This is a genomic window from Pseudomonas sp. ATCC 43928, from assembly GCF_005938665.2.
Classification (GTDB): domain Bacteria; phylum Pseudomonadota; class Gammaproteobacteria; order Pseudomonadales; family Pseudomonadaceae; genus Aquipseudomonas.
The window spans coordinates 692060-749730 of sequence record NZ_CP041753.1 but is presented as its reverse complement, the minus strand read 5'-3'; the positions used below and the strand labels follow the sequence as shown (position 1 = coordinate 749730).

The window sequence follows — 57671 nt, the reverse complement described above, 5'->3', positions numbered from 1 at the left end:
AAATCGCCGTTGGGGCAATCGATCAGGAACAGCCGGGCCTCATCGTCGACCAACAGGTTGCGCCACTTCAAATCATTATGAGTGAAACGGTTGTCGTGCATGGTCCGGGTGTAACCGGCCAATTGGCGACTGACGGTATCAACCCAGGCGCGGTCCGCCAGTTTCGGATCATGCCGATTAGCCAGGACCGACAAGTCTTCGGTATGCGGCAGTTCGCGGGTGATCATTGCCCCACGGGCGTACGTCACACCGTGCCGCTCCAACCCCCAGGCCACAACCTCTGCGGTGGGAATGCCCCACTTGGCGAAACGCTTGAGGTTCTGCCATTCGGCCTTGACCCGAGGTTTGCCCAGGTAGCGCCGCAGGCCTTTGCCGGCACTGACGTAGCGTTTGACGTAATAGTTGACGCCTTTGCGCTGGACGCGAATAACTTCAGACAGCGGATCATGGGTCAGTTGCTCGCCCTCGAGGGCAAACACCGCATCAAGACTGCCGAAATCTTCTGCCAGATCGCTGTAAGCCGGCTCCAGTGTCCAACCCGACATCAGAGCGCATCCCCGTAGCGCTGTTTACGCTCGTAGAGCTTGTTGGCCTTGCCTTCGAGCCACGCCAGTAACCCGGCTTCTTCAACCAGTATCTGGCGCAGGGGCTGCTGGAAGTACCCCTTGAGGAAACGCAGTTTGTCGCGACGGGTCAGGCCGATCTCCAGCGCCGAAAAATACAGCGCCGCCAGGTCCTTGTTGCGCCAGCGCCGGGTAATCGTCGGGCGGGCCTGGGCGCGGTGCAGGTCGATCACCGACAACTTGAGGTCATCGCAGGTCACCGGCTTATCGGTGTGCAGCAGGAAGTGGCAGATGTAGCAGTCGCGATGGTTGACCCCGGCGCGGTGCATCATGCCGGTCATGCGCGCGACTTCGGCGATCAGGGCGCGCTTGAGCTTTGGCTCCGGCGGGTGCTTGACCCAGTCGATGCTGAAATCTTCAAGGCTGACGGTGGGCGCCAATTCTTCAGTGACGATGAACGAATGCTGATCCGCCGGGTTGCTGCCCTTTTCGCCATAAGCGACGGCAGTCATGGTCGGCACGCCGACTTCTTGCAGGCGCTCAATGGCCTTCCACTCCTGGCCCGCTCCCAGCACCGGCAGCTTGGCGGTCAGCAGGTTCTTGAAAATCTCACCCCAGCCGATGCCCCGGTGGATCTTCACGAAGTACCCGTGGCCGTCCACTTCAGTTCGCAGTGTCCGGCGCGCTTCGAGCTCGCGGTACACCTCGCCCTTGAGGTCCTCGACTTCGGCGAACGGGTCGCGTCCGGCCCAGAGGCTCTTGAACGGTTCAGCCAGCATCAACTTCATTAAGCGTGCTCCGCCAGAATCACATCGGCCGCGTGCTGCGGCATGCTGTAGAGGTCGGCCGTCTCGGCGAAGGCCAGACCGTTGCGGCTCCAGGCCGCCCGTGCATCAGTGTCGTTCAACATGCCGGTCAGGTACTGAGTCAGTTGCGCCTGATCGAAGGGTTCGTCCAGCACCAGACCCGCGTCGGCCTCGGCGATGTAATGGGCATACCCACACACCGCGCTCACCAACACCGGCAAACCGGCTACCAGGGCTTCAAGCAATACCGTCCCGGTGTTTTCGTTGTACGCCGGGTGGATCAGCAGATCGGCACCGAGCAGGAAGCGCGGGATATCGCTGCGGCCCTTGAGGAATTGCACGTTGTCGCCGAGCCCCAATGTGGCGCTCTGCAATTGGAATACTTTGGGGTCGTCCTGGCCAATTACAAACAGCCGGGTGCGTTTTTTCAGCTCGGCGGGCAGCGCGGCCAGTGCCTTGAGGCTACGGTCCACGCCTTTGGTCTTGAACCCGGAACCGATCTGCACCAGCAGCAGCTCATCGTCCTTCAGGTTGAATTCGGCGCGGAACCCGGCGCGAATTTCATCCGCGTTCGCGGGGCGACGACGGTCTTGGGCAATGCCCGGTGGCAGCAAATGGAAGCGCTCCAGCGGTGTGTCGTAATGCTTGATGAACAGCGGCTGCTGGACTTCGGAAATCATCAGCACTTCGGTCTTGGCATCTTTGGCGAACACCGCGCGCTCGTACTCGGCGAAGTGCCGGTAGCGGCCCCAGCGACGGTACAGCGAGTTGCGCAGGTTTTGCGCCTTGTCTTCGAAGCAGCCGTCGGCGGCGTAGTAAACGTCCAGGCCCGGCATTTTATTGAAACCGATCAGGCGATCCACCGGGCGCTTGGCCAGGTCGGCCTCCATCCATTCGGTGAGTTTCTCGTTGCGCCGATGATTGAAGAACGCCTTGACCGGCGCCACCAACACTTCGAAGCCCGGCGGGATGTCGCCTTCCCAGATCAACGTGTAGACACGAATTTGATGGCCGCGCTGCTGGCATTCAAGGGCGATGCGCATGAAGTCACGCTGCAAGCCGCCAAAGGGAAAGTACTTGTACAGGACAAATGCCAATTGCATCAGCGCAGCTCCTCAGCCAGTAACAACGTGCTCAGTCGGCTCGCGACACGCTCGGGATTCAGACGCGTGAAGCACAGGGGCCACTCGCGTTTCAGGTCAAACCGACGGGCATCGTCGGCCGTTGGTTGATAGGTGCATTTCTTTTGCAGGCACGGTGCGCAAGGGAAGTCGCTGGCCATGTGAATCTGCGATTTACCGTAGGCGCCGGTCAAGCCCGGATTGGTCGGGCCGAACAGCGACAGGGTCGGCACGTCCAGCGCCGCAGCCAGGTGACCGAGGCCGGTGTCCACCGCCACACACGCCTGCGCACCGGCCAGGACTTTGCCGACACCCGCCAGGTTCAGCCTGGGTAGCACTTCGACGTGTTTCATGTCTTTGGCGATGCGCTCGGCGCGGGCTTTTTCGACCGGGTTGCCCCATGGCAGCTTCACCGCCACGCCGAGATAACCCACCCGCTCGGCCAGCTCGCGCCAATAGGCTTCGGGCCAGTGCTTGGTGTCCCAGGTGGTGCCGTGGAGAAACACCACGTACGGATTCTTGCGCGGCAATTCCACCAGCCGCTCGACGTTCAGGCCGTAATCACCCAGGCCTTTGGGCAGGTCGTAACCCAGGGCCACTGCGAACAGCTGACGCACTCGCTCAACCGCGTGCTGCCCACGGGCCACGGCCAGACGCCGGGAATAGAAGCGCGCGGCGATCGGTTCGCGGGCCGAATTCTTGTCCAGCCCGGCCACCGGCGCTTTGGCATAGCGCGTCAGCAACGCACTTTTCAGCAGGCCCTGAGCATCGATCACCAAGTCGTATTTCGTCGCACGAACGCTTTGCTTGAAGCGCTTCCACTCGCCACTCTTGATGGTCTGCCAGATGTTCTTGCGCCAGCGACGGATCGCCACCGGAATCACCTTGCCCACGGCCGGGTGCCAGGTCGGAATCTCGGCGAAACCTTCTTCCACCACCCAGTCGAACTTGATGCCGGGGATCGCCCTCGCCGCATCGGTCAACGCTGGCAACGCGTGAATCACGTCGCCCAGCGAAGAAGTCTTGATCAACAGTACCCGCAAACTATTTGACCTCGACCACAGTGCCCAGCAACCGCTGCAAGGCTTCGTTCACCGCTTTGGGCATGAGCTGGCGCAAGCAGTTGTAATGACCGAAACGGCAGGTGCGATCGAAGCACGGACTGCATTCGATGCCCAGGCGCACGATCTCGACATGCTCGGCCAGCGGTGGCGTGAAACCCGGCGACGTCGAGCCGTACACGGCCACCAACGGGCGGTTCAGCGCGGCAGCCACGTGCATCAGGCCCGAGTCGTTGGAGACCACCGCGTCGGCGCAGGACAGCAGATCGATGGCCTCGGCCAAGGAAGTGCCGCCACTGAGGTTTACCGACTCTTCACGCAGCCCCGGAATCAACCGCCCACGAATGTCTTCGCCCACCGCGTGATCGTTTTTCGAGCCGAACAGCCAGACTTGCCAGCCTTCACGAATCTTCGCCTCGGCGACCTTGGCATAGTGCTCGGACGGCCAGCGCTTGGACTCGCCAAATTCGGCGCCAGGGCACAGCGCCAACACTGGACGGTCAAGGGCCAGGCCGAACTTGGCCAGTGCGCCGTCGCGAGTCACCGGATCGATCTGCAAGCTCGGCCGTGGATAAGGTTTCGGCAGCTCGATGCCAGGCTCAAAGGCCAGGGCCATGAAGCGCTCGATCATCAACGGATAACGCTCTTTGTCGAGCGTGCGCACATCATTGAGCAGGCCGTAGCGGAACTCGCCACGCCAGCCGGTGCGTTTCGGGATGCCGGCAAAAAACGGCACCAGGGCCGATTTCAGCGAATTGGGCAGCAGGATGGCCTGGTCGTACTGACCGGCCAGGGATTTACCGATGCGCCGACGCGTCGCCAGTTCCAGCACGCCGTGGCCGAGCGGGAAGCTCAAGGCCTGGCGTACTTCGGGCATGCGCTCGAGGATCGGCCGGCTCCACTCGGGGGCCAGCACGTCGATTTCGCACTGCGGGTGGCGTTGTTTGAGACACTGAAAAAGTGTCTGCGCCATCACCATGTCACCGACCCAACTGGGCCCAACGATCAGAATTTTCATGTGGTTTCCAAAAACGAACCGGGGAGGCATACGCCTCCCCGCCTCGAGAATCCAGCACCTGCGGGGTGAGCCACCAGGTCATTTGGACGAGCCGGCTGGGGCTCGTCGAATAAATTTAATACACATCCATGTTAGTTAGCATAACCCTCTGTGGCGAGGGAGCTTGCTCCCGCTGGGCTGCGAAGCAGCACCAAAACTGCCACTGCGTTTTAATCTGGCGGACCGCACAATCTGATATGGGAGTGCTTCGCACTCCAGCGGGAGCAAGCTCCCTCGCCACAAAAGCCTGCCACACTCTTGTCAGCTTCAGCTTAACCCCAGCTCACGCCAGATCCGCATGACCTGCCGTCGCTCATCCACGAACTGATCGCCCGGTATTACCCCGGAGTCCTTCTGCAAGGCCTCCCGGTGAGCGGCGGAGCGGTAGGCTTTATAAGCCTCACGCAACAGGCTGGCGTCTTCGGCGGGTATCAACCCTTCCTCCTCCAACCCTTCCAGAATGCGGATATTGTCGGTATAGCGCAGCAATGACGGATGTGTTTCAGACCACGCCAGAGCCGCGTATTGCACCATAAATTCAATATCGACGATACCTCCAGCGTCCTGCTTGAGATCGAACGGCGCCGTGGCTTCGAAGGCATTTGCCGCCGTGCCTGCCGCCGTGCTCTTGCTGCCGAGGTTATCGCGCATCTTGGCGCGCATCTCGCTGACCTCCTGGCGCAAGGTCGACAGGTCCCGCGATTTGGCCAATACCGTCGCGCGAACCTTCTCGAACGCTTGGCCGACATCCTGACTACCCACCAGCACCCGCGCCCGCACCAGTGCTTGGTGCTCCCAGGTCCAGGCCTCGTTCTCCTGATACCGGGCAAACGCGCCCAATGAACTCACCAGCAAACCGGAAGCACCGGACGGCCGCAGGCGCATGTCCACTTCATATAGCTGACCGGAGTTGGTCTGAGCCGTCAGCAAGTGAATGATCCGCTGCCCGAGCCGGGTAAAGAACTGCGCGCCGTCGATGGGTTTCGGGCCGTCGGTTTCCGCTTGCGGATCCGCGTCATGGATGAACACCAGGTCCAGGTCCGAACTGTGCCCCAATTCCAGGCCGCCGACTTTCCCGTAACCGACAATGATGAATCCAGGGTCGCACACGCTGCCATCGGTGCGCAGCGGTGTACCGTACTTGGCCACCGTCTGGCGCCAGGCCAGGGCCAGCACTTGTTCGAGGATCGCTTCGGCAAGCCAGGTCAGGTAATCGCTGACTTTCATCAACGGCAGGCTACCGGCAATTTCCGAAGCTGCGACACGCAAGCGGTGCGCCAGTTTGAAATGCCGCAGGGCTTCCATTTGTTGTTCGAGGTCGTCTTCGGGAATCCGCGTCAGACGCTCGCGCAACTCGGCCGCCAGTTCCGGCGCCAGTGGCGGCTTGAACAGCCGGCCTTCGTTGAGCAATTCGTCGAGCAGCAACGGGAAGCGCGTGATCTGTTCGGCAATCCACGGGCTCGCCGCGCACAGTGTCAGCAGACGGCGCAGCGCACCGGGGTTTTCGGTCAGCAGCACCAGATAGGCGGAACGCCGCGCCACCGCTTCAACCAGTGGCAGCACACGCTCCAGCACCAGATCGGGATTGGCGTGCTCCACGGCCTGAGCCAGCAAGCGCGGTATAAAAGCATCGAGGCGTTCCCGCCCCAGGCGCTGCATGGCACGCAATTGCGGACTGCTGCGCAGACTGGCCAATGCTTTCAGCGCCTTGGCGGCATCGGCGAAACCGCCCTCTTCGAGCTGGCGGCACGCGGCTTCTTCGTCCTGGGCTTCTTCCCACAGCGGCAGCCATTCCCCGCCGACCACCACTTCGCTCTCGGTGCCCTGCTCTTCATCGGGATCGGCAATCACCTGACCAAAGTGCCAGGCCACCCGGCCACGCCAGTACATCAGTTGTTCGTGGAATGCCGTCCAGTTGGCAAACCCGAGCATGAAGGCAATGCGCGCCTGATCCTGCGGGCCGTCCGGCAACATCTGGGTCTGGCGGTCGGCAATTGCCTGAATCGCGTGCTCGGTGTAACGCAGGAATTCGTAGCCTTGGCGCAGTTCGCTGACCACCGCCGGCGGCAGATAGCCCTGCCCCTCCAGGGTGCTCAGTACTTTTAATAGAGGACGCTGCTGCAGGCTCAGGTCGCGACCACCGTGAATCAGCTGGAAGGCCTGGGCGATAAACTCGACTTCACGGATGCCGCCGGAGCCAAGCTTGATGTTGTCGGCCATACCCTTGCGCCGGACTTCCTGCTGAATCAACTGCTTCATGGTGCGCAGCGCTTCGATGGCCGAGAAGTCCAGGTAACGCCGGTAAACGAACGGCCGCAGCATCTCGAGCAACTGGGCGCCAGCCACTTGATCACCAGCCACCACCCGCGCCTTGATCATCGCGTAGCGTTCCCAGTCACGGCCCTGATCCTGGTAATACTGCTCCAGCGCATTGAAGCTCAGCACCAGAGCGCCGGACGAACCATAAGGCCGCAGCCGCATGTCGACGCGGAACACAAAACCGTCGACAGTCATCGGGTCCAGCGCCTTGATCAGACGCTGGCCGAGGCGAATGAAAAACTCCTGGTTATCCAGCGAACGCTTCACGCCGACGGTTTCGCCGCCCTCGGGGTAGGCAAAGATCAGGTCGATGTCCGACGACAGGTTCAACTCCACCGCGCCGAGCTTGCCCATGCCGAGGATGACCATCTGCTGCGGCTCGCCGCTGCGCCGCCCGGTGGGCACACCGAACTGCTGGCAATGCCGCGAGTACAACCACTGATAGGCCTGATCGATGCTGGCATCGGCCATGTCCGAGAGGTCGCGACAGGTCTGCACCAGATCGGCCTGGCGAGTCAGGTCGCGCCAGATGATCCGCACCTGGTGACGATTACGCTGGCGGCGCAGGGCACGGCCTAGCTGGTCGTCGGTTTCGGCGGCGCTCACCGCCATGGCGATCTGTGCGCACAACTCGCCCGGTGCCAAGGCGCGGTCCAGTTCGCCGGACTGCACCAGTTCCAGCAACATCAAAGGGTCACGCAGACTCTGTTCAATCACAAAATCGCTGGCAGCGGCGACGCGGGCAAATTGCGCCCAGCGCTCAGGCGTCCAGGCAGACAGGCCATGGTCATCGGGAAGGACCCCGACCGTCGTACGAAACGACTGCTCGGCGCGGGTGACTAACGGCAGGAGCCCATCGGGCAGTTCGGCAAGCGAAGGGAGGCTCATGGTCTATCCTTGATCGGCGTGTGAAGGGCTGCATGTAGTGATTCGTGAAAACACGCTACGCGACTGACTGTCGAACAAAGGTTAGAAATAGCTGAGATTTCTTTTTTTTTGGCAGCGATCATCAAGCTTCCACCTTTTTCGATTGGCAAAAGACCAACCTTAACGATTATTCTCACAACGCAGCCGGAGGCCACAAGCCAATCATCTGTAGTTTTACTACTCGTCTATACATTCGAAAGGCTGAAATGCCCGAAGATTTGTAGTAAAACTACACGCCGCCGGAACAACCTATCGGCAATCCAAGAATTTATATCGTCTGCCCACAAGGCCAGTCGCAAACTCAGGCAACCGATTCTGGAAGCCTTTCCGCCCTGGAGCAAGCCATGCAAGACCTCGATCCCGTCGAAACCCAGGAATGGCTGGACGCCCTGGAATCGGTTCTCGACAAAGAAGGCGAAGACCGTGCTCACTATCTGATGACCCGTATGGGCGAACTCGCAACCCGTAGCGGTTCGCAATTGCCTTACGCCATCACCACGCCATACCGCAACACCATTCCCGTTACCCACGAAGCACGCATGCCTGGCGACCTGTTCATGGAACGCCGCATTCGCTCGCTGGTACGCTGGAACGCGATGGCCATGGTGATGCGCACGAACCTGAAAGATTCTGACCTGGGCGGTCACATCTCCAGCTTCGCCTCCAGCGCAACCCTGTACGACATCGGCTTCAACTATTTCTTCCAGGCCCCGACCGACGAACACGGCGGCGACCTGATCTACTTCCAGGGCCACACCTCGCCAGGCGTTTACGCCCGTGCATTCATGGAAGGCCGCATCACCGAAGACCAGATGAACAACTTCCGCCAGGAAGTCGACGGTCAGGGCCTGTCGTCCTACCCACACCCATGGCTGATGCCTGACTTCTGGCAGTTCCCGACCGTATCCATGGGGCTGGGCCCGATCCAGGCGATCTACCAGGCACGCTTCATGAAGTACCTGGAACACCGTGGCTTCATCCAGCCAGGCAAACAGAAAGTCTGGTGCTTCCTGGGCGACGGCGAGTGCGACGAGCCGGAATCCCTGGGCGCGATCTCCCTGGCCGGCCGCGAAAAGCTGGACAACCTGATCTTCGTCATCAACTGCAACCTGCAGCGCCTCGACGGCCCGGTTCGCGGCAACGGCAAGATCATCCAGGAACTCGAAGGCGTGTTCCGCGGTGCTCAGTGGAACGTGACCAAAGTCATCTGGGGCCGCTTCTGGGACCCACTGCTGGCCAAGGACGTCGACGGCATCCTGCAACGCCGCATGGACGAAGTCATCGACGGCGAGTACCAGAACTACAAAGCCAAAGACGGCGCGTTCGTGCGTGAACACTTCTTCAACTCGCCAGAACTCAAGGCGATGGTTGCCGATCTGTCCGACGACGAGATCTGGAAGCTCAACCGTGGCGGCCACGACCCGTACAAGGTCTACGCGGCATACCACGAAGCGGTCAACCACAAGGAACAACCAACTGTCATCCTGGCCAAGACCATCAAGGGTTATGGCACCGGTGCCGGCGAAGCGAAAAACACTGCGCACAACACCAAGAAAGTCGATGTCGACAGCCTGAAGTTGTTCCGCGATCGTTTCGACATTCCGGTCAGGGACGAAGAGCTGGAGAACCTGCCATTCTTCAAACCGGAAGAAGGCAGCGCCGAAGCCCGCTACCTGGCCGAGCGCCGTACCGCACTGGGCGGTTTCGTGCCTCAGCGTCGCGCCAAGAGCTTCAACATCCCGACCCCTCCACTGGACACCCTCAAGGCGATCCTGGACGGCTCGGGCGACCGCGAAATCTCCACCACCATGGCCTTCGTGCGGATCCTCGCGCAACTGGTCAAGGACAAGGAAATCGGCCCGCGCATCGTACCGATCATCCCGGACGAAGCCCGTACCTTCGGTATGGAAGGCATGTTCCGTCAGTTGGGCATCTACTCCTCCGTCGGCCAGCTCTACGAGCCAGTCGATAAAGACCAGGTGATGTTCTACAAGGAAGACCAGAAGGGCCAGATCCTCGAGGAAGGCATCAACGAAGCGGGCGCCATGAGCTCCTTCATCGCTGCCGGTACTTCGTACTCCAGCCACAACCAGCCGATGCTGCCGTTCTACATCTTCTACTCGATGTTCGGCTTCCAGCGTATTGGCGACCTGGCCTGGGCCGCTGGCGACAGCCGTACCCGTGGCTTCCTGATCGGCGGCACCGCCGGCCGTACCACCCTGAACGGTGAAGGCCTGCAACACGAAGACGGTCACAGCCACCTGCTGGCCGCGACCATCCCGAACTGCCGCACCTACGATCCAACCTACGGCTACGAGCTGGCGGTGATCATTCAGGACGGCATGAAGAAGATGACCGAAGAACAACAGGACGTCTTCTACTACATCACCGTAATGAACGAGTCCTACCAGCAGCCAGCCATGCCGGCCGGTGCCGAAGAAGGCATCAAGAAAGGCATGTACCTGCTCGAGGAAGACACCCGCGAAGCGGCGCACCACGTTCAGCTGATGGGCTCCGGCACCATCCTGCGTGAAGTCCGTGAAGCGGCGAAGATCCTGCGTGAAGAGTTCAACGTCGGCGCCGACGTATGGAGCGTTACCAGCTTCAACGAACTGCGTCGCGATGGCCTGGCCGTTGAACGCACTAACCGTCTGCACCCTGGCCAGAAGCCTAAGCTGAGCTACGTCGAAGAGTGCCTGAACGGCCGTAAAGGTCCGGTCATTGCCTCTACCGACTACATGAAGCTGTTCGCTGAACAAATTCGTCAGTGGGTCCCGTCCAAGGAATTCAAAGTCCTGGGCACCGATGGTTTCGGCCGCAGTGACAGCCGCAAGAAGCTGCGTCACTTCTTCGAAGTAGACCGTCATTTCGTGGTGTTGGCAGCCCTGGAAGCCTTGGCTGACCGTGGTGACATCGAACCTAAAGTGGTGGCTGAAGCCATCGCCAAGTTCGGCATCAACCCGGAAAAACGCAACCCACTGGACTGCTGAGGAGACACTCTGTGAGCGAACTCATTCGCGTACCTGACATCGGCAGCGGTGAAGGTGAAGTAATTGAACTGTTTGTGAAGGTCGGCGACCGTATCGAAGCCGATCAGAGCATCCTGACGCTGGAATCGGACAAGGCGAGCATGGAAGTGCCTGCGCCTAAGGCCGGCATCATCAAGAGCCTGAAAGTGAAGCTGGGCGATCGCCTGAAAGAAGGCGACGAACTGCTGGAACTGGAAGTCGAAGGTGCCGCTGCGCCAGCCCCTGCGGCGGCTGCGGCTGCTGCGCCAGCTGCCAAAGCTGAAGCCAAACCGGCTGCCGCACCTGCGCCAGCGGCGCCTGCTGCCGCGCCGGCTGCTGCCAGCATCCAGCAAGTGCACGTGCCGGACATCGGTTCGTCGGGCAAGGCCCAGATCATCGAGATCCAGGTCAAGGTCGGCGACACCGTCGAGGCTGATCAGTCGCTGATCACCCTGGAATCCGACAAGGCCAGCATGGAAATCCCTTCGCCCGCTGCTGGCGTGGTCAAGGCCATCAGCGTCAAGCTCAACGACGAAGTCGGCACGGGCGACCTGATTCTGGATCTGGAAGTGGCGGGTGCTGCGGCCCCTGCTGCTGCCGCTCCTGCCCAGGCTGCTGCGCCTGCTGCCGCTGCTCCGGCGCCAGCCGCCGCGGCTCCGGCTGCACCGGTTGCCGACAGCGTTCAGGACATTCACGTCCCGGACATCGGTTCGGCGGGCAAGGCCAAGATCATCGAAGTACTGGTCAAGGCTGGCGACACTGTTGCCGCCGATCAGTCGCTGATCACCCTGGAATCCGACAAGGCGAGCATGGAAATCCCATCGCCTGCCGCTGGCGTGGTGGAAAGCATTTCCATCAAGCTGGATGACGAAGTCGGTACCGGCGACCTGATCCTGAAGCTGAAAGTCAAAGGCGCGGCACCTGCTGCAGCCCCGGCTCCGACTGCCGCTGCCGCGCCGAGTGCTCCAGCGCCTGCCGCTGCCGCTCCGGCTGCCGCCGCTCCTGCTGCTGCCCCGGCTGCTGCTCCTGCCAAGCCTGGCGCGAAAGTTCACGCCGGCCCTGCCGTGCGTCAACTGGCTCGCGAGTTCGGCGTCGAGCTGAGCGCTGTCGGCGCCAGCGGTCCGCACGGTCGCATCCTGAAGGAAGACGTTCAGGTTTACGTCAAGGCCATGATGCAGAAGGCCAAGGAAGCTCCGGCCGCTGCAGCTGGTGCAACCGGCGGCGCGGGCATCCCGCCGATTCCGGTCGTGGACTTCAGCCGCTTCGGCGAAATCGAAGAAGTGCCGATGACACGCCTGATGCAGGTCGGCGCTGCCAACCTGCACCGCAGCTGGCTGAACGTGCCGCACGTGACGCAATTCGACTCGGCGGATATCACCGAGCTGGAAGCGTTCCGTAACGCCCAGAAAGCCGTTGCAGAGAAGGCCGGCGTCAAGCTGACCATCCTGCCGCTGCTGCTCAAGTCCTGCGCACACCTGCTCAAGGAACTGCCGGACTTCAACAGCTCGCTGGCACCAAGCGGCAAAGCGATCATCCGCAAGAAATACGTGAACATCGGCTTCGCCGTCGACACCCCGGATGGCCTGCTGGTACCGGTCATCAAGAACGTCGACCAGAAGAGCCTCCTGCAACTGGCCGCCGAAGCTGCTTCCCTGGCTGAGAAAGCCCGGACCAAGAAGCTTTCGTCGGACGAGATGCAAGGCGCCTGCTTCACCATTTCCAGCCTCGGCCACATTGGCGGCACCGGCTTCACGCCGATCGTCAACGCGCCGGAAGTGGCGATCCTCGGTGTTTCCAAGGCAACCATCCAGCCAGTCTGGGACGGCAAAGCCTTCCAGCCGAAACTGATGCTACCGCTGTCGCTGTCCTACGATCACCGTGTGATCAACGGCGCCGCTGCTGCACGCTTCACCAAGCGTCTGAGCGACCTGCTGGCAGACATCCGCACCATCCTGCTGTAACACCGACTGGCCCTCCCCTGGCGGAGGGCCAATCGCGTTCCACGTTTTCCGAGCGCCACGCTCGTACCTCAACCCCGTCGATTTGGCGGGGCTTTTTTTTGCCCTGAAGAAAGCCCTCCGCGTTTCAGCATCCTATGTAGCAGCTGTCGAGCTTGCGAGGCTGCTGCTACGGGATTGACCCTCTTCGTGCCTTATTCCTACATCTAAGGCTTACGCCACCTACAACCCCAGTCCACCTCTGCCCGATATTTTTCTCCAGCCAATAACTAGGCTTAGTTCGGAGATTTCTAATAGAAACCTCGATGACTTAATTTGCTTAGTTAGCATTACCTCGAATGGATTCGAACATGTTCAAACCAACTGTCGGCCCAATTATCGGCCATACCACAACTAACCATGCGCGTATTTTCTTGCGCGGTGAATTACAGAACGACGCCTTGGTATTTGCGGGCATCCGTTATCGACGCACAGGCGAGAAACTCTGGTCCAAAGGCGCATTTGCAAAACTGTCCGTCTTGCGCGACATGTCCGATGTCATTGCACTCAATGACCTGGTCACCGACACCGACTATGAGTACCAGGCAGGCTGGTTCAGCCCCATGAGCCCGGTGCATACCGTGGAGACAGTTCTGGAACTGCCGCTGCAATGGCCACGGGAGATTTACCGCTTTCGCACGCAGTCCAGCAAAATCAGCCAGCCACGGGCCTATATCGTCGGCTCGTGTCGTTACCTGCGAATGACCGCCGGCATTGCGTCGGCCCCACAGTTGGGCGACCGGATTTTTGCCTCGATCAACAGCCTGGCGGACAGCGCCGAACCGCCCGTCAGTGCCATGCTGATGACTGGCGATCAGATTTACGTCGACGACTTGAACCTCGTGGCCCCCGACCGGGAATACAAGGACATTCTCAAAAAATACCGCACAGCCTTTTCGCAGCCTCATATTTCCAAGTTAATGTCGGGCATGCCGACTTACATGATCCTCGACGACCATGAAATAGAAGACAACTGGCCCGCCAACAAAAGTAACGCCGATGATTACTTATACAAAAACGCCATTGCAGCATATGAGTTATATCAAGCCAGTCACAGCCCCACGTATGAGCTGCTGGCCAATGGGCAAGTAAGCAAAAGACTGGAAAAGTATTGGTATCAGTTCTCCGAGGGTGATATCGGGTGGTTTGTCACCGACAGTCGAACCCGACGCAATCTGTCGGCCAACGACCGGCGCATCCTTGACGAAGAACAGGAACAGGCGCTGCTCAAATGGCTGATCAATAACCCGGCCCGGGTCAAATTCGTGGTCACCAGTGTCATGTTCTATCCCGACCGTAAACTTCACGGCGATGACGCTTGGAAAGCTTTCCCGGAGCAACGCCTACGGCTGCTGGAGACGATTCGTACACGCGGTATCAAGAACGTCTTGTTCATCTCCGGCGATGTTCACGGCTCCCTCACCAGTCGCCTGACCCACAGCGAGGACCCGGATTTCGAAGTCCACACCATCGTGTCTTCACCGTTGTGCAACAGCAAACTGCTGCCGTACGCCAAGGCATCGACCTTCATCCTCGATCAGGCCCTGGCCCGAACAGCGGCAGGCGACTATCGGCATGAACTGACCAGCGAGGTGATCAGCCAGGACAACTTCGCGCATCTGATCGTCGAGGCCGAGCAGGTTCGCGTCAATTATCACGATCGGGATGGCAAGCCATTGCAGTCGATCAGCATCAAATTTCGTTGATCCCTCGAAAAGATCGCAGCCTTCGGCAGCCCCTACGGGCTGCAATCTTTTGGCCCATAACATTACTTTTTGACGCCTCGCTGGAGAAAACTGTGCGCCTGCCGACATATTCTTATAGCACTTGGCCTTCATGTCTCTTGTCAGTCGGTGTCGCAATGATGCAACCTTGCCGCAGGCAACAGTAAAGAGGGCGAGAGCCCGGCGCGATCAGCATATTCGAAGCGAGTTTCCTTCAATGAAAAGCCAACCCGATGCCGCCAGCCGTATGGTGGCCGAGGTAGTGACGCAGTTGCCTGTGCCCTCGCGGCTCGGCATGCTGCGTTTCGAACGGCTGAATGAACCAAGCTGGGCGCTGCTGTTTCTCGATCCTAATTGCGAACGACAGTTCGGCCTGCCGGCGGTGGAGCTTTGTGCTCTGGTCGGCTCGCCCTACGCCAGCCTGATGGAGCCCGAAGCGCGCTATCAACTGCATGACACGATCCAGCAGCAACTCACCGAAAGCCCGCATTACCTGATCCGCTACACCTTGCACACCGCCGCCGGCGTTCTGAGCCTGCTGGAACTGGGCGAAGCCTACAAACAACACAATCGGCACCTGCTGCGCGGCTACCTGATGGTGGTGGACGGCCTGTTCGACGGCGAACCCTTGCTGCCGGCGCTGGATCTGGAAACCCAGAACTCACGCCTGCAAATCGCCCTGGAACTCAATCAACGTGCCCAGCAGGAACAACTGCAGCACCTGGACCGGGTGCGCGCCCAGCAAGACCTGATCCTGCTGCTGACCCGCCAGCGCTATAGCACCAACAACTCCCTGCAAGAAGCCGCCGAACTGATCACCCGCAGCGCCTGCGACATCTATGAAATCGACTGCGCCAGCCTGTGGAACCTCGATGGCTCGCTACTGACGCCGATCTCGGCCTATCACCGTGCCACCCGCAATCACCAACTGCCGAAGCCGATCGACGCCAGTGGTTTTCCCGATTACCTCGAGGCCTTGCACACCGGCCGCGCCATCGACGCCCACAACGCCATGCGCGACCCGCGCACCCGGGAAATCGCCGAGTACCTGCGCCCGCGCGACGTCAACGCCATGCTCGACGCCAGCATCCGTGTCGATGGCCAGGTGGTCGGCGTGCTCTGCCTGGAACAGATCGGGGCGACCCGCGCCTGGCAATCGGACGAAATCGCCTTTGCCGGCGAACTGGCGGATCAATTCGCCCAAGTCATCAACAACCACAACCGCCGTACCGCCACCAGCGCCCTGCACCTGTTCCAGCGTGCGGTGGAACAAAGCGCCAACGCCTTTCTGCTGGTCAATTGCGACGGCGTGGTGGAGTACGTCAACCCAAGCTTCACCGCGATCACCCAGTACACCACCGAGGAAGTCCACGGTCAGCGGCTGTCGGAACTGCCGGCGCTGGAAAACCTCAGCGAACTGCTGTTCGACGCTCCGTCGGCGCTGGCCAAAAGCAACAGCTGGCAGGGCGAGTTCAAGAGCCGGCGTAAAAACCTCGAACCCTACTGGGGCCAGTTGTCGATTTCCAAGGTCTACGGCGACAACCGTGAGCTGACGCACTACATCGGCATCTACGAAGACATCACCCAGACCAAGCTCGCCCAGCAACGAATCGAGCGCCTGGCTTACACCGATAACCTGACCAACCTCGGCAACCGCCCGGCGTTCATCCGCAACCTCGATGAGCGCTTCGCCCGAGACAGCGATACACCCATCAGCCTGCTGCTGGTGGACATCGACAATTTCAAGCGGATCAACGACAGCCTCGGCCACCAGACCGGCGACAAACTGCTGATCAGCCTGGCGCGGCGCCTGCGCAACAGCCTGAGTTCGAGCGGCAGTCTGGCGCGCTTTGCCAGTAACGAATTCGCGGTGCTGCTGGACGACACTGACCTCTCGGCGGGCCAGCAGGTTGCCAATCAATTGCTGGCAACCCTCGACAAACCGATGTTCGTCGACAACCAGTTGATCAGCGTCACCGGCTCCGTGGGCCTGGCCTGCGCGCCGCTGCACGGTCGCGACCCACAGACGCTGATGCGCAACGCCGGCCTGGCGCTGCACAAGGCCAAGGCCAACGGCAAACACCAGGTGCAAGTGTTCACCGAAGCGCTGAACGCCGAGGCCAGCTACAAACTGTTCGTCGAAAACAACCTGCGCCGCGCCCTGACCCAGAACGAGCTGGACGTGTTCTACCAGCCCAAGCTGTGCCTGCGCAGCGGCCGGTTGCTGGGGATGGAGGCGCTGTTGCGCTGGAACCATCCGGAAAAAGGCATGATCCGCCCGGACCAGTTCATCAGCGTGGCCGAAGAAACCGGACTGATCATCCCGATCGGCAAATGGATCGCCCGCCAGGCCTGCCGCATGAGCAAAGACCTGACCGCCGCCGGCCTGGGCAACCTGCAAGTGGCGATCAACCTGTCGCCCAAGCAGTTCTCTGACCCGGACCTGGTGGCGTCCATCGCCAACATCCTCAAGGAAGAAGCGCTGCCGGCGAACCTGCTGGAGTTGGAACTGACCGAAGGCCTGCTGCTGGAAGCCACCGAAGACACCCACTTGCAGCTCGATCAGCTCAAGCGTCTGGGCCTGACCCTGGCGATGGACGACTTCGGCACCGGTTACTCGTCGCTCAGCTACTTGAAAAAATTCCCGATCGACATCATCAAGATCGATCGAAGCTTCATCCACGAAATCCCGGACAACCAGGACGACATGGAAATCACCTCCGCCGTGATCGCCATGGCCCACAACCTGAAACTCAAGGTCGTGGCTGAAGGCATCGAGACTGCCGAGCAACTGGCCTTCCTGCGCCGCCACCGCTGCGACGTCGGCCAGGGCTACCTGTTCGACCGACCGATCCCGGGCTCCGAGCTGATCGAAAAGCTCAAACGCTACCCGCGCGGCCCAATCGCCTGACAGCGACGTAACACTCGGGCAAACTGGCAGTCTGTATTTACATCTCAACCTGACTGAGAGGACTGATCATGGTTCTGCGCTCGGAAATTCTGGTGAACAAAAACGTGCTCCCGACTAAAGAACAAGCTCTGCCTGGCCGCGAAACCCCGATCAAGGTTCCGGAGAAACACTTCGTCAACGGCAACCCGCTGCTGGGTCCGTTTCCGGGCAACGTAGAATTCGCAATCTTCGGCCTGGGTTGCTTCTGGGGCGCGGAACGCAAATTCTGGCAGCGCGAAGGCGTGTTCAGCACCTCGGTCGGTTACGCCGGCGGCTTCACGCCGAACCCGACCTACGAAGAAGTCTGCTCGGGCCTGACCGGGCACACCGAAGTGGTGCTCGTAGTCTATGAGCCGGAAAAAGTCAGCTATGAACAGCTGCTGAAAATGTTCTGGGAACTGCACAACCCGACCCAGGGCATGCGCCAGGGCAACGACATCGGCACCCAGTACCGCTCGGTGATCTACTGCACCAAACCGGAACAACTGGAAGCGGCGAAGAACAGTGCGAAAGTGTTCCAGGCGGAACTGACCAAAGCTGGCAAAGGCATCATCACCACTGAAATCGACGAAGCCCCGACGTTCTACTACGCCGAGGCGTATCACCAGCAGTACCTGGCCAAGAATCCTGAGGGGTATTGCGGGATTGGCGGTACTGGCGTGACGTGCCCGATCTAAATTTCGGACGCTGAAAAGCTTCGCGGGCAAGCCTCGCTCCTACGGTCACACCGACCTGCAGGAGCGAGGCTTGCCCGCGAAGGCGTCCGATTAGACGCCACACATGCAACTGATCAGCTCTCGGCGATCAACCAATCCATCTGCCACCCACCCTGGGTCTGCCCCAACTTCTTGGACAACCACGGCAGCAACTCACGCAACTCTTCCTCCAGCCCCCACGGCGGATTGGCAATCGCCAACCCCGAACCGTTCAGGCTGTTCGGCGTATCCAGCGGATGCACCAACAACTCCACCCGCAGCAACTTAGGCGCACCCGTTCCGGCCAGATCCTGATAGAAGCGCCGCAACGCCCGCTGATCCTTCACCGGATACCAGATCGCCGCCACCGTCTGGCGCATACGGCCAATCGCCTCTTTCAACGACGCCGCACAACGCTGCATCTCATCAAGCTGTTCGAACGGCGGATCGATCAACATCACCGCCCGCTTCTCCGGCACCGGCAACAACGCACGCGGCACATGCCAGCCTTCGCCCAGGTGAACCTTCACCCGACGATCGCCCTTCATGTTGTCCTTGAGCAACACACCGTCTTCCGGGTGCTTCTCATTGAGCAACACGCGATCCTGCGGCCGGGTCAAACGCCGCGCCAACTCCGGCGACCCCGGGTAATAGCGCAACTGGCCATCCGGGTTCATCTCGTGCAACACCTTCATGTAATCGGCGGTCAGCGCTGGCAAATCCGGCTGATCCCACAACCGCGCGATGCCTTCCAGGTACTCACCGGTACGACTGGCCTGATCGCCCTGCAGGTCATACAGGCCGATGCCGGCGTGAGTGTCGAGATAAGCAAACGGCTGCTCCTTGCGCGACATCAAGGCGATGAGGCGGGTCAAAGTCAGGTGTTTGAACACATCGGCGTGATTGCCGGCATGGAAGGCGTGACGATAATTCATGGCTGCTCCTGCGAAGGCCGGGAAGTTTACCCTGTACGGCGCAGGACGTCAGGGGTTCGCGGCTGAGCGGGCAAGTACAACCCCAATACCGCGCCAATCCATAAACCCTGTGGCGAGGGGGCTTGCCCCCGTTGGGCTGCAAAGCAGCCCCAAAATATCCAGACCACCCCATAACCTGTGGCGAGGGAGCTTGCTCCCGCTCGACTGCGAAGCAGTCGCCAAACCAAACCACTCGGTACAGCTGACAAAACGGGATTGCAGGCTTTGGGGCTGCTACGCAGCCCAACGGGAGCAAGCTCCCTCGCCACAAAGGCCACTCGACGTTATTCCGAAGGCCGCGCCCGCAACCGCCGCCCTACCACATCCAGCACATCACACCCATCACGCAATGAAATGGCACAGAGCAAGGCAAAGTCACTAAGAATGAAAGATTCGCACTCAACCGAGCCGCGCATGGACATGTTTTCCAGCACCTGAGTAACGGCGCGAATTCGATAGCTGGCAGTGTCAGTCAAGATATCCAGCGGCGCGTGGGTATCGACGAACAGGGTCGGCATGTCGGTGCAGTTGCCGGTGAGGGCCATGAAGCGGTTTTCGGGGTGGGGGATTGGTTTTTCGTAGGGCGGATCGGGTGTCAGTGTTTTCATTTTTTTAGACCTTGGTGATTGAATTAAAGCTACCAACGGCCTTTCCTACGGGCTTGGGTGGCAGCCGTACGCGGGAGTAGGAAACTGAGCAACTCACCAAACTCAGCCACGCCGTAGCGTGCCCCGCGCACAGCCGCCGCGAACGATGTTACGGACACAAGTTAAGTGCCGCAATCAAACGACAGCGCTGATGCGCGGTGAGTTGTCCAGGGTTCCTACACCCTGCCACTGCATTTGCAGCGACAGCCAAAGACTATCCATGGATCTCACTTCGCACCAGTTCATGGAAACCGATACGGCTTGAAGGAAACTTCCGACGACCTTGCCCAGAAATTTCGCTCAAAAAAGCAAACGTGGCGAAAGGCTTCACTGAAGCTTGGCTTGATTTCGCCACCTGTTGAATCCACCACCTATAGCTGCCGCTCAGCAACGACAGAATTCGGCCCAGAGTGTGTAAAACGCCTGTAACTCTCTTGCCGCCGACTTCAGACGGAGCAGAATGCCAAGCTATCAAGATCGATCTCGGCGTAGCTCCCCAAATCGCCCTTGTAGAGATGGATCTTGGACACCCCTAGTTCGGTTTGTAAGAATTCAACAAGCTTTCTAAGGTGGCCGTTTTTAGACATCGTAGTCGGACGTACTACCGTTGCCTGTACGGGTTCGTCATCGTAAATTCTGATCAGATACACATCCTCTTCATTCTGTATGTCGTAGTTATAACCACGGTACTCATATCCAAAATCGTGGTCAACATCATCGAAACGGGTAGATTCCACTATCTTCAAAGTAGCAATCCATTAAAACACCATTGACAAAATCAACAAACACAACAATTAAGCATTAAATTTATCTCTAGTTTAAGCACTACCCTCACCAAGTTGAAATATCCTCCTGGCTCGCTTTATACAGATCATCAACCCACGCTTCGGATAACTTGAGGTACACATCTTCAAAAAACGCCCTAGGATTTTCCATTTCATTCCACCCAGGAGGGAGCGAGGAGGGAGACATCGGATCATGTTCCAAAATCTCAGAAAAAACACTCGAGTCACCCTCAAGAGCCTCTCCCAACACAAAGAACAAAACAAACTTGTGCCGATAACTCAACGCAGCGAAGCGCTTGACAATAAACCGGGATATTAAAAACTCTCTATCTGAAGGACACTCAGGATCGTACGCCGACAACTCAACCCCAAGACTCTCCTCGCGATCATATATATCGAACCCACCGAGAAAGTGCTCTACACTTGGATTATATGGAACGTTAAGATACGGATGCATCAGCATTAGATTTTCTCTATCGGATAAAGCGCTATAGGCTTCAATGTCTCAAAATCGAATTTCATCTCAAAGGCATTCATCTGAGGAATGAAACGCGGATTTTCTGGGTCTAAAGGATTAGGTTCATATCCCTGACCTACATTTTCAGCCTCCATTCTTACTACCAAATTTCCTTTACTATCCTCCCCAGTAAAACGAGACATTTTTCTAGTCTCCCTTGTCATCGCTTCATTATAAGCACTCAGCTGCGCTGTATAGCTTATAAATTTAGAACTTGGAACGGCTCTCCACCTCTTGCTGTCACCATGAAGTTCGCAGCTAGTGGTTTGTCGCTGAACAGCAGAACCCGAACTCTCCGCCCGATTCTTATACGTAGCTCGCACTATAGCAATCCATTTTCTAATAGCTATTAACAACATCATTCGTCAAAAACCCACCATAACGGAACACAATAAAACACCAAAAAGACAAAGCAAAAATGGGATAGATTTATTTATAGCCCCTATCAATACTAACAACACCTTTGAAGTTGGCAGCAAATAAATCCGCCCCCTTTGTTGGTCCCTTTGTTGCAATTTACCTGTTCAGACATTAGACCTTCTCCTTCTACAGAAATTAATTATTGCCATTTCCTTGGCTTTGATACCGTCCCAAACAACCAAGGAGAACTTTCATAAATTGTCTTTGATCTTTAACGTCATCATCAAAATACGTATCCATTTTTGAAAAAACCTCATCAAAACTATTACCCACCTCTAAAAAATAAGACAAAGTTTCGATTAATGAAATGCGCTCTTGCTCACTATAAATAAAAAATTCCGGGCGTAGCAAGATATCAAAAAGTTCGGCAAGTTCTTTGTTATCATTCACATTTTTCGAAACGATAATCTCCTCCCGCTCCAAATCATGCGTATTTTCAATATCAAAAACAAAAAGCAGACCGCGTATACTCCACAGTGTGTAGGGCCTATTCATCAGTCAAATTCCGTGTATGAAGTTTTAGCTTTACCATTTTTGTCCAGTATGACAACCGCTCTAGTTTGCTCACCATACTGCAATCCCTCCCTTTTAAATCCTTCACCTATTTTTTTACCCATTTCAATAGGTTGTCGTGAAGCATCTATACCACTCTGCCTAAAAATTAACTGAGCACGTTGTATTGCATTAAATTGATCACGATGACTGAGAAAACGCGTCGCGGCCGAAGGAATGACAGGCTCGCCTTTTTTCTTTCCTTTCTCGTACCTTTCTATTTCGCCTGTCGTGGGATTTTTGCCTTCCTTCACCCGATCAAGCTGGGATTGCAGGGTTGTTTGTGCACCATGTTTCTGCTGGAAGTGGGCACCATCAATCGATTCTTCCATTTCCTTTAAACGCCTATAAAAAACCGACTCTGATAACTCATCAATTTTTGCCCGCCGCTGCTCACCCGTCAGCTTCGGCAGTAGCGGCTCACCCTCATCAACCCTAGCGCCAGTCGTATCATCCGGCGCCCCACACCCAGGCTTATTCGGTGGCGGACAATTCCCGCTCAACCCCAACGGATCAACCCACCCCGTCGGGTTAGGCGTGTACTGGTACTGGTTCAGCCCACCCGCCAACTTGATCGGATCCGGTGTCAGATACCGACCCACCTCCGGATCATAGTACCGATGCCGGTTGTAGTGCAGACCGCTCTCGACGTCGAAGTACTGCCCCTGGAAACGCAGTGGCTGGTCAAGCTGCTCGCCTCCACCGAGTGCCAGGTCCGTGACTTTGCCGTAGGCGTTGTACTTCGCCGACCAGACAAGCTCGCCGCCAAAATCCGTCAGTTCCTGCGGTGTGCCCAGGTGATCGAGCTGGTAGTAGAACGGGCAGGCCTTTTTCGGGCCTTTGCCGTCGAGCATGGCCAGCGGGCGGAAGGTGCCGGGTTCGTAGACGTAGCTGCGGTAATGCTCGCGGCCGCTTTCGGCGACGAGGTTGTCGCCTTGCCAGAAGAATTCGGTGGTGTGGCCGTCAACGGTTTTGGCGATACGACGGCCGAAGGCGTCGTAGCGGTAATTTGAGCAACGACCGTCCGGGGTGGTGACACCGATGAGCCGATGCTGGCAGTCGTAGCGGTATTCGGTGACCAGTTTCTGCCCGGTGCCACGGCGTTCGCGGATCAGGTTGCCGAAGGCGTCGTAGTCGTAATGACGGTCGCCTTGCATCAGCAGGCGATTGCCTTTGACGGTCGACGGGCCGGGGCGGTCCTGCATCAGCAGGTTGCCGGCGGGGTCGTGGGCGAAGCTTTCCGGTGGGTCGTCGCGGGTGTGTCGGACGCGGGTCAGCCGGTTCAGCGCGTCGTACTGGTAGCTGCGCTGGCCGTGGCGGGTGTCGGAGATATGATCGAGATTGCCGTTGAGGCTGTAGGCATAGTCGCGGCGGTACAGGCTTTTTTGCTGCTGGCTGACGGCATGGGCCTTCAGACGGCCCTGTTCGTCGTAGTCATATTCACTGAGTAGCAGGCCTTGCTGGCGCTGTAGTTCTCGACCGGATTTGTACGTGTGGTTTGTAAGACGTGTGCCATTAAGGTCGATAGCCGTCAGCGCACCACCCTTGGCGTGGTGGTAGTCGAGTTTGCTGCCGTCCGGCAGGCGCAGGCGGTTGAGCTGGCCGCAGGCGTCGTAGCCATAGCGCAGCGTTCCCCAGCCCTGATGCTCGGTGATCAGGCGGTCCTGTTGGTCGTACTCGAACTCCAGCGGGTGATCGTGACCGTCGTCGACGCTGACCAATCGGCCGAGGCTGTCGTAGCGGTATTCGACCTTGATGCCGTCGGGCAAGGTTTTGACTAACAGCCGTCCTTCCGCATCCCGCTCGTACAGGGTAACCAGCTGCGAGCCGTCATCGCCGAATTCGGTTTTCTCCAGCAGATGGCCGTTGAGGTCGTAGACGTAGGCGGTGCGGCGGCCGTCGAAACCGGTTTCCTGTCGGATCAAGCCGTTGGGTGTGTAGTCCAGCCGATAGTGTTCGCCGGATTCGTTTTCGATTTCCGTGAGCAGCAGCTGCGCGTTGTCGTAGCGGTACTGGAGCTGGGTGCCGTCGGGATTGATCCGGCGGCTGACCAGGTGCAAATCGTCGACGTATTCGTAGCGGGTGATGCGGCCCAGTTCGTCGCGTTCGGCGGTGATCTTGCCGTAGGCGTTGTAGCTGAACCCACGGGTGGCGCCGGTCGGCAATGTCGCCTGGACCAGTCGGCCGACGGCATCCCATTGATACTGGGTGAGCGCACCGTGTTCGTCCTGACGAGTCGTCTGCCGTCCCAGCGCATCGTAGGAAAACGTTCGCTGCCCACCATCTGGCAGTGTTTCCTCAAGCAACTGACCCAAGGCATTCCAGACGAACACATGGCGACTGGTGTCCGGGTAGCGGATCGACAGCAGCCGGCCTTGTTCGTCGTAGTGGTAATGGGTGACCTGACCGTCGGGATCGGTCGCCTCGGTGACATCACCCTGAGCATTGCGCTGGTATTTCCACACCGCCTGACCGCGATAGCGCGCATGCAGGAAACCGTTGCGATACTCGTAGGCCGTCGGTTCGTCTTGCGGTGGAATCAGCGCCACCAAGCGTCCGACGTCGTCGTAACGGTATTCGGTGACGGCCCCCAACGGATCCTGCTCGGCCACCATTCGGCCCTGCTCGTCGTAGGCCTTGAGCTGTTCGCCGCCATCCAGCCCAACCCGGCGCACCAGCCGCGCCCGGTCGTCGTGGACGTAAACCTCTTCGCTGCCATCGATGTTCCGGACGGTGACGCGGCCCTGGTCATCCCAGACATAGCGCGTGTCCATCTGCGCAAACGACGCCCAATGCCGTACGCAGCGCGCCGACTTGCCGGACCGTTCCCACTCCCAGAAGAAACTCGCGCCGCCGGCCAGTTGCCGCTGCAGGATCACATGTTGATCGTCGTAGTCGTAACGCTCGCTTTCGCCGGCGGCGTTGCTCGCTTCGATCAGTTGATCGCGTTCGTCGTAGTGGTAACTGACCAAGGTTTGTTCGGTGTGCCAGGCCTCGGCGAGGATCTGGGCCTGGCGAAAACTTTGGTAGTCGACAGCGATCAGGTGGGCACGGTCGTAGCGCAACAGCAAGGCACGACCGGCGCCGTTGTCGACGCGCTGGATGCGCTCCTGACGATCGCGGGTGATGCGCAAGCGGTTGTCGTAGGCGTCGCTGATCGCCGTCAGCCGACCATTGTGAAAGTGGTAGAACCGCGTGTCGCCACCGGCCTGGGCGAGGATCAGTTCTTCGGGGTCATTGCCCAGGTAAATTGCCGCGCGCGACAGGCTGTTGTGGATCGCCGGGCGTTCGCTGCTCGGCAATGGAAACGTGGTGCGGCGGTTTTCGTGGTCGATCCAGATGACCTGGTCGCCGTCGATTTCCAGCCGATGGGCGAGCGAATGGCTCCAGCCAAAGCCGAGGCCGCAGTCGATCTCGGCGGCGCTGGTGCGGTAGAGCCGGGTGAAGTCAAACGGCAGGAGGCCGTCCAGCGCACCGTCGGTGAGGGTCAGCAGTTCTTCGCCGGTGACCATCGACACCGGGCATTGGTTGGTCGCGGTTTTGTCGACTGAGTCGGCGCTGTCGCCGTTGGGGTTTTTCGCCTGATCCGGGGAATCGTCGTGGTGTTCGTTTTGCTTGAGCGTGGTGTTGCGTTTGGCATCCCAGCGCAGTTGCATCCGGCCTTTTTTCAGGCCCGCCGCAACACCGCGCGCGGCGACCTTTTTGTAGCGATCAACGTACTCCATGAAGTTGTTGATGATCGCAACCATCGACTTCACGAAGCCCATGGCGGCCTGAAAAATCTGTGCGCTGTACTTGGCCAGGCGCACGGGTCAGCCAGGCAATGCCAACCCCGACCACACTCAGTACCAAACCAATCAACAGGTCGATGACCAAGCCAACCACGACCTTGGAAATCGCTTCAGCCGAAGACCCGGCCAGTTGCGAAGGTGGCAATGCTTCCAGCCACAAGGTCGCGGTGCGCATCAGCAAGCACAGCGCCGCCTCGTCGCTGGCCAGCAACATGGCCTTTTCCATCTTGTCTGGAGCGGTTACGGCCAGATCGGCAAGTCTGCCGGCGCTTTCACCCAGCTTCTCGGCATAGGCGTTGGGGTCTTTCAGGATATCGGCGAGTTCACCCATGCCATCCCAAACCGCCTGAATCGCCGCCCAACCTCCCGCGAGCATTCCATTGCCCACCGTCGCCAACGAAGCGGATGCCGATTGCTGCGACCACTGCGGCTTGAACCCTTCCCATTCCCTGCGCAGCCAGCTTTCCAGCTCCTGGGTCAGGCCGTCGTAGGAGGAGAAAAGATCATCGATTTGAGTCGGGGTGACTTCAGTGTGGACATGAACGCGGTAGAACTTGCCGGGCGTGCCTTTGAACTGCCCCTGACCGTTTTCATCGAGTGTGACAGGTGTACTTTCGCCGCCATCATTGGCAATCACATCGACCTGAATGCTCCCCAACGGAATGTCGTAGACCGATTCGAACTTGCTCTCGATCTGCAGAATTCCACTAGCCGGACACTGCGCAAGACCCGAGATAAAATCATCGTCGCCACTGCTCACCGCAGTCGTGGTATTGCCGAGTTTTATCACCCGCTCCATGTCCAACAGCGAAGGCATGTCCATCGCCCGGCTGACCCTGTCCGCGTTCCGGTTCAAGAAGTTGCCGAGCTGCTGGCGATACAAAACCAGTGTGTCTTTGAAACCGTCGAGCTCCTGCTCGATCCGTACGATCTGATCCATCAGTCCAGCTCCGTCATCAGGTAATCCACCAACGCTGATTTCGGCGCTTGAGGCAGGTCTGGCATCTCAAGAAAGCTCGCGACTTTGTGCCGCAACACGCTTTCGGAGAACGCCTCATAAAGATCAGGGCGGTCCTCGCTCAACCACTTCAGCAGGTTGTTGATATGCGTTGTCGCGGACTCGGTGGCGAGGTGGTTGAGCAGCGATTCAGATACTTCCCACCAGGGGAAATCCCTGGCGGTTTTCAGCGCACTACCACCGATATCCAGCGGTTGGCCATTGATCAGGCAACGCCCGATCACCGGCATCAGTTGCGCAGCGTTAACCTCGGCAGATTGCAGAATCGGCAGCACATAGCGCCCATCCCAATAGCGGAAAAACACCGCGTTGCCGTTGGGCATCAGAACATGTGTGAGGCTGCGCAAATGCTCGACCAACGCCTCTTGAGTGGTGCAAGACACCGCCAGCCAACCCCAATCGCGGGACTCAGTGGCGGCTACCCAGTCCAGAAACTCACTGTCAGCGGTGACGATTCCGACATAGGGCATCACCGCTTCCCACTCGGCGTAGGCAGTGCCGGCCCAGATCGGGCTCGACGCTTGTGCAGTGATCGAGCGTTGCCAGGTTTTGAACGGTTCAGCGGCACTGGCGCTGCTGAAAATCGCGAACAGTTGCTCCGACGGTTGCAGTGGCTGGCGCTCCAGCCAGGCGCGAGGCGACAAAACATCAGGCAGCACAGACACCGCCCTTGCAGCGCTCACACTCTTCGCAGAACGGCGCGTCGCTTTGCAGGCTGAGAATCTGCGCGGCACTGAGCAGCGCCGCCGGGGCTGCTGCAAGTTTCAACGGCATATCCGGCAAGCTCGGCGCAGAAGCCATGGCCGCCATCAGAGCACCACCGACCTGCATCGGCACGCTGCTGAAAATCCCGCCGGGGCCGATGTTGATCCACTGCCCGCCCGCCTGAATGGTCGCGCTGGCGCCGCCGTCGATGACCACTTGTTGGCCGGCGCTGACGTGGAATTGCTGACTGGCATTGAGGGCTTGATTGCTCACGCGAATGTGCCGGTCGCCGACCACCACCAGGTGATCGTCCAACCGCACTTCGGTCTGGCGCTGGCCATGGGTGATGCGTTTTTCGTCGGCCTTCAACTCATGGCGGGCGGTGCCGGTGACGACGATGCTGCGACGGTTATCAACCTGCACCTGTTGATCGTTAAGGACGTGCTGAGTCCAGTTGCGCTGGGCGCGCAGGTAGATTTCCTCGGCGCCTTTGCGATCCTCGATGCGCAATTCGTTGTAACCGCCGCCACCGGGACTGCTTTGGCTGCGGAAAATGCTGCGGGTCTTGTCCGCCGGCAGATCGAGGGGCACAGGCGTCGCGGCGTTGGGCAGGCAGCCCATCACCAGTGGCTTGTCGGCATCGGCATCGATAAACCCCACCAGCACTTCCATGCCGACGCGCGGAATCATCACGCTGCCGTAACGGTCATGAGCCCAGCCAGTGGCGACGCGAAGCCAACAACTGGAGTGTTCGTTGAGCTGACCGTCACGGTCCCAGGCGAGCTGAACCTTGACCCGACCGTACTCGTCGCAATGGATTTCGCTGTCCGTCGGGCCGGTGACTACGCCGGGTTGATAGCCGAGCATCCGTGGCTTTTCCGGGCCCAGCGGTGGGCGAAAAGAAACGTCCCACGGCGTCGCCAGAAACGTATTGCGATAGCCCTGGAAATCATCCGGGCTGTCGCTGGTGGCTGACTCCTCCAGTACCTGCGGTTGACGGCCGCGGTGTTCTATTTCGGTGATCAACCACAGGTCATTCCACGCCTGACGCGGGTGTTCGGCCAGGTATAGGAAATGCCCGCTGACCAATGCGGATTCATCGCCGCGACCTTCGGCCTGACGGTAATCCGCGCTGTGCCGCTCCAGCGCTCGCTGAGTCAGGTGTTTGCCGTGTTCACGGTCGGTGAATTGACCGGGAAAGTGGTAGTCCTCCAGCGCCGGCCGCTGTTCGCTGTCGAGGCGGCTTTCGAGTTGCAAACGCGGTTTCTGGAAGTCGTAGTCGCGACGGGTGACTGCGGTGGTCCGGGTTTCCAGCCGTACATTGAAACGCTTGATCGCCGGCGCATCCGCAGCCATCCCGCTGCCCGGCAGGTACAGCGTCGGTTCGGGCAGACGGGGGAAAACCGTCTGATCATCGCCGAACACCAACAGGTGCCCGTCGGGGCTGTGCTGGAAGTGGTAGTGAATACCGACCTCGGCACACAGGCGCTGGATGAACGCCAGATCGCTTTCAGCGTATTGCACGCAGTACTCGCGATCGGGGTAGTCACTGCCGAGCCGGAACTCCAAGGCGTCGCGCTGGATGCCGTGGTCCTTGAGGATTTGCGTGACGATCGTCGGCACACTTTTGTGCTGGAAGATCCGCTGATTGATACGCCGGTCGAGATACGCCAGACGCGGTACGAGACTGATCTGGTAACCCGTCAGACGGTGCCCGGAATCGCTTTGGCCGACGCGAAAGATCTGACCATGAATACCGGAACCTTGCGCATCGAAACTCAGAAACGCCTGACGATGCAGCAGGCTTTCGAGCTCTATGTCGGGTCGCTCGCTGACCAGTTCCAGGTCAAAACGGTAGGGTTGGCTGATGGCTTCCTTGCCCGTGAACTCAAGCACCTTGAGCTCATTCTGGACGCCGTCGAGGGTCAACGTGAAACGCGGTTGATTGGCAGGCGCGAACATCCGATGTGTCTCTGCAGAATGAAGGCGGGCGATTCTGCATGAGCGACAAGGGGTGTTGATGGAGGGACAAGGAAATCAGATTTACCCTGCTTTTTTAGGGATTTTTCCTTCAAAAAACTGGATAAAGCACTACAGACATTCCTGTCAGAAGCACCTCCAAACAAATGTGGGAGCGCAAAAAAAACGGCCCGCCTCCAAAAGGAAGCGGGCCGTTTTCATGTTCGGCGAAAGGTCAGAGCATCAGCTCATCCCCCTCACTGGTTCAGGCGGAAATCCTTTTCGGCCGCGGCGAAGCGCGAAAGCATGCCGCTGGTCGGCGCGCCCATTTTGCTGACGATGTAGATCGCCAGGCTGGCGAAGATGAAACCAGGGATGATTTCGTACAGGCCCAGCAGTTCGAAGTGTTTCCAGACGATCACAGTGATCGCGCCGACCAGGATGCCGGCCAGTGCGCCGTTGCGGGTCATGTTTTTCCAGATCACGGAGATCAGGACAACCGGACCGAACGCAGCACCGAAACCTGCCCAGGCGTAGCTGACCAGGCCCAGTACACGGTTTTGCGGGTTAGCCGCCAGAGCGATAGCGATCAGCGCAACCAGCAGCACCATGGCACGGCCGACCCAGACCAGCTCAACCTGGGAAGCACTTTTACGCAGGAAGGTTTTGTAGAAGTCTTCGGTCAGGGCGCTCGAGCACACCAGCAGTTGGCAGCTCAGGGTACTCATCACCGCCGCCAGAATGGCCGACAGCAACACACCGGCAACCCATGGGTTGAACAGGATTTTTGCCAGTTCGATGAACACACGTTCGTGGTTTTCGCTCACCGGCAAGGCCAGGGCTGGGTTTGCCGAGAAGTAAGCGATGCCGAAGAAACCTACCGCGACGGTGCCGCCCAGGCACAGGATCATCCAGGTCATGGAGATGCGACGAGCGTTGGCGATCGACTTGACCGAATCCGCCGCCATGAAACGCGCCAGGATGTGCGGCTGGCCGAAGTAGCCAAGACCCCAGCCCATCAGCGAAATCACGCCGATGAAGGTGGTGTTTTTCAGCATGTCGAAGTTGCTTGGATCTTGCGCTTCAATGGCCAGGAACGTGGTGTCGATGCCGCCAGTGGCCAACAGCACGATGATCGGCGTCAGCAACAGGGCGAAGATCATCAACGTGGCTTGTACGGTGTCGGTCCAGCTCACTGCCAGGAAACCACCAACGAAGGTGTAGGCAATCGTCGCCGCAGCACCGGCCCACAGCGCGGTCTCGTAGGACATGCCGAAGGTGCTTTCGAACAGACGGGCACCGGCCACGATGCCGGAAGCGCAGTAGATGGTGAAGAACACCAGGATCACGACCGCGGAGATGATCCGCAGCAGGCCGCTTTTGTCTTCGAAACGGCTGGAGAAGTAGTCCGGCAGGGTCAGCGCATCGCCATTGTGCTCGGTCTGCACACGCAGACGGCCGGCGACGAACAGCCAGTTCAGGTAAGCACCGACGATCAGGCCGATGGCGATCCAGCTTTCGGAAAGACCGGACATGTAGATAGCGCCCGGCAGGCCCATCAACAACCAGCCGCTCATGTCGGAAGCACCGGCAGAGAGTGCGGTCACGACGCTGCCCAGGCTACGGCCGCCCAGAATGTAGTCAGAAAGGTTGTTGGTGGAGCGATAGGCCATGAAGCCGATCAGCACCATTGCTGCGATGTAGATCACGAACGTGATCAGGGTTGGATTGCTTACGCTCATTGAGTTACGCCCTGGCATTGTTTTTATGTAGCGGCGGCTGGTGAACCGCTCGCAAACGATGACGTTTGACAGACGATTCGGGGCCCGCGCATTTATGACTGATGTTTCCCCAGGAAAGCCATCAGCCGGTGCACCGATCTTTTTGACCCGGTTGCACCTTGGCCGCGAATGCTATTCAACAATGCAAATAAGGTGCAACCAGTTTCGTTCGAATAAGTTGCACCTAATCGGATTTACCTGAAAACAGTCGGTTTTTGCTCCTTTTTAGGGCGTTTTCCGGATTGCGCTAGAAGTAAAAGCACCAAGCAGGAGCGGTCCGGGTGTACCAGAATTTATTTCCTGACGAGCTGCTTATTATTCCGGCAAAAAAAGGGTTGCACCCGGTTGCACCTCAACCAGCGCACAGCTAATCTTGCCGTCAGCTGATGCCACGCGGTCGTGGCAAACATGAGGATAAAAATATGGCTACCACCACCCTTGGGGTCAAACTTGACGACCCGACCCGCGAACGCCTCAAGGCCGCCGCGACCTCGATTGATCGCACGCCGCACTGGCTGATCAAGCAGGCAATTTTCAATTACCTGGAAAAACTCGAGGGTGGTGCAACCCTATCCGAGCTGAATGGTTTGAACGGCAAGGAAGTTGACGAGGCCGGCGAGGTCCACGTCGATCACGCACACCAGTGCTTCCTGGAATTCGCCGAAAGCATCCTGCCGCAATCGGTACTGCGCGCTTCGATCACCGCCGCCTACCGTCGCCCGGAACCCGAAGTGGTGCCGATGCTGATCGAGCAGGCGCGCCTGCCGGCACCGATGGCCGAGGCCACCAACAAGCTCGCCGCCTCGATTGCCGAGAAACTGCGCAATCAGAAGAGCGCCGGCGGCCGTGCCGGGATTGTTCAGGGCCTGTTGCAGGAATTTTCCCTGTCGTCCCAGGAAGGCGTGGCGCTGATGTGCCTGGCCGAAGCGCTGCTGCGCATCCCGGACAAAGGCACCCGCGACGCACTGATCCGCGACAAGATCAGCACCGGCAACTGGCAGCCACATCTGGGCAACAGCCCGTCGCTGTTCGTCAACGCCGCCACTTGGGGCCTGTTGCTGACCGGCAAACTGGTCGCCACCCACAATGAAGCCGGACTGACCTCCTCCCTGAGCCGCATCATCGGCAAGAGCGGCGAGCCGATGATCCGCAAGGGCGTCGACATGGCCATGCGCCTGATGGGCGAGCAGTTCGTCACCGGCGAAACCATCGCCGAAGCCCTGGCCAACGCCAGCAAGTTCGAAGCCAAAGGCTTCCGCTATTCCTACGACATGCTGGGTGAAGCCGCCCTCACCGAACATGACGCCCAGAAGTACCTGGCCTCGTACGAACAAGCCATCCATGCGATCGGCAAAGCCTCCCACGGTCGTGGGATTTACGAAGGCCCGGGCATTTCGATCAAGCTGTCCGCCTTGCACCCGCGTTACAGCCGCGCCCAGTACGAGCGCGTGATGGACGAGCTGTACCCGCGCCTGCTGTCGCTGACCCTGCTGGCCAAGCAATACGATATCGGCCTGAACATCGACGCCGAAGAAGCCGACCGCCTCGAGTTGTCGCTGGATCTGCTGGAGCGCCTGTGCTTCGAGCCGCAACTGACCGGCTGGAACGGTATCGGCTTCGTGATCCAGGCTTACCAGAAGCGCTGCCCTTATGTGATCGACTACGTGATCGACCTGGCTCGCCGCAGCCGTCATCGCCTGATGATCCGCCTGGTGAAAGGCGCGTACTGGGACAGCGAAATCAAACGCGCCCAGGTCGAAGGCCTGGAAGGCTATCCGGTGTACACCCGCAAGGTGTACACCGACGTGTCCTACATCGCCTGCGCGCGCAAACTGCTGTCGGTGCCGGAAGTCATCTACCCGCAATTCGCCACGCACAACGCCCACACGCTGTCGGCCATTTACCACATCGCTGGCCAGAACTATTACCCCGGTCAGTACGAGTTCCAGTGCCTGCACGGCATGGGCGAACCACTGTACGAACAGGTTGTAGGCAAAGTGTCCGAAGGCAAGCTGAACCGTCCGTGCCGCGTGTACGCTCCGGTCGGCACCCACGAAACCCTACTGGCGTATCTGGTGCGTCGTCTGCTGGAAAACGGCGCGAACACCTCGTTCGTTAACCGCATTGCCGACCAGTCGATTTCGATTCAGGAACTGGTGGCCGATCCGGTGGCCAGCATCGAGCAGATGGCGACGCTGGAAGGCGGTTTCGGCCTGCCGCACCCGCGCATCCCGCTGCCACGTGACCTGTACGGTGCCGAGCGCGCCAACTCCAGTGGCATCGACATGGCCAACGAACACCGTTTGGCATCCCTGTCGTGCGCCCTGCTGGCCACCGCGCACAACAACTGGAAAGCCGCGCCGATGCTCGGTTGCGCCTCCAGCACTGAAAGCCCTGCGCCAGTCCTGAACCCTTCCGATCTGCGTGACGTGGTGGGCCATGTGCAGGAAGCCACCGTCGAAGACGTCGACAACGCGATCCAATGCGCCTTGAATGCTGCGCCGATCTGGCAGGCCACGCCGCCGGCCGAACGCGCCGCGATCCTGGAACGTGCCGCCGATTTGATGGAAGGCGAGATCCAGCCGCTGATGGGCCTATTGGCTCGCGAAGCCGGCAAGACGTTCGCCAACGCCATCGCCGAAGTGCGTGAAGCCGTGGACTTCCTGCGTTATTACGCGGTGCAGGCGCGCAACGATTTCACCAACGACGCCCACCGCCCGTTGGGCCCAGTGGTGTGCATCAGCCCGTGGAACTTCCCGCTGGCAATCTTCAGCGGCCAAGTCGCTGCCGCACTGGCCGCTGGTAATCCGGTACTGGCCAAGCCTGCCGAACAAACCCCGCTGGTCGCCGCTCAAGCCGTGCGTCTGCTGCTCGAAGCCGGGATTCCGGAAGGCGTGCTGCAACTGCTGCCGGGCCGTGGCGAAACCGTCGGCGCCCGTCTGGTCGGCGACGATCGGGTCAAAGGCGTGATGTTCACCGGCTCCACCGAAGTCGCGCGCTTGCTACAACGCAACATCGCTGGCCGCCTGGATGCCCAGGGCCGTCCGATCCCGCTGATCGCCGAAACCGGCGGCCAGAACGCGATGATCGTCGACTCCTCAGCACTGACCGAACAAGTCGTCATCGACGTGGTGTCGTCAGCCTTCGACAGTGCAGGTCAACGCTGCTCGGCGCTGCGGGTGCTGTGCTTGCAGGAAGATTCCGCTGATCGTGTCATCGAAATGCTCAAGGGCGCCATGGCGGAATGCCGTCTTGGCAATCCAGAGCGCCTGTCCGTGGACATTGGCCCGGTGATCGACGCCGAAGCCAAGGCCGGCATCGAGAAACACATCCAGGCCATGCGCGACAAAGGTCGCAACGTGTACCAGGTGGCGATCGCCAACAGCGAAGAAGTCAAACGCGGCACCTTCGTCATGCCGACCCTGATCGAGCTGGAAAGCTTCGACGAGCTGCAACGGGAAATCTTTGGCCCGGTACTGCACGTGGTGCGCTACAAGCGCAAAGACATCGACCAACTGATCGGCCAGATCAACGCATCCGGCTACGGCCTGACCCTCGGCGTGCACACTCGCATCGACGAAACCATCGCCAAGGTGATCGACAACGTCAACGCCGGTAACGTCTACGTCAACCGCAACATCGTCGGTGCCGTGGTCGGCGTGCAGCCATTCGGTGGCGAAGGCCTGTCGGGTACCGGTCCGAAGGCCGGCGGTCCGCTGTACCTGTACCGTCTGCTGTCGACGCGTCCTACCGATGCGATCGAACAATCCTTCGCTCGCGGCGACGCTATCGTAGCGCCGGACGTGCGTCTGCGTGACGCCATGAGCAAACCGCTGACCGCGCTGCAAGCCTGGGCCGACAGCAACAAGCTCACGGACCTGAGCGCCCTGTGCGTGCAGTTCGCGGCGCAATCGCAAAGCGGGATCACTCGCGTGCTGGCCGGCCCGACCGGCGAGCGCAACAGCTACGCCATCCTGCCGCGCGAACACGTACTGTGCCTGGCGGACGTCGAAGGCGATCTGCTGACTCAACTGGCGGCGGTATTGGCCGTCGGCGGCTCGGCGGTGTGGCCGGACGCGGAACCGGGCAAGGCCTTGTTCGCACGTCTGCCGAAAGAAGTGCAGGCACGGATCAAGCGGGTGGCCGACTGGACCAAGGACGAAGTGGTGGTTGATGCCGTCCTGCATCATGGCCATTCCGATCAGCTGCGCGCGGTGTGCCAGCAAGTGGCCAAGCGGGCGGGGGCGATTGTCGGGGTTCATGGTTTGTCCCAGGGTGAAACCAACATTGCGCTGGAGCGCCTGGTGATCGAACGGGCGTTGAGCGTAAACACCGCCGCGGCGGGCGGTAACGCCAGTCTGATGACCATCGGTTAACTCCCTCGTGATCGTTCCCACGCTCTGCGTGGGAACGATCATCCGTCAGCAACATAAAAATGGGCGCCCTCGTCGGCGCCCATTTTTTTGGCCTCTCCATCACCGTTATCAATCATCCTGTTCAGCCTCTATTCCCACGCCTAGACTCGGTCCATCCCAAATAAAGGTAGGCCGCCATGTCCGAGACGTTGCTCAGTTCCCGCAATCTGGCTTTCGAGCTGTATGAAGTCCTTGATGCCGAGGGCCTGACCCAACGTGAGCGTTTCGCCGAGCACAATCGCGAGACCTTCGATGCCGCCATCGGCACTGCCCGCAATATCGCCGAGAAGTTCTTCGCCCCGCACAACCGCAAGGGCGATGAGAACGAGCCGCGCTATGAGGACGGTCAGGCGATTCTGATTCCGGAAGTGAAACCGGCGGTGGATGCCTTCCTCGAAGCCGGTTTCCTCAACGCCGCGCGCAGTTTCGATGCCGGCGGCATGCAACTTCCTACGCTGCTGTCCCAGGCTTGCTTCGCGCACTTTCAATCGGCCAACGCGGCATCGACCTCCTACCCGTTCCTGACCATGGGCGCGGCCAACCTGATTGAAAGCTTCGGCACCGATGAGCAGAAGCAGCGTTTTTTGCAACCGATGATCGACGGTCGCTTCTTCGGCACCATGGCGCTGACCGAGCCCCACGCCGGCTCATCACTGTCGGATATTCGTACCCGCGCCGAGCCGGCGTCCGACGGCACCTATCGACTCAAGGGCAACAAGATCTTCATCTCCGGTGGCGATCACCCGCTGTCGGAAAACATCGTGCACATGGTGTTGGCCAAGTTGCCGGACGCTCCGGCCGGGGTGAAGGGGATCTCGCTGTTTATCGTGCCCAAGTTTTTGGTCAACGATGACGGCAGTCTCGGCAAGCGAAACGATGTGCTGCTGGCCGGGCTGTTCCACAAGATGGGCTGGCGCGGCACCACCTCCACTGCGCTGAACTTCGGCGATAACGGCGAGTGCGTCGGCTATCTGGTGGGCAAGCCGCACCATGGCTTGAGCTACATGTTCCAGATGATGAACGAGGCGCGGATCGGCGTCGGCATGGGCGCGGTGATGCTGGGTTACGCCGGGTATCTGTATTCCCTCGAATACGCCCGCGAGCGTCCGCAAGGTCGGGTGCCGGACAGCAAGGATCCGACCACCGCACCGGTGGCAATCATTCAGCACGCCGACGTCAAACGCATGCTGCTGACCCAGAAAGCCTACGTCGAAGGCGCATTCGACCTCGGTTTGTATGCGGCGCGGCTGTTCGACGACACCACGACGCTTGAAGGCGAAGCCAAGCGTAAACAGGCCCACGAGCTATTGGATTTGCTGACGCCAATCGTCAAATCCTGGCCGTCGGAGTTTTGCCTGAAGGCCAACGAACTGGCGATCCAGATTCTCGGCGGTCACGGCTACACCCGCGAGTATCCGGTGGAGCAGTATTACCGCGACAACCGCCTGAACCCGATCCATGAAGGCACCCACGGCATTCAGTCGCTGGACTTGCTGGGGCGCAAACTGGCGCAAAACGGTGGCGCGGGGCTCAAGCAACTGATCCGCCTGATCGCCGACACCGCCGAGCGGGCGCAGGCGCATGAGTCGCTGACTCCATTGCGTGAACCGCTGGAGAAACTGGTGGCTCGCCTGCAAACCGTGACCATCGGCCTGCTGACTGATCTGGCCCAGGGCAAGGTCAACAGCAGCCTGGCGAACTCGGCGCTGTACCTGAAAGTGTTCGGTCATACGGTGATCGGCTGGCGCTGGCTGGAACAGGCGATTCGTGCCGAGGAAGGGTTGGCCAAGGGTAATGCGGTGGATGTGAGCTTCTATAAAGGCAAGCTACAGGCGGCGCGGTATTTCCTGACGTGGGAAGTGCCGGGTTGCCACCATGAACTGGCGATTCTTGAGGCGCGGGATGATGTGTGTCTGAGCATGCAGGATGAGTGGTTCTGACCCGCTGACACCGATCGTTCCCACGCTCTGCGTCACGGCCGCGGAAGGGACGCGGAGCGTCCCGGGCTGCATTCCCACGCAGAGCGTGGGAATGATCAGTTAGCTCAACTTGAACCCACCCATCTGCCGCGCCAAATCATCGGCCAGGCGCTGCAACGTCTGACAGTCTTCACGACAAGCCCTGACCTCACCCGCCGTCGCCCGCGCCAAATCGGAAATCCCCTGCACATTGCGGTTGATCTCTTCCGTCACCGCCGATTGCTCTTCCGTCGCCGTCGCCACCTGATGGTTCATGTCGCTGATGTGCTCGACCTGCCCGGTAATCGCCGTCAACGACGCCCCGGTGCGCTGGCTTGACTCAACCCCCGTGCCGGTCGCCGCTTGCCCGGCGTGCATTGAAGACACCGCATTTTCCGCGCCCTGCTTGAGGCTGCCGATCATCTGTTGAATTTCGTCGGTGGACGACTGAGTCCGCCGCGCCAGGGTCCGCACTTCATCGGCCACCACCGCAAAGCCGCGCCCCATGTCCCCGGCCCGCGCCGCTTCGATGGCCGCGTTGAGCGCCAGCAAATTGGTCTGCTCGGATATCCCGCGAATCACCGCCAGCACTTGATCGATGGACGCCACCTGCAGGGCCAACTCACCCACCGCTCCGGCGGCGACGCCAATTTCGTCAGACATACTTTCTATATGCCGAATCGACCCACCCACCACTTCCCGCGCCTGCAGCGCTTCATCCCGCGCGGTTTGCGAAGCAACCGCCGCGTTGCCAGCGTTCTGGGCGATTTCCTGCACGGTCAGGCCCATCTCATGAACGGCGGTGGCAACCATGTCGGTCATTTCCTGCTGACGTCCGGAACGCTCAGCGGTGTTGTCCACCACCCGCGCCACCTGACTGACTGCCGTGCGCAAATGTTCACTGGTGGTCAGCACTTCGCCGATCATCTCGCGCTGACTTTCCAGGAACCGATTGAAGCCGCGAGCCAGGTCACCCAGCTCATCGGCGCGGCTGGAATCTAACCGGTGGGTCAAATCTCCACCACCGCTACCGATGGCAACCAACGCCGCTGTTACCTGACGAATCGGTCGCACCAATCCACGAGCCAGCAACACCACCAATAAAAGACAAACCAACGCCACCGCCAGACCAATGCCGCCGCTCATCCACATCGCCCGGCGAGCTTCAGCGTAGATCTGCGACTGCGGCACTTCGGCCACCAGGGTCCAGCCCAGATCACGCAGCGGCAGGCTCAAGGCCAGAAACTCTTCGCCATCGCGGGCAAAACTGCTGCTGCCAGACGCGGTGGAGGTCATCACCGCTTGCGCCGCCGAGGCGCCGATCTGTTCGACCAGCGTACGTTTGCCGCTGAACTGCGCCTCGGGATGAACCTGGATCAAACCGTCGGAGCGCACGAGATAGACCTTGCCGCGCTCACCAAAGTTGAAGTTGTGGATCAGCTCCGACAGTTCTTTCATGCTCAGGCCCAGCCCGGCCACGCCCACGACTTTGCCGGCCTGCTCGACTTTGAGGTCGATGAACAGCGCCAACTCACCGGTGGCGGTGTCATGGTCGATATTGAGGGTGCGCGGTTGATTACTGTCGAGGAACGAATAGAACCAGGCGTCATTGGGATTGGAGCGGCCGAGTGTGCGGTCCAGGCCTTTTTCGGTGAAGTAATGGTTTGAAGCGGCACCGATGATCAGCGCGGTAAAGGCTTTGTGCTCAGCGCGGATGCCTTCCAGGTAACTGACGAAAGCAGCGGCCTGGGCAGTGTTTTCGCCTCCGGCCAACCAGTCGCGCACCATGCTGTTACTGGCGATGTCCTTGGCGGCGGTGAGGGGTTGAACGAGGATGCGCTCGATGTCGTTGCGCATCGCTTCGATGCTCGACGGTAACGCCTGCTCGACCAGATAGCGCTGGGCGAGGCGGTTGACCACGAGGGTATAAATGCCAACCACGATCAGAATACTGACCAGCAGGGCGGTGCCCATGCTCAGGATCAACTGCCATTGAATACTGCGTCGCCAGAACTGCATGGAGCACCCCCAAAGAATAAGAGGCTGAAACACTGCAACAGCCATGCCGATTGTATACAACTAAATCGACAATTTATTCTTTGGTTGTGCGCAAAGCCGCTCAGGCCTGATTGATCGTCTTGGCGATCACTTCAACCGTGGCGCTGACTTGCTCTTGGTAACGGTCGAGTTCCTGCTGGTGACGCTTTTGCATTTCGATCTGCTGCGAGCACAGATTCATCGCCGCCAGCACCAGCAAGCGGTCACCGATCAGTGCCGGGTATTTCTTTTTGGTCTCGGCCAGAGCGGCCTTCAACATTAAGGCGGCGTCCAGCAGGGTCTGCTCTTCCCCGGCCGGCGCCTTGATTGAATAGTCTTCACCCAGAATCGAGACGACTTTTACCCCTGCGGCGCCGTAACTCATGCGCTGACAGGGCCGGCGCTGACGCGCTCAACCAAGGCCTGAATGCGTGCAACGGTGGCGCCTTGTTTCTCTTCCTGTTCCATCAGGCTCAGTTGCAAGCTTTCGTTTTCATCCTTGACCTGGGCCAGCTCCGCACTCAGGGATTGATTGGTGCCGAGCAGCGCCTGGTTCTGTTGCACCAGGTCGCTGACCAGTTGTTCCAATTGGCTTAGGGTTGCTTCTAACATTTTGATTTCCGGGCATTTTCAAAGGGCGCGTACGATAAAGAAAAGTCACTGTGGAAGCCAGGGGTATGCAGGCGCAAGGCCTTGATTTTCCTGGCGGTCGACCTTCCTCGCGAACTTTAAAGACTGCGATTGACGGCTCTGGTTCCTGCACTTCGTCGTCGCGGCCCTTCTGCGACAAATACGCGCAGCGACTCAAGACTTTAGTCGTATGACCGATAAGTCATCCATACAACAGTCTCAGCCTCGCACGGAGGCGCTTTTTTCGGTGAACACCATGTCCCTAAGAAATATGAATATCGCACCGCGGGCGTTCCTCGGTTTCACCCTGATTGGCGCCATGATGCTGATCCTGGGTGTGTTCGCCCTGAACCAGATGAGCAAGATTCGCAGCGCCGCCGAAGAGATCACCTCGAACAGCGTACCGAGCATCAAAAGCCTCGACGAACTCACTCAGATAACCCTGCGCCTGCGTGTGCTGTCTTATCGCCTGTTGGTGAATCGTGAGCCGGACGTCCAGCAGAAAACCATCGAGCTGCTGGAAACCCGTAACCAGCAGATCCGAGCGGCGCAGACGAGCTACGAAAAGTTGATCGCCAGCCCGCAGGAACGTGCAGCCTATGATCAGTATGTGCAACTGCTGGGTCAGTACCGCCAGATCGAAGATCGGATGAAGAGCCTGTCGCGCAACAATCAGGTCGACGAACTGCGCACGCTGCTCAACACCGATTTACTGAACAACGTTGAAGCCACCAACGCCGCGCTCAACCGTTTGCTGGAGATCAACACCCAGCAGACCATCGACACCAACCAGCAAGCCGCCGACCAGTACTCTTCGGCCTTCAACCTGGTGGTGACCCTGCTGGTCATCGCCACCGGCCTGACCCTGCTGTTCGCTTGGCTGCTGACCAACAGCATCACCAAACCGATCGCCAACGCCCTGAGCGCCGCCGAAGAAATCGCCGAAGGCAACCTGACACGCCCGATCACGGTTGACGGTGCAGACGAAGCCGGTCGTCTATTGGCCGCCATGGAGAAGATGCAGGACAAACTGCGCGACACCCTGCAACGGATTTCCGGTTCGGCCACGCAACTGGCATCCGCTGCGGAAGAACTCAACAGTGTCACCGACGAAAGCGCCCGCGGCCTGACCCAGCAGAACAACGAAATCGAACAGGCCGCCACCGCCGTCAACGAAATGACCAGCGCCGTGGAAGAAGTCGCGCGCAATGCCGTGAGCACTTCCGAAGCCTCGAAAAACGCCACCACTTCGGCGGGCGACGGTCGTGACCTGGTACAGGAGACCGTCAGCGCCATCGAACGCATGAGCGCCGATGTGCAGAGCACCGCCACCCTGATCGGCGATCTGGCCAACGAGTCGCGAGACATCGGCAAAGTGCTGGACGTGATTCGCGGCCTGGCTGACCAGACCAACCTGTTGGCGTTGAACGCCGCCATCGAAGCGGCCCGTGCCGGTGAAGCCGGTCGTGGTTTTGCGGTGGTTGCCGATGAAGTGCGGGCCCTGGCCCATCGCACCCAGCAGTCGACCAGCGAAATCGAACGCATGATCGGCAGCATCCAGAGCGGCACCGAACACGCCGTGGACTCGATGCGCAACAGCACCGAGCGCGCCGAGTCGACCTTGAACATCGCGCGCGGTGCCGGCCTGTCGCTGGACACCATCAACAGCGCCATCGTCGAAATCAACGAGCGCAACCTGGTGATCGCCAGCGCGGCCGAAGAGCAGGCGCAAGTGGCCCGTGAAGTGGACCGCAATCTGGTGAACATTCGTGACCTGTCGGTGCAATCGGCCACCGGTGCCAACCAGACGAGTGCGGCCAGCAACGAACTGTCGCGCCTGGCGCTGGACCTGAACAACATGGTTGGGCGGTTTAGCCTGTAACGGCTCCCCCCTGTGGCGAGGGGGCTTGCCCCCGTTCGGCTGCGAAGCAGTCGCAATTGACCCACGCGTTGAACCTGGCGCACCGCAGCGCCGGCTTTGGGGTCGCTGCGCGACCCAACGGGGGCAAGCCCCCTCGCCACAGGGGATGATCGCCGTCAAAAGCTTTTTGACAGCATCACATTTCAACAGGTTAGAATCGCTGGCACGCGGACTGCATGGTCAGTTTGCGCCCGCCTTTACGCTTCCGGAGTACTGCCCTTGAATGCGACGACCATCAACAGCCTGTTCTTGATCGGCGCGTTGCTGGTAGGTGCGAGCATTCTGGTGAGCTCACTTTCATCGCGCCTCGGGATCCCGATTCTGGTGATCATCCTCGCGGTGGGCATGTCGGCCGGTGTCGACGGCGCCGGAATTATTTTCGATAACTACCCCACGGCTTATCTGGTCGGCAACCTCGCCCTGGCAGTGATCCTGCTCGACGGCGGCTTGCGCACCCGGGTAGCGAGTTTTCGCGTGGCGTTATGGCCGGCGCTGTCGCTGGCCACGGTCGGGGTGTTGATCACCACCGGGCTGACCGGGATGGCGGCGGCGTGGTTGTTCGACCTGAACCTGATTCAGGGCCTGCTGATCGGCGCCATCGTCGGTTCCACCGATGCCGCGGCCGTGTTCTCGCTGCTCGGTGGTAAAGGCTTGAACGAGCGGGTGACCGCGAGCCTGGAGATCGAATCCGGCAGCAACGACCCGATGGCAGTATTTCTCACCGTCACCCTGATCGACATGCTCGCCAGCGGCCAGACCGGCCTGCACTGGAGCCTGCTCGGGCACTTGCTGCGTGAGTTCGGTATTGGCGGCGTCATCGGCCTCGGCGGTGGCTGGCTGATGTTGCAACTGGTCAACCGCATCCACCTGGCCACCGGCCTTTATCCAATTCTGGTGATTGCCGGCGGCCTGGTGGTGTTCGCCCTGACCAACGCCCTGCACGGCAGCGGCTTTTTGGCGGTGTACCTGTGCGGCCTGGTGATCGGCAACCGCCCGGTACGCAGCCGTCACGGCATTTTGCATATGCTCGACGGCATGGCCTGGCTGGCCCAGATCGGCATGTTCCTGGTGCTGGGGCTGCTGGTCACGCCCCATGACCTGCTGCCGATCGCTTTGCCGGCGCTGGGCCTGGCGCTGTGGATGATTCTGTTTGCCCGTCCGCTGTCGGTGCTGGCTGGCCTGCTGCCTTTCAAGGCGTTCCATGGACGCGAGAAGGCATTCATTTCCTGGGTTGGCCTGCGCGGTGCCGTACCGATCATTCTGGCGGTGTTCCCGCTGATGGCGGGGCTGCCCAATGCTCAACTGTATTTCAATCTGGCGTTCTTTATCGTGCTGGTGTCGCTGTTGGTGCAGGGCACAAGCCTGCCGTGGGTCGCCAAGCTTTTGAAAGTGACCGTCCCGCCGGAGCCCCTGCCGATCTCCCGATCGGCGCTGGAAGTGCATGTCACCAGCGAGTGGGAACTGTTCGTGTATCGCCTCGGTGCCGAGAAATGGTGCATCGGTTCACCCCTTCGCGAGCTGAAAATGCCCGAAGGCACACGTATCGCGGCCCTGTTTCGTGGCCAGCAACTGCTCCATCCGTCGGGTAGTACGGTGCTCGAAGTCGATGATTTGCTCTGCGTGATCGGCCATGAACACAACCTTCCGGCCCTCGGAAAACTCTTCAGCCAGGCACCGCAACGGGGGCTGGATTTGCGCTTCTTCGGCGACTTCGTACTCGAAGGAGACGCCCAGCTGGGCGCGGTTGCTGCCCTGTACGGATTGAAAGTCGAGGGCATCGATCCGAACATGTCCCTCGGCCACTTCATTGCCCAGAAAGTGGGCGGCGCTCCAGTCGTCGGTGACCAGGTGGAGTGGAACAACACCCTCTGGACCGTCGCGGTCATGGAAGGGAACAAGATTGGGAAAGTGGGCGTCAGATTCCCCGAAGGAAGTCGCCCCGGCCCCGGCCTGTTCCTCTAAACTCCACACTTCGTCTCGTTTTCGATCGGTCTCTATGTCAACTCTGCGTACCTTTTTCATCATGGCCCTGCTGGGCTTGAGTCTTTCCATCAACACGCTGCAAGCCGCCGAGCCGCCGTCCAGCGAAGCCGTGCAAGCGAGCCTGGACAAGATCGCCGACCGCAAACTGCCGGAGGCCGATCAAAAAGCCCTGCAAGCGGTCCTGCAGAGCACGCTCACCCAGCTCAACAACCGGCGTGATTACGACCAGAAGCTGATCGATCTCAAACAGCAGTTGACCAACGCTCCAAGGCAGAACATCGAGAACCAGCGCGAGCTGACCCGCCTCAAGGCCACCAAAGTGGTGCCGGTGGGGCAACGCTATACCAAAGAGACGATCCAGCAGCTTGAGCAACTGCTGACCGAACGCTCCACTCAACAAAGCGACCTGCAGAAAGCCCTGGCCGAAGCGAACAGCCTGATCATTACCGCCCAGACCCGCCCCGAGCGCGCCCAGGCCGAGATCTCTGCCAGCCAGACGCGCATCCAGCAGATCAACAACATCCTCAAACTTGGCAAGGACAGCGGCAAGACCCTGACCGCCGAGCAACGCGATCAGCTCAACGCCGAACTCGCGGCACTGAACGCCTTGATCCCATTGCGCCGCCAGGAACTGGCCGGCAACAGCCTGTTGCAGGACCTGGGCAACAGCCAGCACGACTTGCTGTCAGAAAAGTCCGATCGCCTGGATCAGGAGATCCAGGACCTGCAAACCCTGATCAACCAGAAACGCCTGGCCCAGTCACAAGAGACCGTGACCCAGCAGTCCATCGAGGCGCAGAAGGCCGGCGGCAGTAGCCTGCTGGCCACCGAAAGCGCGGCCAACCTGAAGCTCTCCGACTACCTGCTCAAAAGCACCGACCGCCTCAACGAAGTCACTCAACAGAACCTGCAGACCAAGCAGCAACTGGACAGCGTGACCCAGAGCGACTCGGCGCTGGACGAACAGATCAACGTGCTCAAGGGCAGCCTGCTGCTCTCCAAGATTCTCTACAAACAGAAACAGGCCCTGCCGCGTCTAAGGCTCGACCGCGACCTGGCCGACCAGATTGCCGACATTCGCCTGTATCAGTTCGAAGTCAGCCAGCAACGGGAACTGCTCAGCAACCCGATCACCTACGTCGATAACCTGCTGGCGACTCAACCACCCGAGCAAGTCACCCCGCAACTGCGCAAGAGCCTGCTGGACCTGGCCAACACCCGCGCGGACCTGTTGGAGCGCTTGAATCGCGAACTGAGCGCGGTGCTCAACGAATCCATCACGCTGCAACTCAATCAGAAACAACTGCTCAGCACCGCGCAAAGTCTGCGGGCTACGCTGGACGAGCAGATGTTCTGGATTCCCAGCAACAAACCGCTGGATCTTGAGTGGATGCACAGCGTGCCGGAACGCCTGCAACGCCAGGTCACTACCCTGCCGTGGGCTTCGAGCCTGAGCGAATTGACCGATGGTCTGACGCAACGGCCGCTGCTGTTCCTGCCACTGGCCCTGCTGATCGGCGCGCTGCTGTGGCGCCGCAAAAATCTCTATTCCCGCCTGAACAAAGTTCACCAGGACATCGGCCATTTCAAACGCGACAGCCAGTGGCACACCCCGCAAGCGATTCTGATCAACATCCTGCTGGCGATGCCGGTTTCTCTGGGCCTGGCCTTGTGCGGCCTGGCCTTGCAGATCGACGCCCGCGGCCAGAACGCCAACATGGGCGCAGCGCTGTTGCAGATGGCCCAGGCCTGGCTGGTGTTCTACACCGCCTACCGCATCCTCGCGCCGGGTGGCGTGGCCGAACTGCATTTCCGTTGGGAAAAGCCCCAGGTCGAATTCCTTCAAGGCTGGATTCGCCGGCTCGGGCTGGTGGTGATGGCCCTGGTGACTGTAGTGGCGGTCGCCGAGCTGCAACCGGCGGCGCTGGCCGATGACGTGCTTGGCATGCCGGTGGTGCTGACCTGCTACGCCTTGATGACCTGGCTGCTCAGCCGCTTGCTGGTCAGCAGCCCAAACCATGAAAACGCCTCGCTGTTCCGCAAGGCCGTGGGAATCATGTTCACCGTCCTGCCGATCGCGTTGTTCGTCGCCGTGTGCTTCGGCTACTACTACACCGCGCTGAAACTCAGCGACCGGTTGATCAACACCCTGTACCTGCTGATGTTCTGGCTGGTGATCGAAGCCACCTTCGTGCGCGGCCTCAGCGTTGCGGCACGGCGCCTGGCCTATCAGCGCGCCCTGGCCAAACGCCAGGCTGCGAAAGAGGCTGGCGACGGCGAAGCCGTGATCGAAGAGCCGACCCTGGACATCGAGAAGGTCAACGAGCAGTCGCTGCGACTGATCCGCCTGGCCCTGCTCGGCGGTTTCATCGCGGCGCTGTACTGGGTCTGGTCGGACCTGATCTCGGTGTTCTCGTACCTGGACAACATCACCCTCTACGAATACACCAGCGGCACCGGCGCCAACATGAGCATGGTGCCGATCAGCATCGGCGACATGCTTGGCGCGCTGATCATCATCGGCATCACCTTCGCGCTGGCGCGCAACTTGCCGGGTCTGCTGGAAGTGTTTGTGCTGTCCAAGCTCAACCTGGCCCAGGGCAGTTCCTACGCCACGACCACGTTGCTGTCCTATGTGATCGCCGGTGTCGGTTTCGTCTCGACCCTGTCCACGCTCGGCGTGAGCTGGGACAAGTTGCAATGGCTGGTGGCAGCGCTGTCGGTGGGTCTCGGTTTCGGGATGCAGGAAATCTTCGCCAACTTCATCTCCGGCATCATGATCCTGTTCGAACGCCCGGTGCGGATCGGCGACACCATCACCATCGGCAACCTGTCGGGCACGGTGAGCAAGATCCGCATCCGTGCCACGACCATCACCGACTTCGATCGCAAGGACATCATCGTCCCGAACAAGACGTTCATCACCGGGCAACTGATCAACTGGTCGCTGACCGACACCATCACCCGGGTGACCCTCAAGCTCGGCGTCGACTACGGCTCGGATCTGGACCTGGTGAAAGAACTGTTGCTCAAGGCCGCACGCGATAACCCGCGTGTGCTGAAGGACCCGGAACCCCACGTGTACTTCCTGAACTTCGGCGAAAGCACCCTCGACCACGAGCTGCGCATGCATGTGCGCGACCTCGGTGACCGTAACCCGGTGCTCGATGAGGTCAACCGCTTCATCAACCGCGAGTTCAAGAAGCAGCACATCAACATCTCGTTCCGGCAGATGGAGGTCTATCTCAAGAACCTTCAGGGCCAGGAATACAAAATGGTCCCGGTTGAGCCGGAAACCAAAACCATTGTTCCGGCACCCACCAGCAAACCGCGGCAAGAGCCACCGCCTGTCGAACTCGACTAAGCGCGCTATCCCTAGCAGAATGCTCGGACATTCTGCTGGAGATGGCCGTTGAAAGCCCTCGACGAACTGACCTTCGACAATCGCTTCGCCCGCCTGGGCGATGCGTTCTCAACCCACGTACTGCCTGAGCCCATTGCGGCTCCGCGACTGGTGGTCGCCAGCCCCGCCGCCATGGCGCTGCTGGACCTGGACCCGGCCGAGGCCGAAACGCCAGTGTTCGCCGAGCTGTTCGGCGGCCACAAGCTGTGGGCCGAAGCCGAGCCGCGGGCGATGGTCTACTCCGGACATCAATTCGGCTCCTATAACCCGCAGTTGGGCGACGGTCGCGGCCTGTTGCTGGGCGAGGTCTATAACGAAGCCGGCGAGCATTGGGACCTGCACCTCAAGGGTGCCGGTCAGACGCCTTACTCACGCATGGGCGATGGACGGGCAGTGCTGCGCTCCTCGATCCGCGAGTTCCTTGCCTCCGAAGCCCTGCATGCCCTGAACATTCCCACCACGCGCGCACTGTGCGTGATCGGCTCCGACACGCCGGTCTGGCGCGAGAAACAGGAGCGCGCGGCCATGGTCCTGCGCCTGTCGCCGAGCCATGTGCGTTTCGGGCACTTCGAATTTTTCTACTACACCAAGCGCCCCGAGCAGCAGAAAGAACTCGGCGAGCACGTGCTGGCCATGCACTTCCCGCACTGCCTGGAGCAGCCGGAGCCGTACCTGGCGATGTTCCGCGAAATTGTCGAGCGTAATGCCGAACTGATCGCCAAATGGCAGGCCTATGGGTTCTGCCACGGCGTGATGAACACCGACAACATGTCAATCCTCGGCATCACCTTCGACTTCGGCCCGTTCGCCTTCCTCGACGACTTCGACGCCCACTTCATCTGCAACCACTCCGATGACCAGGGCCGTTATTCCTTCAGCAACCAGGTGCCAATCGGCCAGTGGAACCTCAGCGCCCTCGCCCAGGCCCTGACACCGTTCATCAGCGTCGAAGCCCTGCGCGAAACCCTCGGCCTGTACCTGCCACTGTTCCAGGCCCACTACCTGGACCTGATGCGTCGCCGCCTCGGCCTTACTACCGCCGAAGACGACGACCAGAAACTGCTGGAGCAGCTGCTGCAACTGATGCAGAACAGCGGCGTCGATTACAGCCTGTTCTTCCGCCGCCTCGGCGATGAGGCACCGGAGCTGGCCGTCGCCCGGTTGCGCGATGACTTTGTCGACATCAAGGGTTTCGATGCGTGGGGCGAGCTCTACGCCGCCCGGGTTGCCCGTGAAGGCGTGATTGATCAGGAGCAGCGCCGCAAACGAATGCATGCGGTCAATCCGCTGTACATCCTGCGCAATTATCTGGCGCAAAAAGCCATCGATGCGGCGGAAAGCGGCGACTATTCAGAAGTTCGTCGTTTGCACGCGGTATTGAGCAATCCGTTCGAGGAGCAGCCTGGAATGGAGAGCTACGCCGAGCGGCCACCGGAATGGGGCAAGCATCTGGAGATCAGCTGTTCGTCGTGAGGCTTGTCAGATAAAGGTCTCTACGGACACACCAAAGCGCTCGGCCAACCAGCGAACCTGCCGCAGGTTGAGCTGGCGCTTGCCGCTTAAGATCTCCGAGACTACCGATTGCGTGCCCACACCGGGCAGCTCGCTCTGGCTCAGGCCGTGTTCGCGCATCATATAGCCAAGAACCTCTGCACCAGAGGCTTCGCGCATGGGGTGATGGTTGCGATCCCACTCCGCAATCCAGTCACCGATGATGTCCACCAAGCTCATCAACGGATGCGACTCATCATCGCCGGTCATCTCAAGCAATTCATCGAGTGCCCGCGCCAACATGTCATAGTCGTCTTCGTTTTTCGGTTTTCGAAGCAATGGCGAGACGAACTCCCAATGCTCAGCAGCTTTTTTGATTAGAACACTCATACCCTTCCCTCCTTCCATTTACCGCGGTCATATTCGCTATGATCCAGCACATGCTTGATATAAAGCTTTTGAGACCGATACCTGACAAAAGCGATAAGCCGCAATTTGTTGCCACCGATGTCGAACACATGAAACTCGCCGACTTTGTCGGTTGCGGGAAAAATAGACTTCATCGCCGCGAAGTCTCCCGGGCTACTCCCTTTGGCGAGTCGATACCACTGCTCCAATGCATTGGCTGCCCGCGGCCACTTTTCCTTGGCCTCACGAATTGGTTTTTCAGTAAACACATGCATGCAACATCCTTATCGCATTCTGCTATGGGGAGTTAAACACAGATCAAAAATATCGCAAGTTGCGATAGCTCTCGGCAGACCAACGGTCTCGCTCAGTACGATTCAGCCTAGTTTCATCGCCAGACGCTGCACGATTGAAAATATGAGCAAACGTCTCCACATAGGAGTGATCGGCTTCTTAACAGGACCTCCTTCATGACCGACCCACTCCTCATCCCCTGCCCCCACTGCAACGGCCTGAACCGCATCCCTGCCGAACGCGTCAACGATCATCCAAAGTGCGGCCGCTGCAAGGCCGAGGTCCTGCTGAGCAAGCCGTTCGAACTGAAGCAAGGCGATTACGCCAGTCAGATCAAGGGTGACCTGCCGTTGCTGGTGGATGTGTGGGCTGATTGGTGCGGGCCGTGCAAATCGTTTGCGCCGGTGTTCGAGCAAGCGGCGGGGCAATTGGCGGGCAAGTGTCGGTTGGCCAAGCTGGACAGCGAGGCGAATCAACAGTTGTCGGCGCAGCTGGGGATTCGCTCGATCCCGAGCCTGATTCTGTTCAAGAACGGCCGGGAAGTGGCTCGCCAAAGCGGGGCCTTCCCGTTACCGCAGTTGATGAGCTGGTTGCACAGTCAGGGGATCTGATTGCCTTTCAGGCATTTTCCAGCAGGTTGTGCAGTTCGACGAATTGCTGGGTCAGCTTGTGCCGCGGGTCGAGGTGGATCAGCGGCGTGTTGGCCTGATGGGATTCGCGCATGCGCACCGAACTTGCCAGGTACACCGGCAGTACCGGCAGCCCTTCGGCGATCAGTTCGTCGAGAATTTGCTGCGGCAGACTGGCGCGAGCCTGGAACTGGTTGACGACAATGCCTTCGACTTCCAGCCCTTCATTGTGGTCGTCCTTCAACTCTTCGATTTCCGCCAACAGACCATACAACGCCTGGCGCGAGAAGCTGTCGCAGTCAAAGGGAATCAGCACGCGATCAGCGGCGATCAAGGCAGAGACGGCATAGAAATTCAGCGCTGGCGGGGTGTCGAGGTAGATCCGGTCGTAATCACCGTCCAGCTCCTCGAGCAATTTGCGCAGCTTGTTGATCTTGTGTTTGGCCTCAAGCTTGGGCTGCAAGTCTGCCAGCTCGGCGGTGGCAGTGATGACGTGAAGGTTGTCGAACGGAGTTTCGTAGATGTCGACCTGACCTTTCTTCGAGAACGGCCCGGAGGACAGGGTCTGCTTGAAGAAGTCGGCGATACCCATCGGGATATCCTCACCGGTGAGCCCCGTCAGGTATTGAGTGGAGTTGGCCTGGGCATCGAGATCCACCAATAACGTGCGATAGCCTTCGCTGGCGCTGACCGCCGCCAGATTGCAGGCAATGCTTGATTTGCCCACGCCACCTTTCTGATTGAACACCACGCGCCGCATGTCTAAACCTCCGTGTATCAAAGAATGACCGAGTGTAGTAGTCCACATCGCTGCTTAGCTACCTCGCCAGCATCTAGACTACACAGTCATAGGCAAATCTCTGGCCGGAACAGCTGCCAACTCGTCCATTGATAGCCGACAGTGCCGACAGACATGTCCGCCGCATTGTGGATAATGGCCAAACGACAGCTTTTCGCGAACCAGACGGTACATTTCGTTGCGCAAAATGTAACCAGCATTTGCTACACGCCCGCAGCACCGGGATAATGCGCGCCACTCGGCGTTAAGCGCCACGTCAGGTCAGCCGCGGTTCTTGCGACTCACCGCGTTAAAGGAAGCCCGCAGGGGCGGGATGAATGTCTGTGATCAACTTCAACATCGCCCAATGGCGCGCTTGGGCCCCTGGGCTTGAAAGCGTGGATGATTGGCAGGCCTGGAGCCGACAACCGGTCGTGCTCGAGCCCAGCGATGCCGCCCCGGATGTGTCGTTTCTGCCGGCCATGCAGCGTCGGCGACTCAGCCGTCTGGCGCGGATGGCGTTCAGTGTCGGCTGGCCCTTGGCCGAAGGTCATCCGGATTTACCGTTGGTCTTTATTTCTCGCCACGGCGAAACCCCGCGCACCTTCGAAATTCTCAGCGATCTGGCGACCGACCAACCGTTGTCGCCCACCCAGTTCAGCCTGTCGGTGCACAACGCGGTCATCGGCCTGTGGTCGATCATGCGTGGCGAAACCAGCGAAATGACCGCCCTCGCCGCCGCCGGCGATGGTCTTGAACACGGCATGCTAGAGGCCGCGGCGCTGCTTGAGGAAGGCGCGCCCGCGGTACTGCTGATCGTCACCGAAGAGCAACCTCCCGCCGCCTACTCGGCCTGGATAGATGATGTGCCTTTCCCTTATGCGGTCGGCCTGTTGATCACCCCCGGTAATCAGTGGCAACTGTCGCTGAACAGCGACCCGCACACGTTGTCCAAAGCCCGCTGGCCCCATGCTCTGAATCTGTTGCGTACGCTGCTCGGCCAGCAAACAACCTGCCAACATGCCTGGAAAAATCGTGTATGGACCTGGCAACGCAACCCGTAACCGATAAAAACCGCGACGCCTACTACTGGCGCCTGCTGGCCACCGCCGCAAGCTTTACCCTGTTCGGGTTGAGCAGCCTGTGCCTGCGACTGGTGGTGTTCCCGCTGTTGAACTGCCTGCCAGGAGACGCTCAGGTCCATCGTCAACGCGCGCGACATACGGTCAGCCGGTGTTTCTGGTTTTTCATTCGGTTCATGGCGCGCAGTGGCGTGCTGACCTATGACATTCAGGGGGCGGAAAAGCTCGGGCGCCCAGGCCAAATGATCGTCGCCAACCACCCCTCGCTGATCGATGTGGTGTTTTTGATCGGCCTGGTGCGCCACGCCAACTGCGTGGTCAAGAAAAGCCTCTGGGAAAACCCGTTCACTCGCGGTCCGCTACGCTGTACCGAATACATCAGCAACGATGGCAGCATGGACATGCTCGACGCCGCTGCCGACGCGCTGAAAAGCGGTCAGACCCTGATCATCTTTCCCGAGGGCACCCGGACCCGACCCGGCCAACCGCCGGCCTTTCATCGGGGGGGCGCGGCAATCGCGCTGCGCGGTGCGAGAATCCTCACCCCGGTGATTATCAAGGTCAACCCGACCACATTGACCAAGGCCGAACCCTGGTATCGGATCCCCAAACGCCGCGTGCACTTCAGTTTTCGCGTCGGGGCCGATATAGACCCACAGGCCTTCGCTACGCAAGGCCCTGCACCCCAGGCCTCGCGCAAGCTCAACGACTATTTGCACTCTTACTTTATCAAGGAGCTCGCCGAAGATGAGCGATCAGAACACCGTTAGCCTGATGCAGGAAATCAAAGAGCTGATCATCGAAGCCCTGGGCCTCGAAGACATCAGCGTCGACGACATCGGCGACAACCAGACGCTGTTCGGCGAAGGCCTGGGCCTGGACTCGGTAGACGCGCTGGAACTCGGCCTGGCGATCCAGAAAAAGTACGGCATCAAAATCGATGCCGACGCCAAGGACACCCGTAATCACTTCAGCAACGTGGCGAGCCTTGCGGCGTTCGTCACTGCAAAACAGGCAGCTTGAGACCGGACCATGCAAACTCGTGACGATATTTTCAACACCCTGCGCGATGCTCTGGTCGAACTCTTCGAGCTGGACCCCGAGCGCATCAACCTGGAATCCAACCTGTACCAGGATCTGGAAATCGACAGCATCGATGCGGTCGACCTGATCGATCACATCAAACGCCAGACCGGCAAGAAAATCGCCGCCGAAGAATTCAAATCGGTGCGTACCGTCAGCGACGTGGTCGAGGCGGTTTACCGTCTGGTTCAGCCCGCCGCATGAGCCGACTGATTGGCCTTGGCCTGCTGCTCGCAGGCCTGTTGTACCCCTTTGCGGTGTATTTCGGCATGGAGCATTTTGCCCCGTGGCAGTTCGGTCTGCTGCTGGGCAGCCTGTGGCTGGCGCGAGCGCTGACCGGCGAACGGCGCCCCGGCAGCCTGTGGATGTCCACGGTCGCCATCGCCTTCTGCCTGCTGCTGGCAGCGTTCGACAGCCCGGTGCTGCTGCGCTGGTACCCGGTGCTGATCAGCGCGTTCATGCTGGTGCTGTTCGGTCTTAGCCTGAAATACGGCCCGCCGATGGTCGAACGCCTGGCCCGCCTGCGAGAACCGGATTTACCGCCCAGGGCCATTCGCTACACCCGCCAGGTGACCATTGCCTGGAGCGTGTTTTTTCTCTGCAACGGTTTGTGCGCCGCCGCCCTGACCCTTTGGGCGCCGCTGAGCTGGTGGATGTTGTACACCGGCCTGATCTCCTATGGATTGATCGGCCTGATGTTTGCCATTGAATGGCTGATACGACAACGGGTACGAGGCCACCCATGAATTGGATAAAACTTGAGCAACTGCTGCTCAAGGCTCAGCCGGAGCGTGCCGTGACGGCCGAGCCGGCGTTGAATCACGCGCAATTGTGCGACCGGGCCCTGAGCCTGGCTGCCGGCCTGCAAGCCCAGGGTGTGCAGCGCATCGCCGTGCACCTTGAAGACGCCGCCGACCTGGCCATTGCCCTGCTCGGCGCCTGGCGTGCCGGGATCAGCGTACTGCTGCCCGCCGACCTGCAAGCGCAGACGCGCCAGCGCTGGTCGACCGAGGTCGATCTGTGGCTGACCGATCAGACCGACGATGCGCACCTGAGCGATTATCGGCATCCGCCGCTACCAGCCCACCCGCTGGACCTGGATCGTTGTCAGCTGAGCCTGTGCACCTCCGGCTCCAGTGGCGAACCCAAGCGCATCGACAAAACCCTGCGCCAACTGGCCAATGAAGTCGAAGCGCTGGAGCACTTGTGGGGCGCAGATCTGGGCGAAGCCTGCATCATCGGCAGCGTCGCCACCCAGCACATCTACGGCTTGCTGTTTCGGGTGCTGTGGCCGCTGTGCGCCGGGCGTTCGTTCGTGCGCAAGCAACTGGCTTTCCCGGAAGACTTGCAACGCGCCAGCCGCGAACACCCGGCCTTCGCCTGGGTCGCCAGCCCGGCATTGCTCAAGCGCATGGGCGACAACCTCGACTGGCCAGCGCTGAGCGCAGTGCGCCGAGTGTTCTCCTCCGGTGGCGCGTTACCCGCCGAAGCCTCGCAAAGCCTGTACGAACGCCTGCAACAATGGCCGACCGAGATCCTCGGCAGCTCGGAAACCGGCGGCATCGCCTGGCGTCAAGGCCAGGATCTCTGGCAGCCCTTCAACGGTGTGGAGCTGAGCCAGGACAGCGATGGCGCCCTGCTTATCGCATCGCCATACCTGCCGGCAGGTCATATCGAACACACCGCCGATGCCGCGCGCATCGCAGCCGACGGCCGTTTCGAGCTGTTGGGGCGGCTGGACCGGATCGTCAAACTGGAAGAAAAACGTATCTCGCTACCCATGCTCGAACACGCGCTGATGGCGCACGCCTGGGTCGCCGAAGCGCGCCTGGGAGTGGTTCAGGAAAACCGCGCCTCATTGGGGGCGTTGCTGGTGCTCAGCGAGCGAGGTATGCACGCGTTGCGCAATCAGGGACGACGCAGCCTCACGCAAGCGTTGCGTCAGCATCTGAGCCAGCACTGTGAAACGCTGGCCCTGCCACGACGCTGGCGCCTGTTGCGGCAGTTGCCGCTGAACGCGCAGGGCAAACTGCCCCAGGCTGAGGTTGAAGCCTTGCTGCTGGCGCCCCGCCCAAAGGCGCCGCAAGTGCTGGAGCAGGTCGAAGCCGATGGTGAGTGGAGCCTGCAACTGGCCGTCCCGCCGGACCTGGCGTATTTCAGCGGACACTTTCCCCGGGCCCCGGTATTGCCCGGCGTGGTGCAAGTGGAGTGGGCAATGAGCCTGGGCCAACAATTGATGGACCTGCCGGCAAAGTTCGCCGGCATGGAAGTGCTGAAATTCCAGCAACTGGTGCGCCCTGGCGATGAAATCCAGTTGCACCTGCGCTTCGATCCGGTGCGCGGCAAATTGTATTTCGCCTATCGCAACGAAACCGCCACCTGCTCCAGCGGGCGGATTTTGCTGGAGGCTGCCAGCGATGCATAACCCCTGCGCCATAATCCCGGTCTACAACCACGAAACCGCCATCACTGCCGTGGTCGATGCGCTGCTTGCCTGTGACCTGCCATGCATTCTGGTGGACGATGCCAGTAGCCCCGCCTGCGCCAAGGTACTCGACCAACTGGCGCAGCGCGACAGGGTTTATCTGATCCGGCTCACCATCAATCAGGGCAAGGGCGGCGCAGTGATGACCGGTCTGCGGGAGGCTTCGCGCCTGGGCTTCAGCCATGCCTTGCAGGTGGACGCCGACGGCCAGCACGACCTGCAAGACGTCAAAGTCTTCATCGAATACTCACGCAACCATCCCGAGGCGGTGATCTGTGGCTATCCGCAATACGACGCCAGCGTGCCGAAAGGTCGTTTGTACGCGCGCTACCTGACTCACGTCATGGTCTGGATCAACACCCTGTCGCTGCAGATTCGCGACTCGATGTGCGGCTTCCGTGTCTATCCATTACCGCCAACCCTGGCACTGATCGACTCGGCCAGGATCGGCAAGCGCATGGACTTCGACTCCGACATCCTGGTGCGCCTGGCCTGGCGCAATCTGCCGATGCAGTGGCTGAAAACCAGGGTCCATTACCCTCTGGATGGCGTTTCACATTTCCGTCTGTTCTACGACAACGTACTGATTACGAGCATGCACACCCGGCTGTTCTTCGGCATGTTGCTGCGAGCACCGGTGATCCTCTGGCGACGGTGGCGGGCATGAACGGCAACGCAGACAAACAGCACTGGGCCGACCGCCAGGAGCGTGGCAGTTTCTGGTTGATGAAGTTCACCGCATTCTGCGCAAAGGTCCTGGGCCGACGCCTGCTGAGCCCGCTGCTCTACGGCATCGTGCTGTACTTTTTCCTGTTCGGACGCAGCGCCCGCCAAAGCGCCTGGCAATACCAGCAGCGGCTCGCCGACTGGAGCGGGCGCAGCGAATTGCGTCCGACTCATTGGCGGGTGTTCGGCCAGTTCATGGCCTTCGCCGATTCCATGCTCGACAAACTCGACGTGTGGAACGGCAAGCTGAGCATCGAGCAGATCGAAATCATCGACCCGGCGCTGCTGCGCAATAAACTGCGCGGCACACGCGGGCAGATGCTGGTGGGCGCGCACCTGGGCAATCTCGAGGTTTGCCGGGCACTGGCCGAGATCGGCGAGAAAGTCACCATGAACGTGCTGGTGCACACCAAGCACGCCGAGCAGTTCAACCGCCTGCTGGGCGAAGCCGGGGCAACCAATCTGCGGCTGATCCAGGTCAGCGAGCTCGACCCGGTGATCATGTTGCAACTGCATGAGCGCCTGGAGCGCGGCGAGTGGCTGGCAATTGCCGGCGACCGCGTGCCGCTGCATGGCGGGCGCAGCGTGACGGTGGATTTTCTCGGTCACCAGGCAGCGTTCCCGCAAGGCCCGTGGCTGCTGGCCGGTTTGCTGAAATGCCCGGTCAATCTGCTGCTGTGCCTGAAGAAGCCCACGGGCGACTATCGACTGACCCTCGAACCGTTCACCGAGGCGGTGGTGTGGAAACGCAGCGAGCGCGAACAGGTCATTCATCAGTGGGCTTCGCGCTATGCCGAACGCCTGGGTCACTATTGCCTCGAAGCGCCCCAACAATGGTTCAACTTTTACCCTTTCTGGAAGACCGATGACGACGCCAACGCTTGAGCCGGTAACCTTCGGCGAACTCCCTTTGTGCATCGAAGACGTGCTGGCCCTGGCCAACCGTCAGGTGCCGACGCAGTTGCAGGGCA

General features: G+C 59.8%; 42 protein-coding genes and 3 pseudogenes (2 of these 45 running past the window's edge). 22 read left to right on the top strand and 23 right to left on the bottom strand.

Features of this window, described 5'->3' with window-relative positions:
- The 6 genes from FFH90_RS03375 to glnE form a co-directional block, all read right to left on the bottom strand.
- Positions 1–545, bottom strand: the 5' portion of a protein-coding gene (locus FFH90_RS03375) for a lipopolysaccharide kinase InaA family protein (RefSeq protein WP_018928556.1). The gene continues 190 nt to the left of window position 1, outside the view; 545 of the gene's 735 nt are visible here — the first part of the coding sequence; it begins with the start codon at positions 543–545; its stop codon lies off the left edge, out of view.
- The gene (gene rfaP, locus FFH90_RS03370; protein ID WP_018928557.1) at positions 545–1351 is read right to left on the bottom strand and encodes a lipopolysaccharide core heptose(I) kinase RfaP; all 807 of its coding nucleotides are present in this window, start codon (positions 1349–1351) and stop codon (positions 545–547) included. Before rfaP ends, FFH90_RS03375 begins: the two co-directional genes overlap by 1 nt.
- On the bottom strand, positions 1351–2472 hold the full coding sequence (locus FFH90_RS03365; protein ID WP_018928558.1) for a glycosyltransferase family 4 protein: 1122 nt from the start codon (positions 2470–2472) through the stop codon (positions 1351–1353). Before FFH90_RS03365 ends, rfaP begins: the two co-directional genes overlap by 1 nt.
- Entirely contained in the window at positions 2472–3533 is a 1062-nt protein-coding gene (waaC, locus tag FFH90_RS03360; protein WP_007939663.1) for a lipopolysaccharide heptosyltransferase I, read from the bottom strand. The genes FFH90_RS03365 and waaC overlap by 1 nt, the downstream gene beginning before the upstream one ends.
- Position 3534: 1 nt before the next feature.
- Positions 3535–4569 (bottom strand): lipopolysaccharide heptosyltransferase II, encoded by a 1035-nt coding sequence (gene waaF, locus FFH90_RS03355; RefSeq protein ID WP_018928560.1) that lies wholly within the window; start codon positions 4567–4569, stop codon positions 3535–3537.
- A gap of 306 nt (positions 4570–4875) precedes the next feature.
- Complete coding sequence (gene glnE, locus FFH90_RS03345) at positions 4876–7815, bottom strand: bifunctional [glutamate--ammonia ligase]-adenylyl-L-tyrosine phosphorylase/[glutamate--ammonia-ligase] adenylyltransferase (protein ID WP_018928561.1); 2940 nt, start codon at positions 7813–7815, stop codon at positions 4876–4878.
- A 383-nt stretch (positions 7816–8198) separates the two neighbouring features.
- On the opposite strand from glnE, the gene aceE reads away from it, so the two are divergent.
- The 5 genes from aceE to msrA all read left to right on the top strand — a co-directional run bounded on the left by aceE (position 8199) and on the right by msrA (position 18210).
- Entirely contained in the window at positions 8199–10844 is a 2646-nt protein-coding gene (aceE, locus tag FFH90_RS03340; RefSeq protein WP_018928562.1) for a pyruvate dehydrogenase (acetyl-transferring), homodimeric type, read from the top strand.
- Between the two features lie 11 nt (positions 10845–10855).
- Positions 10856–12823, top strand: a complete 1968-nt coding sequence (aceF, locus tag FFH90_RS03335; RefSeq protein ID WP_138866681.1) for a dihydrolipoyllysine-residue acetyltransferase — start codon at positions 10856–10858, stop codon at positions 12821–12823.
- A gap of 347 nt (positions 12824–13170) precedes the next feature.
- The gene (locus FFH90_RS03330; protein WP_138866680.1) at positions 13171–14565 is read left to right on the top strand and encodes an alkaline phosphatase D family protein; all 1395 of its coding nucleotides are present in this window, start codon (positions 13171–13173) and stop codon (positions 14563–14565) included.
- Between the two features lie 235 nt (positions 14566–14800).
- Positions 14801–17494, top strand: a complete 2694-nt coding sequence (locus FFH90_RS03325; RefSeq protein WP_018928565.1) for a bifunctional diguanylate cyclase/phosphodiesterase — start codon at positions 14801–14803, stop codon at positions 17492–17494.
- A gap of 68 nt (positions 17495–17562) precedes the next feature.
- Positions 17563–18210, top strand: a complete 648-nt coding sequence (gene msrA, locus FFH90_RS03320) for a peptide-methionine (S)-S-oxide reductase MsrA (RefSeq protein ID WP_018928566.1) — start codon at positions 17563–17565, stop codon at positions 18208–18210.
- Between the two features lie 113 nt (positions 18211–18323).
- Here the strand turns inward: msrA and FFH90_RS03315 are convergent, their stop codons facing one another.
- From FFH90_RS03315 to putP, 10 genes and pseudogenes are all read right to left on the bottom strand, one after another.
- Positions 18324–19163, bottom strand: a complete 840-nt coding sequence (locus tag FFH90_RS03315) for a 23S rRNA (adenine(2030)-N(6))-methyltransferase RlmJ (RefSeq protein WP_018928567.1) — start codon at positions 19161–19163, stop codon at positions 18324–18326.
- A 323-nt stretch (positions 19164–19486) separates the two neighbouring features.
- The gene (locus FFH90_RS03305) at positions 19487–19810 is read right to left on the bottom strand and encodes a hypothetical protein (protein ID WP_086944101.1); all 324 of its coding nucleotides are present in this window, start codon (positions 19808–19810) and stop codon (positions 19487–19489) included.
- Positions 19811–20295: 485 nt separating this feature from the next.
- Positions 20296–20586: a hypothetical protein gene (locus FFH90_RS03300; RefSeq protein WP_230138900.1), complete on the bottom strand. Its 291-nt coding sequence runs from the start codon at positions 20584–20586 to the stop codon at positions 20296–20298.
- A 94-nt stretch (positions 20587–20680) separates the two neighbouring features.
- Positions 20681–21097 (bottom strand): hypothetical protein, encoded by a 417-nt coding sequence (locus FFH90_RS03295; protein WP_138866678.1) that lies wholly within the window; start codon positions 21095–21097, stop codon positions 20681–20683.
- Positions 21097–21294: a hypothetical protein gene (locus tag FFH90_RS03290; protein WP_026331923.1), complete on the bottom strand. Its 198-nt coding sequence runs from the start codon at positions 21292–21294 to the stop codon at positions 21097–21099. Before FFH90_RS03290 ends, FFH90_RS03295 begins: the two co-directional genes overlap by 1 nt.
- A 412-nt stretch (positions 21295–21706) precedes the next feature.
- Complete coding sequence (locus FFH90_RS03285) at positions 21707–22066, bottom strand: hypothetical protein (RefSeq protein ID WP_138866677.1); 360 nt, start codon at positions 22064–22066, stop codon at positions 21707–21709.
- Positions 22066–26854, bottom strand: a pseudogene (locus tag FFH90_RS03280) (RHS repeat-associated core domain-containing protein). Before FFH90_RS03280 ends, FFH90_RS03285 begins: the two are co-directional and overlap by 1 nt.
- Positions 26854–27591: a DUF4123 domain-containing protein gene (locus FFH90_RS03275; protein ID WP_138866676.1), complete on the bottom strand. Its 738-nt coding sequence runs from the start codon at positions 27589–27591 to the stop codon at positions 26854–26856. Before FFH90_RS03275 ends, FFH90_RS03280 begins: the two are co-directional and overlap by 1 nt.
- The gene (locus tag FFH90_RS03270; RefSeq protein WP_138866675.1) at positions 27581–29599 is read right to left on the bottom strand and encodes a type VI secretion system tip protein VgrG; all 2019 of its coding nucleotides are present in this window, start codon (positions 29597–29599) and stop codon (positions 27581–27583) included. The genes FFH90_RS03275 and FFH90_RS03270 overlap by 11 nt, the downstream gene beginning before the upstream one ends.
- A 254-nt stretch (positions 29600–29853) precedes the next feature.
- A complete protein-coding gene (putP, locus tag FFH90_RS03265; RefSeq protein ID WP_019581897.1) occupies positions 29854–31338 on the bottom strand; it encodes a sodium/proline symporter PutP in 1485 nt (494 codons plus the stop codon).
- 461 nt (positions 31339–31799) lie between these two features.
- Between putP and putA the strand changes: the two genes are divergently transcribed.
- Together putA and FFH90_RS03255 are read left to right on the top strand one after the other, a co-directional pair.
- The gene (gene putA, locus FFH90_RS03260) at positions 31800–35753 is read left to right on the top strand and encodes a trifunctional transcriptional regulator/proline dehydrogenase/L-glutamate gamma-semialdehyde dehydrogenase (RefSeq protein ID WP_064615963.1); all 3954 of its coding nucleotides are present in this window, start codon (positions 31800–31802) and stop codon (positions 35751–35753) included.
- A gap of 176 nt (positions 35754–35929) precedes the next feature.
- Positions 35930–37732, top strand: coding sequence for an acyl-CoA dehydrogenase (locus tag FFH90_RS03255; RefSeq protein WP_138866674.1), 1803 nt, complete (start codon positions 35930–35932; stop codon positions 37730–37732).
- A gap of 99 nt (positions 37733–37831) precedes the next feature.
- Here FFH90_RS03255 and FFH90_RS30580 read toward each other — a convergent pair whose 3' ends face one another.
- From FFH90_RS30580 to FFH90_RS03240, 4 genes and pseudogenes are all read right to left on the bottom strand, one after another.
- On the bottom strand, positions 37832–38563 hold the full coding sequence (locus FFH90_RS30580) for a methyl-accepting chemotaxis protein (protein WP_372240860.1): 732 nt from the start codon (positions 38561–38563) through the stop codon (positions 37832–37834).
- A 132-nt stretch (positions 38564–38695) separates the two neighbouring features.
- Positions 38696–39724 (bottom strand): annotated as a pseudogene (locus FFH90_RS30575) (cache domain-containing protein); the annotation flags it as partial.
- Positions 39725–39869: 145 nt separating this feature from the next.
- Positions 39870–40172 (bottom strand): cell division protein ZapA, encoded by a 303-nt coding sequence (locus FFH90_RS03245; RefSeq protein ID WP_007936757.1) that lies wholly within the window; start codon positions 40170–40172, stop codon positions 39870–39872.
- Positions 40169–40399, bottom strand: a complete 231-nt coding sequence (locus FFH90_RS03240; RefSeq protein WP_018928577.1) for a hypothetical protein — start codon at positions 40397–40399, stop codon at positions 40169–40171. Before FFH90_RS03240 ends, FFH90_RS03245 begins: the two co-directional genes overlap by 4 nt.
- 208 nt (positions 40400–40607) lie before the next feature.
- On the opposite strand from FFH90_RS03240, the pseudogene FFH90_RS30570 reads away from it, so the two are divergent.
- The 5 genes and pseudogenes from FFH90_RS30570 to selO all read left to right on the top strand — a co-directional run.
- A pseudogene (locus tag FFH90_RS30570) lies at positions 40608–41444 on the top strand (MCP four helix bundle domain-containing protein); the annotation flags it as partial.
- Positions 41427–42299: a methyl-accepting chemotaxis protein gene (locus tag FFH90_RS30565; RefSeq protein WP_370695248.1), complete on the top strand. Its 873-nt coding sequence runs from the start codon at positions 41427–41429 to the stop codon at positions 42297–42299. The pseudogene FFH90_RS30570 and the gene FFH90_RS30565, both read left to right, overlap by 18 nt.
- 258 nt (positions 42300–42557) lie before the next feature.
- The gene (locus FFH90_RS03230; protein ID WP_018928579.1) at positions 42558–44300 is read left to right on the top strand and encodes a potassium/proton antiporter; all 1743 of its coding nucleotides are present in this window, start codon (positions 42558–42560) and stop codon (positions 44298–44300) included.
- Positions 44301–44334: 34 nt separating this feature from the next.
- A complete protein-coding gene (mscK, locus tag FFH90_RS03225; protein WP_111453910.1) occupies positions 44335–47685 on the top strand; it encodes a mechanosensitive channel MscK in 3351 nt (1116 codons plus the stop codon).
- Positions 47686–47733: 48 nt separating this feature from the next.
- On the top strand, positions 47734–49197 hold the full coding sequence (selO, locus tag FFH90_RS03220; protein WP_064615953.1) for a protein adenylyltransferase SelO: 1464 nt from the start codon (positions 47734–47736) through the stop codon (positions 49195–49197).
- 6 nt (positions 49198–49203) lie between these two features.
- Here selO and FFH90_RS03215 read toward each other — a convergent pair whose 3' ends face one another.
- Together FFH90_RS03215 and FFH90_RS03210 are read right to left on the bottom strand one after the other, a co-directional pair.
- The gene (locus FFH90_RS03215; protein ID WP_018928582.1) at positions 49204–49605 is read right to left on the bottom strand and encodes a type II toxin-antitoxin system HigA family antitoxin; all 402 of its coding nucleotides are present in this window, start codon (positions 49603–49605) and stop codon (positions 49204–49206) included.
- On the bottom strand, positions 49602–49898 hold the full coding sequence (locus tag FFH90_RS03210; RefSeq protein WP_018928583.1) for a type II toxin-antitoxin system HigB family toxin: 297 nt from the start codon (positions 49896–49898) through the stop codon (positions 49602–49604). Before FFH90_RS03210 ends, FFH90_RS03215 begins: the two co-directional genes overlap by 4 nt.
- A gap of 195 nt (positions 49899–50093) precedes the next feature.
- Between FFH90_RS03210 and trxC the strand changes: the two genes are divergently transcribed.
- Positions 50094–50528, top strand: a complete 435-nt coding sequence (trxC, locus tag FFH90_RS03205; RefSeq protein WP_018928584.1) for a thioredoxin TrxC — start codon at positions 50094–50096, stop codon at positions 50526–50528.
- Positions 50529–50535: 7 nt separating this feature from the next.
- On the opposite strand, the gene FFH90_RS03200 is transcribed toward trxC, so the two are convergent.
- Positions 50536–51306 (bottom strand): ParA family protein, encoded by a 771-nt coding sequence (locus tag FFH90_RS03200; RefSeq protein ID WP_018928585.1) that lies wholly within the window; start codon positions 51304–51306, stop codon positions 50536–50538.
- Between the two features lie 356 nt (positions 51307–51662).
- On the opposite strand from FFH90_RS03200, the gene FFH90_RS03195 reads away from it, so the two are divergent.
- The 9 genes in view from FFH90_RS03195 to hutH are tightly spaced (at most 9 nt apart) and all read left to right on the top strand, a layout consistent with a single transcriptional unit that may run on beyond the window.
- Positions 51663–52388 carry a beta-ketoacyl synthase chain length factor gene (locus tag FFH90_RS03195; RefSeq protein WP_064615949.1) on the top strand — a complete coding sequence of 242 codons (726 nt, stop codon included), beginning with the start codon at positions 51663–51665 and terminating at the stop codon, positions 52386–52388.
- Complete coding sequence (locus FFH90_RS03190; protein WP_018928587.1) at positions 52364–53176, top strand: 1-acyl-sn-glycerol-3-phosphate acyltransferase; 813 nt, start codon at positions 52364–52366, stop codon at positions 53174–53176. Before FFH90_RS03195 ends, FFH90_RS03190 begins: the two co-directional genes overlap by 25 nt.
- Positions 53154–53429, top strand: coding sequence for a phosphopantetheine-binding protein (locus tag FFH90_RS03185; RefSeq protein WP_018928588.1), 276 nt, complete (start codon positions 53154–53156; stop codon positions 53427–53429). Before FFH90_RS03190 ends, FFH90_RS03185 begins: the two co-directional genes overlap by 23 nt.
- Positions 53430–53438: 9 nt before the next feature.
- Positions 53439–53693, top strand: a complete 255-nt coding sequence (locus FFH90_RS03180) for an acyl carrier protein (RefSeq protein ID WP_111453912.1) — start codon at positions 53439–53441, stop codon at positions 53691–53693.
- Positions 53690–54235: a membrane protein gene (locus FFH90_RS03175; RefSeq protein WP_018928589.1), complete on the top strand. Its 546-nt coding sequence runs from the start codon at positions 53690–53692 to the stop codon at positions 54233–54235. Before FFH90_RS03180 ends, FFH90_RS03175 begins: the two co-directional genes overlap by 4 nt.
- Complete coding sequence (locus FFH90_RS03170) at positions 54232–55914, top strand: acyl-CoA synthetase family protein (RefSeq protein WP_086944114.1); 1683 nt, start codon at positions 54232–54234, stop codon at positions 55912–55914. The genes FFH90_RS03175 and FFH90_RS03170 overlap by 4 nt, the downstream gene beginning before the upstream one ends.
- The gene (locus FFH90_RS03165) at positions 55907–56641 is read left to right on the top strand and encodes a glycosyltransferase family 2 protein (RefSeq protein ID WP_018928591.1); all 735 of its coding nucleotides are present in this window, start codon (positions 55907–55909) and stop codon (positions 56639–56641) included. The genes FFH90_RS03170 and FFH90_RS03165 overlap by 8 nt, the downstream gene beginning before the upstream one ends.
- Entirely contained in the window at positions 56638–57585 is a 948-nt protein-coding gene (locus FFH90_RS03160) for a glycosyl transferase (protein ID WP_018928592.1), read from the top strand. Before FFH90_RS03165 ends, FFH90_RS03160 begins: the two co-directional genes overlap by 4 nt.
- Positions 57566–57671 carry the beginning of a histidine ammonia-lyase gene (gene hutH / locus FFH90_RS03155; protein WP_018928593.1) on the top strand. 1439 nt of this gene lie beyond the right edge of the window, so only the first 106 of its 1545 coding nucleotides appear in the window; it begins with the start codon at positions 57566–57568; the stop codon falls past the right edge of the window. Before FFH90_RS03160 ends, hutH begins: the two co-directional genes overlap by 20 nt.

Excerpts from the sequence above, each read along its gene's own strand:
- rfaP (WP_018928557.1), bottom strand. The coding sequence starts at position 1,351 with ATGAAGTTGATGCTGGCTGAACCGTTCAAGAGCCTCTGGGCCGGACGC.
- FFH90_RS03365 (WP_018928558.1), bottom strand. The coding sequence starts at position 2,472 with ATGCAATTGGCATTTGTCCTGTACAAGTACTTTCCCTTTGGCGGCTTG.
- waaF (WP_018928560.1), bottom strand. The coding sequence starts at position 4,569 with ATGAAAATTCTGATCGTTGGGCCCAGTTGGGTCGGTGACATGGTGATG.
- glnE (WP_018928561.1), bottom strand. The coding sequence starts at position 7,815 with ATGAGCCTCCCTTCGCTTGCCGAACTGCCCGATGGGCTCCTGCCGTTA.
- aceE (WP_018928562.1), top strand. The coding sequence starts at position 8,199 with ATGCAAGACCTCGATCCCGTCGAAACCCAGGAATGGCTGGACGCCCTG.
- FFH90_RS03330 (WP_138866680.1), top strand. The coding sequence starts at position 13,171 with ATGTTCAAACCAACTGTCGGCCCAATTATCGGCCATACCACAACTAAC.
- FFH90_RS03325 (WP_018928565.1), top strand. The coding sequence starts at position 14,801 with ATGAAAAGCCAACCCGATGCCGCCAGCCGTATGGTGGCCGAGGTAGTG.
- msrA (WP_018928566.1), top strand. The coding sequence starts at position 17,563 with ATGGTTCTGCGCTCGGAAATTCTGGTGAACAAAAACGTGCTCCCGACT.
- FFH90_RS03315 (WP_018928567.1), bottom strand. The coding sequence starts at position 19,163 with ATGAATTATCGTCACGCCTTCCATGCCGGCAATCACGCCGATGTGTTC.
- FFH90_RS03305 (WP_086944101.1), bottom strand. The coding sequence starts at position 19,810 with ATGAAAACACTGACACCCGATCCGCCCTACGAAAAACCAATCCCCCAC.
- FFH90_RS03295 (WP_138866678.1), bottom strand. The coding sequence starts at position 21,097 with ATGCTGATGCATCCGTATCTTAACGTTCCATATAATCCAAGTGTAGAG.
- FFH90_RS03290 (WP_026331923.1), bottom strand. The coding sequence starts at position 21,294 with ATGTCTCGTTTTACTGGGGAGGATAGTAAAGGAAATTTGGTAGTAAGA.
- FFH90_RS03285 (WP_138866677.1), bottom strand. The coding sequence starts at position 22,066 with ATGAATAGGCCCTACACACTGTGGAGTATACGCGGTCTGCTTTTTGTT.
- FFH90_RS03270 (WP_138866675.1), bottom strand. The coding sequence starts at position 29,599 with ATGTTCGCGCCTGCCAATCAACCGCGTTTCACGTTGACCCTCGACGGC.
- putP (WP_019581897.1), bottom strand. The coding sequence starts at position 31,338 with ATGAGCGTAAGCAATCCAACCCTGATCACGTTCGTGATCTACATCGCA.
- putA (WP_064615963.1), top strand. The coding sequence starts at position 31,800 with ATGGCTACCACCACCCTTGGGGTCAAACTTGACGACCCGACCCGCGAA.
- FFH90_RS03255 (WP_138866674.1), top strand. The coding sequence starts at position 35,930 with ATGTCCGAGACGTTGCTCAGTTCCCGCAATCTGGCTTTCGAGCTGTAT.
- FFH90_RS30580 (WP_372240860.1), bottom strand. The coding sequence starts at position 38,563 with ATGGTTGCCACCGCCGTTCATGAGATGGGCCTGACCGTGCAGGAAATC.
- FFH90_RS03245 (WP_007936757.1), bottom strand. The coding sequence starts at position 40,172 with ATGAGTTACGGCGCCGCAGGGGTAAAAGTCGTCTCGATTCTGGGTGAA.
- FFH90_RS03240 (WP_018928577.1), bottom strand. The coding sequence starts at position 40,399 with ATGTTAGAAGCAACCCTAAGCCAATTGGAACAACTGGTCAGCGACCTG.
- FFH90_RS30565 (WP_370695248.1), top strand. The coding sequence starts at position 41,427 with ATGGAGAAGATGCAGGACAAACTGCGCGACACCCTGCAACGGATTTCC.
- mscK (WP_111453910.1), top strand. The coding sequence starts at position 44,335 with ATGTCAACTCTGCGTACCTTTTTCATCATGGCCCTGCTGGGCTTGAGT.
- FFH90_RS03215 (WP_018928582.1), bottom strand. The coding sequence starts at position 49,605 with ATGAGTGTTCTAATCAAAAAAGCTGCTGAGCATTGGGAGTTCGTCTCG.
- FFH90_RS03210 (WP_018928583.1), bottom strand. The coding sequence starts at position 49,898 with ATGCATGTGTTTACTGAAAAACCAATTCGTGAGGCCAAGGAAAAGTGG.
- trxC (WP_018928584.1), top strand. The coding sequence starts at position 50,094 with ATGACCGACCCACTCCTCATCCCCTGCCCCCACTGCAACGGCCTGAAC.
- FFH90_RS03200 (WP_018928585.1), bottom strand. The coding sequence starts at position 51,306 with ATGCGGCGCGTGGTGTTCAATCAGAAAGGTGGCGTGGGCAAATCAAGC.
- FFH90_RS03195 (WP_064615949.1), top strand. The coding sequence starts at position 51,663 with ATGTCTGTGATCAACTTCAACATCGCCCAATGGCGCGCTTGGGCCCCT.
- FFH90_RS03190 (WP_018928587.1), top strand. The coding sequence starts at position 52,364 with ATGGACCTGGCAACGCAACCCGTAACCGATAAAAACCGCGACGCCTAC.
- FFH90_RS03185 (WP_018928588.1), top strand. The coding sequence starts at position 53,154 with ATGAGCGATCAGAACACCGTTAGCCTGATGCAGGAAATCAAAGAGCTG.
- FFH90_RS03180 (WP_111453912.1), top strand. The coding sequence starts at position 53,439 with ATGCAAACTCGTGACGATATTTTCAACACCCTGCGCGATGCTCTGGTC.
- FFH90_RS03175 (WP_018928589.1), top strand. The coding sequence starts at position 53,690 with ATGAGCCGACTGATTGGCCTTGGCCTGCTGCTCGCAGGCCTGTTGTAC.
- FFH90_RS03170 (WP_086944114.1), top strand. The coding sequence starts at position 54,232 with ATGAATTGGATAAAACTTGAGCAACTGCTGCTCAAGGCTCAGCCGGAG.
- FFH90_RS03165 (WP_018928591.1), top strand. The coding sequence starts at position 55,907 with ATGCATAACCCCTGCGCCATAATCCCGGTCTACAACCACGAAACCGCC.
- FFH90_RS03160 (WP_018928592.1), top strand. The coding sequence starts at position 56,638 with ATGAACGGCAACGCAGACAAACAGCACTGGGCCGACCGCCAGGAGCGT.